This is a genomic window from Corynebacterium sp. p3-SID1194, from assembly GCF_025144155.1.
In the GTDB taxonomy this organism is placed as follows: domain Bacteria; phylum Actinomycetota; class Actinomycetes; order Mycobacteriales; family Mycobacteriaceae; genus Corynebacterium.
The window spans coordinates 1-57,671 of record NZ_JALXWY010000003.1; the positions used below are offsets into that span (position 1 = coordinate 1).

The 57,671-nt window shown below is 63.2% G+C and carries 49 protein-coding genes and 1 riboswitch (1 of these 50 running past the window's edge); of the genes, 11 read left to right on the forward strand and 38 right to left on the reverse strand.

Annotated features, from left to right (window positions below):
• Positions 1-70: 70 nt before the first annotated feature.
• The 21 genes from ileS to M3G19_RS03410 form a co-directional block, all read right to left on the reverse strand.
• Positions 71-3,235 (reverse strand): isoleucine--tRNA ligase, encoded by a 3,165-nt coding sequence (ileS, locus tag M3G19_RS03310; protein ID WP_259900430.1) that lies wholly within the window; start codon positions 3,233-3,235, stop codon positions 71-73.
• Between the two features lie 305 nt (positions 3,236-3,540).
• Positions 3,541-4,503, reverse strand: coding sequence for a DivIVA domain-containing protein (locus M3G19_RS03315; protein WP_259900431.1), 963 nt, complete (start codon positions 4,501-4,503; stop codon positions 3,541-3,543).
• 164 nt (positions 4,504-4,667) lie between these two features.
• A complete protein-coding gene (locus M3G19_RS03320) occupies positions 4,668-4,952 on the reverse strand; it encodes a YggT family protein (RefSeq protein WP_259900809.1) in 285 nt (94 codons plus the stop codon).
• Positions 4,953-5,006: 54 nt separating this feature from the next.
• Positions 5,007-5,465 (reverse strand): cell division protein SepF, encoded by a 459-nt coding sequence (locus M3G19_RS03325; RefSeq protein WP_210571620.1) that lies wholly within the window; start codon positions 5,463-5,465, stop codon positions 5,007-5,009.
• Between the two features lie 55 nt (positions 5,466-5,520).
• A complete protein-coding gene (locus M3G19_RS03330; RefSeq protein ID WP_259900432.1) occupies positions 5,521-6,258 on the reverse strand; it encodes a YggS family pyridoxal phosphate-dependent enzyme in 738 nt (245 codons plus the stop codon).
• Complete coding sequence (gene pgeF / locus M3G19_RS03335; protein WP_259900433.1) at positions 6,259-7,008, reverse strand: peptidoglycan editing factor PgeF; 750 nt, start codon at positions 7,006-7,008, stop codon at positions 6,259-6,261.
• 14 nt (positions 7,009-7,022) lie between these two features.
• Complete coding sequence (gene ftsZ / locus M3G19_RS03340) at positions 7,023-8,327, reverse strand: cell division protein FtsZ (protein ID WP_259900434.1); 1,305 nt, start codon at positions 8,325-8,327, stop codon at positions 7,023-7,025.
• A gap of 170 nt (positions 8,328-8,497) precedes the next feature.
• A complete protein-coding gene (locus tag M3G19_RS03345) occupies positions 8,498-9,277 on the reverse strand; it encodes a cell division protein FtsQ/DivIB (protein ID WP_259900435.1) in 780 nt (259 codons plus the stop codon).
• A gap of 6 nt (positions 9,278-9,283) precedes the next feature.
• Positions 9,284-10,792 carry a UDP-N-acetylmuramate--L-alanine ligase gene (murC, locus tag M3G19_RS03350; protein ID WP_396121739.1) on the reverse strand — a complete coding sequence of 503 codons (1,509 nt, stop codon included), beginning with the start codon at positions 10,790-10,792 and terminating at the stop codon, positions 9,284-9,286.
• Positions 10,786-11,856, reverse strand: coding sequence for a glycosyltransferase (locus tag M3G19_RS03355; protein ID WP_259900437.1), 1,071 nt, complete (start codon positions 11,854-11,856; stop codon positions 10,786-10,788). Before M3G19_RS03355 ends, murC begins: the two co-directional genes overlap by 7 nt.
• 21 nt (positions 11,857-11,877) lie before the next feature.
• A complete protein-coding gene (locus M3G19_RS03360; protein ID WP_259900822.1) occupies positions 11,878-13,401 on the reverse strand; it encodes an FtsW/RodA/SpoVE family cell cycle protein in 1,524 nt (507 codons plus the stop codon).
• A 136-nt stretch (positions 13,402-13,537) separates the two neighbouring features.
• Positions 13,538-14,986 carry a UDP-N-acetylmuramoyl-L-alanine--D-glutamate ligase gene (gene murD / locus M3G19_RS03365; protein WP_259900438.1) on the reverse strand — a complete coding sequence of 483 codons (1,449 nt, stop codon included), beginning with the start codon at positions 14,984-14,986 and terminating at the stop codon, positions 13,538-13,540.
• Positions 14,983-16,095 carry a phospho-N-acetylmuramoyl-pentapeptide-transferase gene (mraY, locus tag M3G19_RS03370; protein ID WP_259900439.1) on the reverse strand — a complete coding sequence of 371 codons (1,113 nt, stop codon included), beginning with the start codon at positions 16,093-16,095 and terminating at the stop codon, positions 14,983-14,985. Before mraY ends, murD begins: the two co-directional genes overlap by 4 nt.
• A gap of 6 nt (positions 16,096-16,101) precedes the next feature.
• Entirely contained in the window at positions 16,102-17,709 is a 1,608-nt protein-coding gene (gene murF / locus M3G19_RS03375) for a UDP-N-acetylmuramoyl-tripeptide--D-alanyl-D-alanine ligase (RefSeq protein WP_259900440.1), read from the reverse strand.
• Positions 17,706-19,286 carry a UDP-N-acetylmuramoyl-L-alanyl-D-glutamate--2,6-diaminopimelate ligase gene (locus M3G19_RS03380; RefSeq protein ID WP_259900441.1) on the reverse strand — a complete coding sequence of 527 codons (1,581 nt, stop codon included), beginning with the start codon at positions 19,284-19,286 and terminating at the stop codon, positions 17,706-17,708. The genes murF and M3G19_RS03380 overlap by 4 nt, the downstream gene beginning before the upstream one ends.
• Positions 19,287-19,304: 18 nt before the next feature.
• Positions 19,305-21,305 carry a peptidoglycan D,D-transpeptidase FtsI family protein gene (locus tag M3G19_RS03385; protein WP_396121740.1) on the reverse strand — a complete coding sequence of 667 codons (2,001 nt, stop codon included), beginning with the start codon at positions 21,303-21,305 and terminating at the stop codon, positions 19,305-19,307.
• 169 nt (positions 21,306-21,474) lie between these two features.
• Positions 21,475-22,335, reverse strand: coding sequence for a hypothetical protein (locus M3G19_RS03390; protein ID WP_259900443.1), 861 nt, complete (start codon positions 22,333-22,335; stop codon positions 21,475-21,477).
• A 74-nt stretch (positions 22,336-22,409) separates the two neighbouring features.
• Positions 22,410-23,423, reverse strand: coding sequence for a 16S rRNA (cytosine(1402)-N(4))-methyltransferase RsmH (gene rsmH / locus M3G19_RS03395; protein WP_259900832.1), 1,014 nt, complete (start codon positions 23,421-23,423; stop codon positions 22,410-22,412).
• 213 nt (positions 23,424-23,636) lie between these two features.
• A complete protein-coding gene (gene mraZ / locus M3G19_RS03400) occupies positions 23,637-24,071 on the reverse strand; it encodes a division/cell wall cluster transcriptional repressor MraZ (RefSeq protein ID WP_076598706.1) in 435 nt (144 codons plus the stop codon).
• A 596-nt stretch (positions 24,072-24,667) separates the two neighbouring features.
• The gene (locus M3G19_RS03405; RefSeq protein ID WP_259900444.1) at positions 24,668-25,060 is read right to left on the reverse strand and encodes a DUF3040 domain-containing protein; all 393 of its coding nucleotides are present in this window, start codon (positions 25,058-25,060) and stop codon (positions 24,668-24,670) included.
• 114 nt (positions 25,061-25,174) lie between these two features.
• The gene (locus tag M3G19_RS03410) at positions 25,175-25,612 is read right to left on the reverse strand and encodes an SAV_6107 family HEPN domain-containing protein (protein WP_259900445.1); all 438 of its coding nucleotides are present in this window, start codon (positions 25,610-25,612) and stop codon (positions 25,175-25,177) included.
• Positions 25,613-25,866: 254 nt separating this feature from the next.
• On the opposite strand from M3G19_RS03410, the gene M3G19_RS03415 reads away from it, so the two are divergent.
• From M3G19_RS03415 to M3G19_RS03425, 3 genes are read left to right on the forward strand one after another with little or no spacing between them, the layout of a single operon-like run.
• Positions 25,867-26,442 carry an N-acetyltransferase gene (locus M3G19_RS03415; protein WP_259900834.1) on the forward strand — a complete coding sequence of 192 codons (576 nt, stop codon included), beginning with the start codon at positions 25,867-25,869 and terminating at the stop codon, positions 26,440-26,442.
• Between the two features lie 49 nt (positions 26,443-26,491).
• The gene (locus tag M3G19_RS03420) at positions 26,492-27,589 is read left to right on the forward strand and encodes a polyprenyl synthetase family protein (RefSeq protein WP_396121735.1); all 1,098 of its coding nucleotides are present in this window, start codon (positions 26,492-26,494) and stop codon (positions 27,587-27,589) included.
• Between the two features lie 13 nt (positions 27,590-27,602).
• Positions 27,603-29,078 (forward strand): alpha-(1->6)-mannopyranosyltransferase A, encoded by a 1,476-nt coding sequence (locus M3G19_RS03425; RefSeq protein WP_259900446.1) that lies wholly within the window; start codon positions 27,603-27,605, stop codon positions 29,076-29,078.
• Here the strand turns inward: M3G19_RS03425 and M3G19_RS03430 are convergent.
• A complete protein-coding gene (locus tag M3G19_RS03430) occupies positions 29,050-29,442 on the reverse strand; it encodes an Rv2175c family DNA-binding protein (RefSeq protein ID WP_259900842.1) in 393 nt (130 codons plus the stop codon). The genes M3G19_RS03425 and M3G19_RS03430 overlap by 29 nt on opposite strands.
• A 57-nt stretch (positions 29,443-29,499) precedes the next feature.
• Here M3G19_RS03430 and M3G19_RS03435 point away from each other — a divergent pair, with 57 nt between their 5' ends.
• A complete protein-coding gene (locus M3G19_RS03435) occupies positions 29,500-30,786 on the forward strand; it encodes a protein kinase domain-containing protein (RefSeq protein ID WP_259900447.1) in 1,287 nt (428 codons plus the stop codon).
• A 28-nt stretch (positions 30,787-30,814) separates the two neighbouring features.
• Here M3G19_RS03435 and M3G19_RS03440 read toward each other — a convergent pair whose 3' ends face one another.
• The 13 genes from M3G19_RS03440 to M3G19_RS03500 form a co-directional block, all read right to left on the reverse strand.
• Positions 30,815-32,203 (reverse strand): class II 3-deoxy-7-phosphoheptulonate synthase, encoded by a 1,389-nt coding sequence (locus M3G19_RS03440; RefSeq protein ID WP_259900448.1) that lies wholly within the window; start codon positions 32,201-32,203, stop codon positions 30,815-30,817.
• Positions 32,204-32,263: 60 nt separating this feature from the next.
• Positions 32,264-32,782 carry a polyadenylate-specific 3'-exoribonuclease AS gene (locus M3G19_RS03445; RefSeq protein ID WP_259900449.1) on the reverse strand — a complete coding sequence of 173 codons (519 nt, stop codon included), beginning with the start codon at positions 32,780-32,782 and terminating at the stop codon, positions 32,264-32,266.
• Positions 32,779-33,531: a 1-acyl-sn-glycerol-3-phosphate acyltransferase gene (locus tag M3G19_RS03450; RefSeq protein WP_259900450.1), complete on the reverse strand. Its 753-nt coding sequence runs from the start codon at positions 33,529-33,531 to the stop codon at positions 32,779-32,781. Before M3G19_RS03450 ends, M3G19_RS03445 begins: the two co-directional genes overlap by 4 nt.
• Before the next feature lie 8 nt (positions 33,532-33,539).
• Positions 33,540-34,502, reverse strand: a complete 963-nt coding sequence (locus M3G19_RS03455) for an ROK family protein (RefSeq protein WP_259900451.1) — start codon at positions 34,500-34,502, stop codon at positions 33,540-33,542.
• Between the two features lie 32 nt (positions 34,503-34,534).
• Entirely contained in the window at positions 34,535-35,707 is a 1,173-nt protein-coding gene (locus M3G19_RS03460; protein WP_259900452.1) for a glycosyltransferase family 4 protein, read from the reverse strand.
• Between the two features lie 37 nt (positions 35,708-35,744).
• Positions 35,745-36,794, reverse strand: a complete 1,050-nt coding sequence (locus M3G19_RS03465) for an NlpC/P60 family protein (protein ID WP_259900453.1) — start codon at positions 36,792-36,794, stop codon at positions 35,745-35,747.
• Between the two features lie 253 nt (positions 36,795-37,047).
• Positions 37,048-37,803, reverse strand: a complete 756-nt coding sequence (locus M3G19_RS03470) for a C40 family peptidase (RefSeq protein ID WP_259900454.1) — start codon at positions 37,801-37,803, stop codon at positions 37,048-37,050.
• Positions 37,804-37,814: 11 nt separating this feature from the next.
• Positions 37,815-37,995: riboswitch (cyclic di-AMP (ydaO/yuaA leader) on the reverse strand.
• 375 nt (positions 37,996-38,370) lie between these two features.
• Positions 38,371-40,008 (reverse strand): cytochrome bc complex cytochrome b subunit, encoded by a 1,638-nt coding sequence (locus M3G19_RS03475; RefSeq protein WP_259900455.1) that lies wholly within the window; start codon positions 40,006-40,008, stop codon positions 38,371-38,373.
• Entirely contained in the window at positions 40,008-41,231 is a 1,224-nt protein-coding gene (locus M3G19_RS03480) for a ubiquinol-cytochrome c reductase iron-sulfur subunit (protein ID WP_259900456.1), read from the reverse strand. Before M3G19_RS03480 ends, M3G19_RS03475 begins: the two co-directional genes overlap by 1 nt.
• On the reverse strand, positions 41,228-42,076 hold the full coding sequence (locus tag M3G19_RS03485; protein ID WP_259900457.1) for a c-type cytochrome: 849 nt from the start codon (positions 42,074-42,076) through the stop codon (positions 41,228-41,230). Before M3G19_RS03485 ends, M3G19_RS03480 begins: the two co-directional genes overlap by 4 nt.
• A gap of 52 nt (positions 42,077-42,128) precedes the next feature.
• Positions 42,129-42,749 carry a heme-copper oxidase subunit III gene (locus tag M3G19_RS03490; protein WP_259900458.1) on the reverse strand — a complete coding sequence of 207 codons (621 nt, stop codon included), beginning with the start codon at positions 42,747-42,749 and terminating at the stop codon, positions 42,129-42,131.
• Positions 42,750-43,195: 446 nt separating this feature from the next.
• The gene (locus M3G19_RS03495) at positions 43,196-43,627 is read right to left on the reverse strand and encodes a cytochrome c oxidase subunit 4 (RefSeq protein ID WP_259900459.1); all 432 of its coding nucleotides are present in this window, start codon (positions 43,625-43,627) and stop codon (positions 43,196-43,198) included.
• A gap of 19 nt (positions 43,628-43,646) precedes the next feature.
• Positions 43,647-44,732, reverse strand: a complete 1,086-nt coding sequence (locus M3G19_RS03500) for a cytochrome c oxidase subunit II (protein ID WP_259900460.1) — start codon at positions 44,730-44,732, stop codon at positions 43,647-43,649.
• A 481-nt stretch (positions 44,733-45,213) separates the two neighbouring features.
• Here M3G19_RS03500 and asnB point away from each other — a divergent pair, with 481 nt between their 5' ends.
• A complete protein-coding gene (asnB, locus tag M3G19_RS03505; protein ID WP_259900461.1) occupies positions 45,214-47,136 on the forward strand; it encodes an asparagine synthase (glutamine-hydrolyzing) in 1,923 nt (640 codons plus the stop codon).
• A gap of 134 nt (positions 47,137-47,270) precedes the next feature.
• The gene (locus tag M3G19_RS03510; RefSeq protein ID WP_259900462.1) at positions 47,271-48,329 is read left to right on the forward strand and encodes a S41 family peptidase; all 1,059 of its coding nucleotides are present in this window, start codon (positions 47,271-47,273) and stop codon (positions 48,327-48,329) included.
• A 137-nt stretch (positions 48,330-48,466) separates the two neighbouring features.
• Here the strand turns inward: M3G19_RS03510 and M3G19_RS03515 are convergent, their stop codons facing one another.
• Positions 48,467-48,811, reverse strand: a complete 345-nt coding sequence (locus tag M3G19_RS03515; RefSeq protein WP_259900463.1) for an iron-sulfur cluster assembly accessory protein — start codon at positions 48,809-48,811, stop codon at positions 48,467-48,469.
• A gap of 213 nt (positions 48,812-49,024) precedes the next feature.
• On the opposite strand from M3G19_RS03515, the gene M3G19_RS03520 reads away from it, so the two are divergent.
• Together M3G19_RS03520 and M3G19_RS03525 are read left to right on the forward strand one after the other, a co-directional pair.
• Positions 49,025-49,843, forward strand: coding sequence for a DUF3043 domain-containing protein (locus M3G19_RS03520; RefSeq protein ID WP_259900464.1), 819 nt, complete (start codon positions 49,025-49,027; stop codon positions 49,841-49,843).
• Positions 49,844-49,879: 36 nt separating this feature from the next.
• Positions 49,880-50,899 carry a nicotinate-nucleotide--dimethylbenzimidazole phosphoribosyltransferase gene (locus M3G19_RS03525; RefSeq protein WP_259900465.1) on the forward strand — a complete coding sequence of 340 codons (1,020 nt, stop codon included), beginning with the start codon at positions 49,880-49,882 and terminating at the stop codon, positions 50,897-50,899.
• A gap of 21 nt (positions 50,900-50,920) precedes the next feature.
• Here M3G19_RS03525 and M3G19_RS03530 read toward each other — a convergent pair whose 3' ends face one another.
• Positions 50,921-52,033, reverse strand: coding sequence for a branched-chain amino acid aminotransferase (locus M3G19_RS03530; protein ID WP_259900466.1), 1,113 nt, complete (start codon positions 52,031-52,033; stop codon positions 50,921-50,923).
• 118 nt (positions 52,034-52,151) lie between these two features.
• Between M3G19_RS03530 and M3G19_RS03535 the strand changes: the two genes are divergently transcribed.
• Positions 52,152-53,672, forward strand: a complete 1,521-nt coding sequence (locus tag M3G19_RS03535; RefSeq protein ID WP_259900467.1) for a leucyl aminopeptidase — start codon at positions 52,152-52,154, stop codon at positions 53,670-53,672.
• Positions 53,673-53,713: 41 nt separating this feature from the next.
• On the opposite strand, the gene M3G19_RS03540 is transcribed toward M3G19_RS03535, so the two are convergent.
• Entirely contained in the window at positions 53,714-54,097 is a 384-nt protein-coding gene (locus M3G19_RS03540) for an oxidoreductase (RefSeq protein WP_210571571.1), read from the reverse strand.
• Positions 54,098-54,224: 127 nt separating this feature from the next.
• Between M3G19_RS03540 and sucB the strand changes: the two genes are divergently transcribed.
• Together sucB and M3G19_RS03550 are read left to right on the forward strand one after the other, a co-directional pair.
• Entirely contained in the window at positions 54,225-56,303 is a 2,079-nt protein-coding gene (sucB, locus tag M3G19_RS03545; RefSeq protein WP_259900468.1) for a 2-oxoglutarate dehydrogenase, E2 component, dihydrolipoamide succinyltransferase, read from the forward strand.
• 113 nt (positions 56,304-56,416) lie between these two features.
• On the forward strand, positions 56,417-57,671 hold the 5' portion of the coding sequence (locus M3G19_RS03550) for a dihydroxyacetone kinase family protein (protein WP_259900469.1). Its footprint extends 515 nt past the window's final position; 1,255 of the gene's 1,770 nt are visible here — the first part of the coding sequence; its start codon is at positions 56,417-56,419; its stop codon lies beyond the right edge, outside the window.

A 57,671-nucleotide genomic window follows, 5' to 3' on the forward strand; every position in this document is an offset into this window, starting at 1 on the left:
GTCGTGGAGGAGTTCTCCGCGACCTTGTCAATAGGTGTTCTGGAATAGGTGTTTGGCGTAAGCAGGCTATTTAGCCGTTCTTGGTCACGTTCGCGGTGACGCCGTCGAGGACCTTGTGGCCGGCATCGTCGGCGTCGGTGGTGACGGTGAACGACGTTGCGAGCGTCTCAGCCGCAATGTGGTCGGCGTGGCGGTTGGCCCACTCCTCCTTGTCCGCTGGGACGTGGAGGGTAACCGAAATACGGTCGGAGACTTCAAGGCCTTCGTTCTTGCGGGCGTCCTGCAGACCGCGAATGACATCGGCGGCCCAGCCCTCGGCCTCCAGCTCCTCGGTGAGGGTGGTGTCGAGGACGACGAGGCCATCCATGCCCTCCACACGTGCGGTGGAATCCGGGTCCGCGGCGACGAGGCGCTCGGTGTACAGATCCGGAGTGAGCACCAGGTCGCCGTCGACGACGACATTCTCCCCGTCGTGGACGTAGTTGCCAGCCTTGACGTTCTTGATCGCGCGCTGGACGTCTTTGCCCAGCTTCGGGCCGGCGACCTTCGCATTGACGACGACGTCGAAAGAACCGGCGGAGGCGACGTCCTGGGTGAGCTCGACGTTCTTCACGTTGACCTCGTCGCGGATGACCGACTCGAACGGGGCGAGTGTGTCCGCCTCCGGCAGGGCGACCTTCAGGCCCGGCAGCGGCAGGCGGTTACGCAGCTTCTTCGCCTTGCGCAGCGAGGACGCAGCGGAGCACACGGCGCGGGTGGTGTCCATCGCGGCGACGAGCTCGTCGTCGGCCGGGAAGTCGTCCGCGTTCGGGTAATCAGCAAGATGCACGGAGCGTTCGCCGGTGAGACCGCGCCACATGACCTCGGTGATGTACGGCAGCAGCGGGGCCGCGGTCCGGGCCAGGACCTCGAGCACGGTGTAGAGGGTGTTGAATGCCTCCGGGTGCTCGTCCTGGCCCGCCCAGAAGCGGTCGCGGGAGCGGCGCACGTACCAGTTGGTCAAAGTGTCGGCGAAGAGACGGACTTCCTCGCATGCACCGGAGATATCTGTGGACTCGAGGGCTGAGCTGGTGTTCTTCACCATGTCGTGCAGCTTGGCCAAGATGTAGCGGTCCAGCACGTTATCGGAGCTGGTATCCCAGGTTGCCTCACGGTCGGAGTAGAGCTGCAAGAACGTGTAGGCATTCCAGAACGGCAGAATTGCTTGGCGCACGCCGTCGCGGATGCCCTGCTCGGTGACGATCAGGTTGCCGCCGCGCAGGATCGGGCTGGACATGAGGAACCAGCGCATCGCATCCGAGCCATCGCGGTCGAAGACTTCCTTCACGTCCGGGTAGTTGCCCTTGGACTTGGACATCTTCAGGCCGTCCTCGCCGAGCACGATGCCGTGGGCGACGACCTGCTTGTACGCCACGCGGTCAAACAGTGCGGTGGACAGCACGTGCTGGACGTAGAACCAGCCGCGGGACTGGCCGGAGTACTCGACGATGAAGTCCGCGGGCTGGCGGGTGTCGAATTCTTCCTTGTTCTCGAACGGGTAGTGGTACTGCGCAAATGGCATGGAGCCGGACTCGAACCAGCAGTCCAGAACATCCGGGACGCGGCGCATGGTGGACTTCCCAGTCGGATCGTCCGGGTTCGGGCGGGTCAGCTCGTCGATGTACGGGCGGTGCAGCGACTCGGGACGGACGCCGAAGTCAGCCTCCAGCTCATCGAGGGAACCGTAGACATCCACGCGCGGGTATTCCGGGTTGTCGGAGACCCAGGCTGGCACCGGGGAACCCCAGTAACGGGTGCGGGAGATATTCCAGTCGCGTGCGCCTTCCAGCCACTTGCCGAACTGGCCGTCACGGATGTGCGACGGGATCCAATCGATCTCCTGGTTCAGCTCCACCATGCGGTCGCGGATATCGACGACCTTGACGAACCATGCTGGCAATGCCATGTAGATCAAAGGCTCGCCGGAACGCCAGGAGTGCGGGTAGGAGTGAACGATGGTCTGGTCGCGCACGACACGGCCGCGGGCCTTGAGGTCGCGGATGATGTCGCGGTTGGCGTCGAAGACGAGCTTGCCCTCGTATTCGGGAACCTGGGAGGTGAACTTGCCGTCGGCGTCGACCGGGATGACCAGGCCGATGCCGTACTTCTCGCAGGTATTCATATCGTCTTCACCGAAGGCGGGTGCCTGGTGGACGACGCCGGTGCCGTCCTCCGTGGTGACGTAATCGGCCAGCAGCACCTGGAAGGCATTCGGCTCGTCGGCGAAGTACTCGAAGAGCGGCTCGTAGGTGACACCCTCCAAATCGGTTCCGCGGTAGGTGGCCAGCACCTCCGGGTTCTCCCCCAGCTCCTTGGCGTAGGCCTTGATCAGGTCAGACGCCAAGACCAGCTTCGCACCAGCGAATTCCGGCACGGAGGTGTCTTCGCCCACGCGCACCAGTGCGTACTCGATCTCCGGCCCCACAGCGAGAGCCAAGTTCGACGGCGTCGTCCAGGGGGTGGTGGTCCAGCCGATGAAGGCGGCGTCGATAAGCTCCTCGTGCCCATTGGCGTCCTTGATCGGGAACGTGACGGTGACCGTCGGATCCTGGCGCTCCTTGTACGCGTCGTCGAGGCGCGTCTCCTGGTTCGACAACGGTGTGTGCTCGGCCCAGGAATACGGCAGGACGCGGAAGCCCTGGTAGATCAGGCCTTTGTCGTAGAGCTCTTTGAACGCCCACATGACGGACTCCATGTACTCCGGATCCATCGTCTTGTAGCCGTTGTCGAAGTCCACCCAGCGCGCCTGGCGGGTGACGTAGTCCTCCCACTCGTCGGCATAGTGCATCACCGACTTGCCGCAGTACTCGTTGAACTTGGCCAGACCCATGTCCTCAATCTGGGCCTTGTCGGTGATGCCCAGCTGCTTCTCTGCCTCAAGCTCGGCGGGCAGGCCGTGGCAGTCCCACCCGAAGACGCGCGGTACGTGGTAGCCCGTCATGGTGCGGTAGCGCGGAACGATGTCCTTCACATAACCGGTGAGCAGGTGGCCATAGTGCGGCAGGCCATTCGCGAAAGGCGGGCCGTCGTTGAAGACGTATTCCTCGCAGCCCTCGCGGTTTTCAAGGCTGGCTTGGAAAGTGCCGTCCTGGTTCCAATAATCCAGGACGATCTGCTCCATCTCCGGGAATTTCGACGAGCCCCCGGTCATATCGACCTTGGGGTACACGCCGCCGACACCTTGCTTGTCTGCCATGATTCCTCCACGCACATCATCGCGCGGGGACGCAGCAGGCTGCGCGGTACCACCCCGCTTGGAACTTCCCGGATGGGGAAATTCCCACTTCATTGTGGTGAAGGATTGACGTATCCCTATGCACGTCCGGTTCTACTGAGCCAGCGGCTAAAAGCAGCCGCCTGCTGTTCTTCCGGAAACGCTCCCCGGTGATGGCCGGATCAATGCGTGTCTGGTTCTGACATGGGTCAGTGTAGCTGCAATAGAAAAAGCCCGCCCACATCGGGGCGGGTCAATTCCCGTAAGCGCGTGCTAGAAGCTGGCGCCTACTTCTGGTTCACGTCGCCGCTCGGAGCGGAGGTGCCGCGGGTCTCCAGCTCCTCGAGCTGCGACTCGAGCAGGGTCTTCAGGCGGGTGCGGTACTCGCGCTCGAAGGTGCGCAGCTCGGCAATGCGGGACTCGAGTGCGGTCTGCTGCTGCTTGACCGTGCTCATGATCTCGGTGTGCTTGCGCTCAGCGTCGCTCTTCAGCTTGGAAGCCTGCTCCTCAGCCTGGCGGATCTGTGCCTCGGCGCGGGAGTTAGCGTCGTTGGTGGTCTCCTCAGCCTTGCGCTCAGCATCGCTGACGAGCTGGCTAGCGCGCTGCTCGGCGGCCTTGGTGGTCTCGGCGGCCTTCTTCTCTGCGTCGGACACCTGAGTGGTGGCGTTGGCGCGTGCATCGGCGACAACGCGCTCGGACTCTTCGGCTGCCTCGCGGGTGAGACGGTCGGCGGTCTCCTGCGCCAGCTCGAGAACGCGAGCGGCCTGGATGTGTGCCTCGCCGGTGGTCTTCGGCTGCTGCTGGCTGACCGGGCGGGAAATGCCCTGAGCCTGTGCGTCGCTCTTCTGGGATGCCTCGGCCTGCTTGCGTGCCTGCGCAGCCTCTTCGCGTGCGGAGCGAATCTCGGCATCTGCGGCCTCGGCGCGGGAACGGGCTGCCTTGGCCTCGTCCTCGGCATCCTTCAGACGTGCCTCGTACTCCTTGCGGAGCTTAGCCTCGATCTCCTGGCGGATCGCATTCTCGTCAACCTGGTTGGACGGCTGAGCGACAGCTGCCGCAGCCGGTGCACCGCTGCCGGAGCCGAGCTCCTCGATGCGTGCGCGAAGATCGTCGTTCTCATCCTGCAGCTGGGCGAGAGTGTCCTCAACGAGGTCGAGGAACTGATCGACTTCGTCCTCGTTGTAGCCACGCTTGCCAATCGGCGGCTTGCTGAAAGCGACATTGTGCACGTCAGCTGGTGTCAGCGGCATTTGCGTTCCCTTCAAGTAATGACGTTTTTTGCCAGCCCCGATCGGGCCAGTGGCACTGGTCTAGGCATAAAGCCTAGCTGACAGTAGTTATACCCTCAACGTTTACCCGAGGGTGAGTTTCAGAATTTTATTTTCCGGGATTTAACCGCACTGCAGTTTTGTCACTACAGCAAGATGCCACGGATCAACGCTTGAAGCACCGCGAGGGCGAGGAACAGCACGATCACGCTGACATCCAACGCGACGCCACCGAGCGGCAGCGGCGGGATGTACTTGCGCAGGAGTTTGATCGGCGGATCCGTGACAACGAAGAAGAACTCGCCCGCCACCATGAACCAGCGCGGCGGGTCAAAGTGCTTGGAGAACGACTGGATCATCTCGATGATCAGCCGGATGATCACGAAAAGCGTGTACAGACCGACGATTGAATAGAGAACGGCTCCGAGCATATTCACGGGAACCCACCCTACCTAGGCGCGTACGCCAAATGAATTAGCGGTGAACTAACGGATGTGCGCGGCGCGCTCGAGCTCGCTGACGGTGGTGCGCGCATTCTCCGGAACGATGGCGAACACGAGGTGCTCGTCGCCGGTGCGGGACAGCTTGTGCATCTTGCCGCGGGCAGCGAAGCACAGGCCAGCAGCGAAGTCGATCAGGCGCATTGCGGTCGGCTTATCGACGTTGGACAGGTCCATGACCACTGCATCGCCATCGCGGAACGGCTCGCCGATCTCCTTAGCGTCGTTGTAGTTGCGCGGACGGACGCTGATGATCGCCGCGGAGTAGTCGCGCGGCTCGTAGCTGTACTCGCGCTCGCGGGTGCGGGGCTCAGCAGCGGTCGCGGTGCGGGAGTACGCGCCGGCGCCAGCTTCTTCGTAGGCCGGGTCGTCGTAGTACGGGTCCATTGCCGGGTCGTACTGGCCGATGCCGAAGAATTCCTTGAGGCTGTTAGAGAAGGACATGCGCGTAAGTCTCCTGTTCGCGGGCTGTTTTAGGGAGTCGATCTAGCGTTGTTCGTCAGCCTACGGGCCGTGCTCCTAACAGCCCGGTTCCGACACGCACGACGGTCGATCCGTGAGCAATTGCATCTTCAAAATCACCGGACATTCCCGCTGACAGCCGCAGGGAACGGCCGAGCTTTTCCGCGTATGCATCGCAAATGCTTTTCGACGCCGCGAACACCTCCCCCGGCTCGGCTTCACGGGGCGGGACCACCATGAAGCCGTCGAAAAGCAAATGCTCGGCCGTATCGACAGCGGTGACCACGGAATCAAGCAGTTCCGCGTCGTCGTGTGGCACTCCCCCGCGGTTGGTGTCGTCGTCGAATGACAGCTGGATCAGACAGGGCAGGGTGTCTGTGGTGCGGTCGCCGCGCTCCAGCGCGAGCGCCATGCCGCGGTCAAGGCCACCTGCGAGCTTCACTGAATCCACGGAATGGACTTCGCTCGCCCACCGCGCGACGGCATTCGCCTTTTTGGATTGAATCTGGCCGATCATCGCGAAACGCATCTCTACTCCGGCGGCGGTGAGTTCCTCGACCTTGCCGCGCGCCTCTTGTTCGCGGTTCTCCCCCACGAGGTCAATGCCCAGTTCCGCAAGCACGGCGACATCGGATGCCGGGTGGAATTTGGTGACCGGAAGAATGCTCACGCTGCCGGGCATCCGGCCTGCTTTTTCTTCGGCCGCGCGCACCTGGGCCTGGAGTTGCTCCCATTTCGCTGCGATCTCATCGCGACGCTCGTCGGTGAATTCCACTTAGTCCTCCTCCCCGGAATCAAAAGATTTGCCCGTCAACCAGATCACGCCCGCCTGTCGCCCAGTGGTGCCTTCACGCCGGTAGGAGAAGAAGGATTCATCGGTGACGGTATCGCGCGGATCCGCATCGATGTGGGTCACGCCCGCCGCCATCAACTGCCGCACCAAGCCGGCGCGAATATCCAACCCCGGCGTGCCCTTCTTGGTCCGTGTGCGGGAGCCCGGCAGGTGTTTCTCCACATCATCGGCCATTTCCTGCGGCACCTCGTAGGATTCGCCCGCCGCGGCGGGTCCGAGGAGCGCTTGAATATTCGCAGGTTCTGCGCCGAGCTCTCGCATTTTCTCCACCGCGCGTGGCACGATCCCGTTGCGGGCGCCGAGTCGTCCGGCGTGCACTGCCGCCACTACCCCGGCATTGTGGTCAGACAACAACACTGGAACGCAGTCGGCGACCAGCACGCACAACGCCAGGTTCTGTTTGGTGGTCACGATCGCGTCGGTCGCCTCGACTGGTCCACCCTGCGGCCCGTCGACGACGGTGACGTTATTGGTGTGCAACTGCTCCATCCATACGAACTGCTCTGGCTTAAGGCCGGCGATATCGGCGAGACGCGCACGGTTAGCTGAGACTGCCTGCTCGTCGTCGCCGACGTGATCGCCGAGGTTGAAGGAATCATACGGGGATGCAGAAACCCCGCCCGCACGGCTGGTGAACAGCATGCGGACGGGGCGACTGGTGGTGTCAATCATGACACCCAAGGCTACTACCGGAGGAAGTCCGGCACGTCGAGGTCGTCATCGCCGCCGCGGGAATCGCGGGTGTCCTCGTAGCGGCGGGTCGTGCGGTACTCACGGTCGTAGTCGCGGTCGGAGCTACGGTCGGAATTGGTGAACAGGCCGCCACGGGATTCGTCGTAGCGGTGGCGCGGCGTGTACTCCTCGGCCACCGGTGCGTCAGCGGGTTCCTGGCGGTCGCTGGACTCGAACAGGGAGCTCGAGGACGGTGCCGGAGTCGGGGTCTCGGCGGCAGCGGCCGGCTCAACCTGGACCTGCTGGGTCTCCACAACCTGGGTGGAGCCCTGGCCTGCCTGCTCCTGGCCCGGTGCCTGCGGGCGAGCGTTGGCCTTCTCGTCGAAGCCGGTGGCGATGATGGTCACGCGGACCTCGTCGCCCAGGTTGTCGTCGATGATCGTGCCGAAGATGATGTTGGCGTCTTCGTCGGCCTTCTCCTCGACGATGGAGGCGGCGTTGTTGACTTCCATGAGGCCGAGATCGGAACCGCCGGCCACGGAGATGAGCACGCCCTTGGCGCCCTCCATGGTGGTCTCCAGCAGCGGGGAGTTGATGGCCTGCTCGGTGGCGGCCATGACGCGGTTCTCACCGCGGGCCGAGCCCACGCCCATGAGTGCGGAGCCGGCATCGGCCATGACGGAGCGGACGTCGGCGAAGTCGACGTTGATCATGCCCGGGATGGTGATCAGGTTCGTGATGCCCTGAACACCGTTGTAGAGCACCTCGTCGGCAGCGCGGAACGCTTCCATCATCGACAGGTCTGCTTCACCCAGCTGCAGCAGGCGGTCGTTCGGAATGACGATGACGGTGTCGCAGACTTCCTTCAGGGCGTCGATACCCTCGAGCGCCTGGCGGGTGCGACGCTTGCCCTCGAAGGAGAACGGTCGGGTGACCACACCGATGGTGAGTGCGCCCATCTTCTTGGCGATGCCGGCAACGACCGGTGCCGCACCCGTACCCGTGCCGCCGCCCTCGCCGGCGGTGACGAAGACCATGTCGGAACCCTTGAGGGATTCCTCGATCTCCTGCTTGTGGTCCTCAGCGGAGGTGCGGCCGACCTCCGGGTTAGCGCCTGCGCCGAGACCGCGGGTCGCCTCACGGCCAATGTCGAGCTTGGTGTCCGCATCGGTGAACAGGAGTGCCTGGGAGTCCGTGTTGATGGCGACGAACTCGACACCCTTCAGGCCCTCTTCGATCATGCGGTTCACTGCGTTGACACCGCCGCCGCCGACACCGACAACGCGGATCATGGCGAGGTAGTTGCTAGGTGAGGTCATGGGTGTGTGCTCGCCTTTCAGATAACGGGGACATGTGATTCAAAGACGCCTCCCATCATGACTAAACGATGCGGCATTTCGGCGAATTCTTTCGGCGTGTCGGCACCCTCAACCTGTACTTTAGGGTTTATGACCTGGGTTTTTACAGAAACGTCTCTATTTGAACGTCTCTATTTGACGGTGATCTGCCGCGGGTTGGTCACGTTGAATTCTTTTCCTTCGCGCTGAAGCACGGTGTCCAACGCCAGGGATTTATTTTTGTTGTCTTCGCTCGCGCCCCACACGACGGTGCGGTCGTCTTTGAGATTGAGCACGAATTGGTATTTCGACTTCGCCTCGATGGATATCACCGCGGCGCGCCCGTTCTCGCTGAGCGCCGCGGCGATGTCCACGGCGTCTTTGCGCACGGATTCATCTGAATCAGCAGCGCCGGTCAGCTCCACTGCGTCCTCCGGCGGAGTGTCGACCGCGAATTCCTTGCCCTCTGGGTCAATGAGGTGGGTGCCGTCCGACGCGGCGCGGTATGCGACGGCGGTGTTCTCCTCCACCTTCACGGAGATTGTCGACGGCCATTTCCGCGTTGCAGTCGCGGATTTCACCCACGGCAGGGAGACCACATTCGACGCCGTCTGGCGCATATTCACCTGCGCTAAGGGCGTGCCCTCGGCGACGCCAGCGGCGGAGACGACTGTCTCTTCGTCGAGGTGCTCGTTGCCTTCCACCGCCACGTTCTTCACAGAGAACAACGGCGTGAAATAGACGATCGCCCACAACAGCGCCAGGACGACCACACCGACTGCCGTGACCCCCGCGATCCGACGCCACGGCAGCTCACGGCGGCCGCGGGCAGCATTACGGCGCTGCCGGTTTTGGCTCTTCGGACGTCCGCTTTCAAGGGTGCGATCGTCTTTCCGATCATCGCTGTTGGACGGGTTCACGGCTGTGGACATGGGTGTTTATTTCGCTTCCTCGCCGTCGGTGGAACCGTTGGCTGTGTCAGTGCCCGCCAGCGCCTCGAGGATCGGGTCGGCGAGCATGGTGACGGTGCCGGCGCCCATGGTGATCACAACGTCGCCCGGCTGGGTCACGGAGCGCACAGTGGCAGGCGCGCGGGAGAAATCCGGCTCATAAACAGTCTCAGTGCCATCGGCAATGTGCTGGGTAATGATTCGGGAATCCACTCCTTCCACAGGAGCTTCGCGGGCGCCGAAGATGTCGAGGACCACGGCGGCGTCGGCAAGCGAAAGCGCCTCGGCGAATTCCTGCGCGAAGGCCTGCGTGCGCGAGTACAGGTGAGGTTGGAAGCACACGACGACGCGGGCGCCGTTGCCTTCGGACTCGACCTTGCCGCGCGCGGCGGACAAAACGGCGTGCACCTCCGTCGGGTGGTGCGCGTAATCGTCGTAGACCCGGGTGCCGGTCTGCGGCCCCGCGGTGATCTCCCCGCGCAGCTCGAAGCGACGGCGCACACCGGTGAAGCTGCTCAGACCCTCGGCGAGCTTGACGGGATCCGCGCCAGCGATCGCACAGGACAACAGCGCCGCAGCGGAATTGAGCACCATGTGACGGCCGGGCAGCGCGAGGTGGTACGCCACCGTGCCCTCGTGGCCTTGGAGGCGCAAGTCAACGGCGACCTCGGTGAGGTGGCCGTCTGCGGACTCGTCGGTGATCACCGCTCCAGCCGGGATCTCCGGGTGACGGGCAGCTGCGGTGTCCGTGCCGTAGCCCAGCACGGTGATTCCGCGCTCCTGCGCGCGCAGGCCGCACCGCACCGTCGCCTCATCGTCGAGGCAGACAACCAGCGTGCCATCGTCGGGAAGGCGGTCCGCAAATTCGTCGAAGACTTGGTAGTAGCTTTCCGCATTGCCGAAATAGTCGAGGTGATCCGGCTCGATATTCGTGATCACGGCGACCGACGGGCGGTAGCGCAGCAGCGACGCATCGGATTCATCAGCTTCCGCCACGAAGATATGGCCGCTGCCGTGGTGCGCGTTCGTGCCAGCCCGGTTGAGTTGACCGCCGATGGCGAAGGAGGGGTCCTCCCCCGCTGCCTGAAGGGCGACGACCGCCATCGACGTCGTCGATGTCTTGCCGTGGGTGCCGGCGAAGAGGACTTGGGTGTAGCCCTCCATGAGCTCGCCCAGCAAATCCGAGCGGCGGATCACCGGAATGCCGTGCTCCGCGGCGGCAAGAAGCTCCGGGTTGTCTTTCGGAATGGCCGCGAAACTCGTCACCACGACAGTCGGCAACTGCCCAGACAGTTCGAGGTTCTCCGCCGCGTGCCCCACCGCAATGGTGGCGCCCTGCGCGCGCAGAGCACGGACGGGGCGGGAGTCTTTCACATCGGAGCCCGTGACCACAGAGCCGCGGTCAAGCAAGATGCGGGCAACGCCCGACATGCCGGAACCGCCAATGCCGATCAGGTGGACCCGGGAGAGGTCGATGGGTGCCGCAGAAGTCATGATGTCCTTTCTCCGATGATGCGCCGAGCGATTTCCTCCGCCGCATTGCCTGCCCCGGAGTCATCCAACGCCGCACGCATGGCAGAAGCGGTACCGCCGGGGCCGAGAATGTCAGTCACAGCGTCGACGAGGGCCTCAGGGGTCAGGTCGGCGTCGTCGATACGCACTGCCGCCCCCGCCTCGACGACATGCGCCGAATTGAGGCCTTGCTCTCCGTTGCCGTGCGGCAGCGGAATGTAGATCGCGGGGACGCCCGCCGCAGAATTCTCCGCCACCGTCATTGCGCCCGACCGGCAAATGACCACGTCGGCGACAGCGTAGGCCGCTTCCATGTCGTCGATGTACGGCACAGCCGTGTAGTGGTCGTGCTCGGCCGGCGCGTCATTCTTCCGGCCGTAGGCGTGCAGCACCTGATAGCCGGCGTCAACAAGCGGGCCGACCGCTCCTTCGAGGGCGGTATTGATGCTGCGTGCTCCTTGCGAGCCGCCGGTCACCAGCACCGTCGGGCGCTGTGGATCCAGATTCCACATTTTGTAGCCGCGCTCCGCCTTCACACCGTCGGTGTCCACACCGACACCCGGGCGGACGGGAATGCCGAGGACCTCGCCTGGCATGCCTGAATGAGGCACGGCATTGAAACCGGTGCCGCCGAGCTTCACGCCGAGCTTGTTCGCCATGCCCGCCAGCGCGTTGGTCTCCAGCACATAGAAGGGAATGCGGAGCGATTTCGCTGCCAGATATGCAGAAGCGGACACATAGCCGCCGGTGCCGAAAACCGCGTCAGCCTTGGCCTTCTTCAGCGCCGCGCGAGTCTGTGCCACGGAGCGAATGAGCTTCGCGGGCACGCCGAGCAGCTTCAGCGGCTTCTTGCGCGGGATCGGCACCGGCTCGATGAGCTCGAGCGGGAAACCGCGGGCGGGAATGATCGTCGTCTCCAGGCCCTTCTCGGTGCCCAACGCGGTGACCTCGGCACCGAAGGAGTCGCGCAGGACTTCCGCCACTGCCAAAGCTGGTTCAATGTGGCCGGCAGTGCCGCCGCCGGCCACCACGATGTGTGGTGCTGTCACTGGGTGATTCAACCGCCTTTACTATCCGGCGCGGCGGGTGTCGTGTGCGTTCCGGTGGTTCCGGGGCTCACGTCGCGCGCGTGGCTCATCGTATCGCGTCCGGGCCGCCGGACGTGCGCCAGTGCGGGCACCGCCACGGACATCGCCGCGGCCACTGCTGCGGGTAGGGGCCTGAGCACGGCCCTGCCGCTGTCCTTCGTGTTGGGCTGCGCGTGCCTCCGGCGCGGGACGGCGACGCGCAGTGACCGGGGTGCCGTAGCGGCTGTCATTCGTCTGCTGCTTCTTCCCCGGGCGTGCGGCGGCGCGCTGACGGGGCTCGCTCGCAGTCGGCTCGCGGAGGAAGAAGAGACGGTCGAACAACGGCCGGCCATAGTTCTGCATCGAGGACACAGCACCCGGCTCGTGACGGGAGACGGAGGCGACCAGGCCCATTGCACCGAGGGTGATCACTGCTGAGGTGCCGCCGGCGGAGATCATGGGCAGCTGAATACCGGTCACCGGAAGCAGGCCGATGACATAACCGATATTGATGAATGCCTGGGAGACAATTCCAGTGGTGATCGAGGCCGCCAGAAGAGCCTGGTACTGGTTCGCGGCAAGACGCGCGGTGCGCAGACCGAAGAAGAGCAGCATGGTGAACAGGATGATCACCAAGGCCCCGCCCCACAGGCCGAGTTCCTCGCCGATGACCGCGAAGATGAAGTCGTTCTTCGCCTCCGGGAGGTAGAACCACTTCGCGCGGGACTGGCCGAGACCGACACCGAACAAGGAACCGTCCGCCAGCGACAAGAAGCCCTGGTAGGACTGGAACGCCACGCCGCGGGTGTCTTCGAAATGGCCGAAGAGCGCATCGAAGTAGACGTGGAAGCGTTGGGAACGGTAGCCGCCGGCAGCCATGACGCCAGCGAAGAGCAGTACGCCGAAAGCCGCGACAACGCCGATGAATTTCCAGGAAATGCCCGCGAAGACGAGGATGAATGCGACGACGATACAGAACGACACAGCCATGCCCAGGTCGCCCTGCGCGGCAATGAGCCCGACGCACAGCACCGCGACGGCGGCGAACGGTACGAAGCCGTTGGTCATGTCGAACATGCGGCGCGGGTCCTTATTCGCCAGAATCGACGCACCCCACACACAGATGGCTACCCTGGCCACCTCCGAAGGTTGCAGCTGGAAGCCGCCGATATAGATCCACGACTGGGAGCCCACTTCCTCACGCCCGGTGCCCACGCCGGGCAGGAGCACCGCGATCAGCAGCAGAATCGATATCACCATCAGGACTAGCGCGATCTTCTGCACCCGCTCGGGAGGAATTTGCAGCGCCACCCAGAACATGAACAGACCCAATGAGACGACGATGACCTGCTTGAGCGGCTGGGCCCATACGGAAGAATCGTTGAGCGCGGACCAGGTCATCGAGGAGCTGGTCACCATGACCACGCCGAGACCGGCGAGCACGAGCACAATCGTGCGCACCATCGTGTAATCGAGCAGCGGACGCGCATCCATCCACGCGTTCATGCGGGACAGCGCACGCGCCATGCCGGACGAGTGCTGCCCGGCAGCGGCACGCTGGCGCGGTCGCGTAGGCCGCTGTGCCTGTTTCGCATGCGGCTTACGGGGCTGGTGTGGCCGTGGTGGGCGCTGAGCTGCTGTGGTCATCGTGTTTCAGATTGCCTTAAACGTCGCGTTTTCCGGCGAGGGCGCGCGCAGCGTCAGCGAAGATATTTCCGCGCTGCGCCATTCCCGAGTACATATCCAGGCTCGCGGCAGCTGGCGCGAGGATCACCGAGTCACCCGGGCGAGCCTGCTCCGCCGCGAATTCCACGACATCACGCATAGCTTCTTCGGGGTCCACGCTATCTGTCAGGAAGACAGGAATTTCGGGGGCATGCTTATCGACGGCGCGTGCGATCTCTTCCCTGTCCACCCCCAGCAAAGCGACTGCCCTGAATTGCTGCACATGGTCGGCGACAAGCTGGTCGATCTCAGCGCCCTTGAGCCGGCCGCCCGCAATCCACACGATCTGTCCTTCGACACCGTTGAGGGCCGAATCTGCCGCATGGGGGTTGGTCGCTTTGGAGTTATCGATCCAGTCGATGCTGTTGTCGGAGTGAACTACCGCTCCCCTGTGCCCCGACACTTCGTAGGAGTGCAATGCGCGGTCGATCTGTTCCGGGGTGGCGCCACGGGTAATAGCCACAGCCGCAGCGGCCAGCGCATCGAGCGTGCCGGCGGTACCAGCGGGCTCGATGCCGTCGATACGCGTGATCTCAGTCGTCGCTGATCCGATCCGCGAGACAATCGTGCCGTCGATGATGCCGACCTGGTTGTCCTGCGGTTCGTTGAGCGTGAAACCGATGATGTCCGCGCGGCCGGATTTCTCGGCGTAGCTCCGCACGTGCTCGTCGTCGATGCCAGCGACGGCTGTCGAATAGCTAAAGACTTTCGCTTTCGCTTCCGCGTAGGCGTCGAAGCTGCCGTGCCAGTCGATGTGGTCGTCGGCGAGGTTGAGCAGCACGCCGGCATCAGCGGTGAGGTCGTGCGACCAGTGGAGCTGAAAGCTGGACAGTTCCGCGACAAGGACGTCGATGCGCGGTGTGCTCAACAGCGCGTCGCCGACCGCGATACCGATATTGCCGCAGGCAGTCGCGCGCTTACCGGTGTATGTCCCCGCTTCCTCCATGATGCGGGCGAGCATGCCCGTCGTGGTCGTCTTGCCGTTGGTGCCGGTGACCACGAGCCAGTCGCGCGGCGGGCCGAAGAAGCTGTTCTGGTCGAGCAGGAAGCACAGCTCGACATCGCCGATCACCGTGCAGTCCATGTCCTGCGCGGCGAGGAGGAGCGGAGAATTCGGGCGCCAACCCGGAGAGGTGACCACGAGCGGGTACTCGGTGACCCGCTCGGCGGCTTCCGCCGTCGTCATGGTGCGGCAGCCGGTCGCTTCGTGCACGGCTGCGCGGTTAGCTTCGTTGTCGTCGGCGACGGCAAAGAAAACGCCCGCCTCACGAAGCAGCTTCGCGGTTCCCATGCCGGACACTCCGGCTCCGGCGACGAGAACTCCGCCGGAAAGCAGGATGGAGAAAGTCCCGTTCACGCTCGTGGTGGAGTGAATGCTGTCGCTCATGCCAGATTCACTCCGGTAGCGGAGAGCCAGTCGGTGTAGAACACAGCCAGGCCGAGGACGACGGCGATGGCGCACATGACCCAGAAACGGACCACCACGGTGGTCTCTGCCCAGCCACCGTTTTCAAAGTGGTGGTGGAACGGCGCCATGCGGAACACGCGCTTACCGCTGGTCTTGAACACCAGCACCTGAATGACCACGGACGCGGCCTCCATGACGAACAGGGCACCGATGACGACCATCAGAACCTCGGTGCGGCTGGCGATGGACACGCCGGCCACCAGTCCGCCGAGAGCCAAAGAACCGGTATCGCCCATGAAAATCTTCGCGGGCGCGGCATTCCACCACAGGAAGCCGATGCAGGCGCCGAGGCCTGCGGAACACAACACCGCCAAATCGAGCGGATCGCGCACGTCGTAGCAGCCGGCACCAGGCGCTTGGGCGCAGGAATTCCGGAACTGCCAGAAGGTGATCAAGGTGTAGCCGAACATCACCAGCGAGGTGGAACCGGCAGCGAGCCCGTCGAGGCCGTCGGTCAAGTTCACCGCATTCGACCATGCGGCGATGAGGAAGTAGATGAAGATCAAAAAGAAGATGGTGCCCAGCACTGCGCCACCGACGGCGATATCGAAGGTCTCGATGTCGCGGATGAAGCTCAGCTTCGTCGAACCCGGTGTCAGGCCGGTGCGGTCCTGCGGGAACTGCAGGAGCAGGAAGCCGAAAACGAGCGACACCACGAGCTGGCCGATAAGCTTCGCGGTCTTATTCAGCCCGAGGTTGCGGTTGAAGAAGAGCTTGATTCCGTCATCGGCGAAACCGAGCAGGCCCAGACACATGGTCAACCCCAGCACCAGCAGACCGGAAGCGGTGAAGCCCCCATGGCCAGTGGCCTGCCCCCAGATGCCCACGACGAGATAGGCGACGAGAATGCCGAGCAGGATCGCGATGCCGCCCATCGTCGGCGTGCCGCGTTTGCGGATGTGGGAGGCCGGACCGTCCTCACGGATTTCCTGACCTTTTCCAGCATTGGTGAAGTACCGGATCAACAGCGGTGTGGTGAAGATTGCGACGAGGAAGCTGATAGCCCCCGACATGATGATCTGGGTCATGGTTGGCTACCTCGTGTCTTCCTGGTCAGGTTGTGTGATCGGTATGTTCGGCGAATGCGGGACAGTATTCGGTTGCTGCGGGTGCGCAGGCCCTTCGGCGAGCAGGATCTCAGCGACCCGCCACAGGCCCACCGCATTCGATGCTTTGACGAGCACTACATCGCGGTCGTCGCGGTTGCGCCAATTTCCCTCTCCTGGTGGGGCGGTGCGCACGATCTCGCTGACGATGTCTGCGGCTGCGTCGACGCCGCCGGCGCTATGGGTTTGAATCCCGCGCCCGGCGGCGCGCTCGGCGAGCACTCGCGTCTCCTCGCTCTCCCCCACCACCACGAGGTGGGTGACACGGTATCGGGCGAGTTCGTCGCCCAATGCACGGTGCGCTTCAACAGAGTCGGAGCCGAGTTCGCCCATCTCGCCCAGCACCGCGATCGAGCGGACGCCGGGGCGCGCAGCAGCAGTGAAGCCGAGGGCGGCGATGCCTGCGCGCATCGAATCCGGGTTAGCGTTGTACGCGTCGTTGATCACGGTCACGCCGTCGGCGCGCGTGTTCACGTCCATCCGGTTGACCGAGACGCTGTGCGCATTCGACAACGCGTCGGCGACGGTCGCCGCATCCAGCCCAGCTTCGATGCCGACAGCCGCGGCCGCGAGCGCATTGGACACCTGGTGGGCGCCGAAGACCTTCAAACTCACCCGCTGCGGGCCGCCCGCGGAGGAATGCATGGTGAAGGTGGCACGCGCGACGTCGTCAAGCTTTATGTCCGTGGCGTAGTACTCAGCCGCGCCGTGCCCTGCGGCGCCTCCATGCTCCGCGGAAAAACGCACGACGCGCCCGTCGGTGCGCGGCGCCATGCCCGCGACAAGATCGTCGTCAGCGTTGAGAATGGCCACGCCATCAGCCGGCAGGGCCTCGACGAGCTCTCCCTTCGCTTGGGCGATATTCTCGCGCGAACCGAATTCGCCGAGGTGGGCGCTACCGACGTTGAGCACCACACCGATGTGCGGCGGCGCGATGCTGGCCAACTGGGCGATGTGCCCGACATTGCGCGCGGACATCTCCGCGACCAAAAAGTCTGTGTTTTCCGTGCAGCGCAGCACGGTGTACGGCAGGCCGATCTCGTTATTGAACGAGCCGGGCGGCGCGACCGTCTCCCCGCCCTGGCCGAGCACATTCGCGATCAAATCCTTCGTGGAGGTCTTGCCCGCAGAACCCGTCACGCCAGTGATGCGCAAGCCATGCTTATCGACGAGCGTTCGCGCCACATGCCCCGCCAATTTCGCCATGCCGGCGACGACTGCTCGGGCGGAACCATCCGGATCACCCGCGGCGAGATCTGAATTATCTCCCTCGATCTGCTCGACAGGCGGAAGAATGACTGCGGGAACTCCCACTTCGCGCGCGACGAGCGCTCCTACCGCTCCACGCGCAATCGCGGATTCGGCGAAATCGTGTCCGTCGACATTGCTACCTGGCAGGGCCACGAAAAGGCCGCCTGGGGTGATCTTCCGCGAGTCGAACTCGACGTAGCTGGTCACCGTCGCTTGCGGGTCGGCGGACTCACTGAGGGTGCCACCGGTGACCCGTGCGATGTCTGCCAGCGTCATCGGAATCATGCCCGGTCCTCCTTATTCTCAGTCCGTGCGGGTGCAGTGCCGAAGCCATTGTCCGCCAAAGCCGCGCGTACTTCTTCTCTATCGTCGAAGTGGTGGGTCGTGTCGCCGATGATTTGCCCGACTTCGTGGCCTTTACCCACGACGATAACTGCGTCGCCGGGTTGTGCCCACGCGACGAGCTGCCTGATCGCGTCCCCGCGTGAATCGCTCTCGCGGATCTCAACGTTTCTGCCGGACGTTGCCACTGATTCGGCGCCTTCCCGCACAGCCGCGCGGATGGTGGCCGGGTCCTCAGTGCGCGGATTGTCGTCGGTGATGATGACCAGGTCGGCGCGTCGCGCCGACTCCGCACCCATGATTGCGCGCTTGGACTGGTCGCGGTCGCCGCCGGCACCCACAACGATACCGACGCGGCCATCGACCTGTTCGCGCAGCGAGTCCAAGGCAGCAGCGATCGCGGCGGGCTTGTGCGCGTAGTCGACGACAGCCACGAATTCCTGGCCCGCATCAATGCGTTCCATACGGCCAGGGACCGCGGCACCACTCACGCCCTTGAGGAAGGTCTCCGCGTCGATGCCCGCTGCGGCAGCCAGTGCCGTGGCCAGCGCTGCGTTGGCGACATTGAATGCGCCCGGCAGCGGCAGACGCGCATCGATCGCGGTGCCGTGAAGTTTCACCGTGATGTCCTGCGCGCCGCTGTCGGTGGTGCTGTTTAGTGTGGCAGCACAATCGACATCATCCTGCCCATTCGTGCCCACGGTGATTACGGCGCGCTCCCCACCTGCGGCGCGCTGCGCCATCTTCTGGCCCCACTCATCGTCAACGCAAATCACGGCCTGCTCAGTCGCGACCGGTGAGCCGGGTTCGAAAAGCATCGCCTTGGCATCGAAGTACTCCTCCATCGTCGGGTGGAAATCCAAGTGGTCCTGCGACAGATTCGTGAAACCGGCGACAGCGAAACGCGTGCCTGTCACACGTCCCAGTACGAGAGCGTGGGAGGAGACCTCCATGACCACGTGGGTCACGCCGCGCTCCACCATGAGCGCGAAGAGTTCCTGTAGCTTCGGCGCCTCCGGCGTGGTGAGCGAGGTGGGCACGTCTTCGCCCTTGATGCGAGTGCCGGTCGTGCCGATGAGCCCTACCGCGCAGCCAGCGGCAGTCAGCCCGGATTCAAGCATGTATGTCGTGGTGGTCTTACCTGACGTGCCAGTGACGCCGATGATGGTGAGCTTTTCCGACGGGCGCCCGTAAATTTCAGCGGAGACGAGACCGAGGATCGCACGCACGTCCTCGACAACGAGCACCGGTCGGGTTTCTTGCGCTTCAACGAGAATGTCCCAGCCGGCCACATCGGTCAGAATGGCCGCGGCCTTCGATCCCCCCGCGTACGTCGCTCCGTGCACACGAGTGCCCGGCAGCGCCGCGAAAATGGAGCCTGCTTCAACTGCATTCGAGTCGAGGCTGATCCCGGTGACCTTCAGTTCTTCCGTCGGAGCGTTCTCGACCCGCGCGGCGGCAATCTCGGCCACTGTGGTGAGTGCGACGGCGGCCGCAAAATTCTCGTTGATGTTGTTCATGACCACTCCTCGCTTTCGCTACTGGGCTTGCAGGACCATCGGCTCGCCCGGGTCCGGGCTCTGGGCAATATTTTCTCGGTTGATCAGCCAGTTGGCGATCTCAGTGAAGATCGGCGCCGACGACTGTCCGCCACCGCCGCCTTCAAGCGGGCCACGCTCCGGATCATCGAGCATCACCGCCACGACGAAGCGCGGATCGTCCGCCGGCGCGATACCAGCGAACGTGATCCAATAATCCGAATTGGAGTACGCGCCAGTGTCAGGGTTCACCTTCTGTGCTGTACCGGTCTTGCCGGACAGCTGGTAGCCCGGAATGGAGTTGCCCTGCGCGGTACCGCTGTTGACCCCGTTCGGGTCGTCCTGGAACGGCGCACGGAACATGTCGACGATCGTCTTCGCAGTCTTCTCGCTGACCACACGGGTTCGACGCGGATCATCCTGCGGGATCTCTTCCCCGGTGGACTGCGTGACAGTCTTGACCACGCGGGGCTCGATTCGCTCTCCTTCATTAGCCAGTGCCTGATAGACGCTGGCCAGCTGCAGCGTGGTCATGGACATGCCCTGGCCGATCGGCAGGTTGGCAAAGGTGCCGCCGGACCACTGCTCACGTGTCGGGACCAGACCTGAGGATTCATTCGGCAATTCAACGCCGGTGGATTGGCCCACGCCGAATCGCTTCAAATAATCGTCGAATCGGTCCTCGCCCACCTTCTGGGCAAGCATCAGGGTGCCCACGTTGGAGGACTTACCGAAGATGCCGGTTGTGGTGTACGGAACGACATCGTGCTGCCATGCATCTGCGACCGTCACGCCAGCCATCTCAATGGAGCCGGGCACCTGGTGTACCTCGTCCGGCGTGGTCAGACCTTCTTCGATCGCTGCCGCAGCAGTGATGATCTTGGCGACAGAACCTGGCTCGTACGGGTGGGAAATCGACGGGTTCTCGAAATTGCGCCCGGAATCGAGCTGGCGGTCCAGGTCGCCGTTCGGGTCGATCGTATTCGTATTCGCCATTGCTAGAACTTCACCGGTCTTGGCGTCCAGCACGACTGCTTCTGCTTCCTTAGCCTTCGCATTCGCCTTGGACTGTTCCAGCAACTGCTGAACATATGCCTGGAGGTCCAGGTCGACCGTGAGCTCGACGCGTGCACCATCGACGACCGGCACCACATCGCGCAAGGTGCCCGGGATCGCCTGACCGTTAGCGGAAACGTCTTCGGTGGAGCGGCCGTCAATGCCCGTGAGAATCGAATCGCTGGACGCTTCGAGCCCGAACTGGCCCTGGCCGTCCATGGACACCCGTCCAACGATATTCTCGCCGATCGCGCCGTTCGGGTATTCACGAATGTCTTGCCTATCAGCGGCCACGCCGTGGAATTTCTCCGCGACCTTCGCCGCGACATCTGGGTCGACATTGCGGACGAGAACCTCGTAATCGGTATCCGCGTGGAGCTTCTCCAAGATGTCCTTGGACTTCACCTGCGGGGTGGGCAGCTTGTCCTTCTCCCCCGACGATTTCTTGTCGTCGGCTTTCTCATCCTTATCGTCTGATTCTTCAGAGCTCTCGCCATTCGGATCCTGCACCTGATCGTCGCTGATCATGGTGGGAATCTCATTAGCCATCTGGCGCAGAATGTCCTCGACGCGCGCATCCTGCTGCGCTTCCGCTTCAGCGCGGGTCGCTCCGTTTTCGTACATCTCGTTGCGAGCGATCTCGCCGAGTTCGCGGCGCAAGGTCACCGGCGAGACTGTCAAGGAGCGGGCCTTCATCGTGTAGGCCAAGTAATTGCCTTCACGGTCCAGGATCGCGCCGCGGCGGGCAGGATCCTCAAAATCCCGTTCGCGCTGCTCGGCGGCCACCGTCTGCAATTGCGGGCCCCACTTGAGCTGGACCCAGGCGAGACGCCCGACGAGGACGAGGGCGGCGACTAGGAAGACGGCCGTGAGGATACGCATGCGACTGGCAGTAATGACTTTTTGCGCGGGGACTGCCCGCGCCTGCCGCTTCCGCGGAACCATTCTGCTCACGTCGCAGTCTCACCTACTTCTCTTGTGTCGTCGCGTCCATAGGAGGCTTTCATCCCAATGATTGCCTTCATCTTGCCCCGATCACCGGGCAAGATTATGACCGCCACACACGAACCGGGAACTAAATCCCGGTACGAATCATTCGCGTTTGGGAAGACGCTCAGAAACCGCCGGGCAGCGCTGGCAGCGCGTCCTCCGCCGGAGCGGGTGCTGGAGCCGGTGCACTAGGTGCCGGCGCGTTAGGTGCCGGTGCATCTGGTGCCGGTGCCTCAGCAGCGGGCACTGGTGCCGCCGGAGCAGCCCCGCGATTACCCGACTGGCCGCCAGGAGTCGGCAGCGACGGCGCAGCACCGCGTCCGTTCGGCAGCGAGTTCTGCGGAAGAGCAGACAGGTTATCGGCAATATCGCGCGTTGCTTCGCGGTCACTCGTCGCTTTGTCGGTACGGATCGTCTCCTCATTCACATCGACAACACGCACGTGCTTTTCTGGGTCGGCTTCACGAGTCTCGTTCGCCTTCCCGTCGGCGGCGACATCGATAATGCCGGGCTGGACCGGGACGACCATGCCCGCAGCATCGGCCTTCGCAGCGACTTCTGCAGCAGCACGGCTGTCCTCGACGTTGCGGTTCAGCGTCTCAATCTCATTGTTGAGCGTGCGCTCCTTGCTCTGGAGCTGTTCGATCGTGAATGTCTGCTGCGTGGACAGAGCAGACAGCAGCATCGCACCAAAGATGCCCAGCACCAGCAGCGGCAACGCCAGCATCGACATCGTCGAGAACTTGCGCTTCGCCTCCGTGGTGGCCACGCGACGTCCGCGCACGGACACGACCTGCTTGGAGCCCAGACGACGCGGTCCGCGTGGGACGTGCGGGGCGATGCGCGGCTTCAGCCCCGACGGCGCCGGCGCTGTGCGCGTGCCAGGCCGGTCAGCATGGCGGGTCGTACGCTGCGGGGTGCGTTCCAGCAGCGCAGTCGAGCTGCCGGCGGTGTTACCGGCGGTGAGGTCTCGGCTTGCTCCCATGGTCGTGGTTCCCTTCGCTTGTTGCCGTGCTGTGTGTGGTTGCCGTGCTGTGCGTGAATGTGTCGATCGGATGGTCATCGCGCACCCCCAGGTGGCCCGCTGTCGAGCTTTTCCACCGCCCGAACACGCACCGAAGCTGCTCTGCGGTTCAGCTCAATCTCCGCCTCGGAGGCCTGCTCGGCGCCACGAGTGACCAAGCGGAATTTCGGTGCCATGTCTGGCAGCTCGGTCGGGAGACCCGGCGGGGTCTTCGACTTCGTCATATCCGCGAATGCACGCTTGACCAGCTTGTCTTCGAGCGACTGGTAACTCATGAACACTGCGCGGCCACCCTCACCGAGCGCATCCGCAACCATCGGGATGACGTTTTCCAGCGCTTCGAGCTCCCGGTTGACCTCGACGCGGAGGGCCTGGAACGTACGCTTGGCCGGGTGTCCGCCCGTGCGGCGCGTCGCCGCAGGGATCACATCGTAAAGAAGCTCCACGAGGCGCCCAGACCGATCGAACGGTTCTTTCTCGCGCTCTTCGATCACTGCCGAGGCGATCTTGCCGGCGAAACGCTCGTCACCGTACGTCTTAAGCACACGCGCCAAATCACCATGGCTGTACGTGTTCAAGACATCCGCGGCCGTCAGACCGATGCTCGGATCCATGCGCATGTCCAGTGGCGCGTCGACGCGGTAGGCGAAACCACGCTCCTCCTGGTCGAGCTGCATCGATGACACGCCAAGATCAAAGAACGCGCCCGCCAATCCCGTCTTGCGGACGCGCTCGAACACAACGTTTTCGTTGCTCGCCAATTCCTCGCCGAGGCAATCGAAGCGGCCCCGGACCGGAACGAACCTGTCGCCAAACCGCGCCAGACGCTTGGTGGCGTTTTCCAGAGCCGCCCCGTCACGATCAATGCCGATCACGGTGGCGTCGGGGAATTCGGTGAGGAAATATTCGGTGTGCCCGCCGGCACCCAGCGTGCCGTCGACGATCACGGTCTCAGCTCCGAAGCGTTCTACTGCCGGGCGCAGCAGATCGCCCATGCGGTCGCGCATAACGGGGACGTGACCATGGTTGGCATCGACACCGAAGTCCATGTCCGACTTCTGCAACGTGTCATGTGCCATGTGGTCCACCCCCCTTGTGCCTGGTGTGCCGTGCTACGGATTAGGTCTGACTGCGGTTGAAAGAATCTGTTCTAACGGGGAACGTGTAGGGCCCTGCTCGGGGCGGTCATTCTGATATCGGGGAAGTACACCAGAACGACTCGCGCCCCGAGCAGAGTCCGTACACGCTCTCCGCTCGCCCGCTTAGAGCAGGCCCGAGAGAATGTCGTCCTCATCGGCCGCCGAGAAAGCGGCCTCCGTATTTTCTTGGTATTTCTGCCAGGACTCGGCGTCCCAGATTTCCAAGAAATCCACCGAACCGATGACCACGCATTCCTTGGACAAGTTCGCGTAGTCCCGGTGCGCCGGTGACAGCGTGATGCGACCCGAACCGTCCAGCGTCTGCTCATCCGCACTTGCCGCCAAGTTTCGGATAAAGGCACGCGCCTTCGGGTTCGTGCGGGAAACCGCAGCCGCTTTACGCGCGCGTGCCGCGAATTCCTCGCGGGGATAGACCGCCAGCGAGTGGTCTTGCCCCTTGGTCACCATCAGCCCGTCCGCCAGTCCTTCACGGAACTTGGCGGGCAACGTCAGGCGCCCTTTGTCATCCAGCTTGGGGGTATAGGTGCCAAGAAACATCCGGCGCCCTACCTTCCTTCGCTCAATGACTCCGGCTGTGAATTTTTGTCAGATCCGACCCGGCATCGTCACACCGGCCCTTCACTGTCCCCCACTTTAACCCACTCTCCCCCACAAACGCCACATTGGAACACAAAATTCTTTCCGCGTGTCACGAATTCACAGTTCAGCACACTGATCACACGTGGCGCGTCCACCCACCCCCTCTAGCCACATTCCACCACATCTGCCCCTAATCGCCCTTTACTACCCCACCATCACCACCAATACCGCCACGACCGATCGACATTCCCGCAGGAAAAACGGATCACGCCATGACCAAGAGGCCCCAGTGGGTGAAAGTGGGGAGCCTGAGTGGAGGAAAGTGGGAAACCCAGGTGGAGGGAAGTGGGAAGCCGAGCAAAAAGGCACTACACAGGCGAGATACCGTGATGCGCGCACAAAAATTCCCCCTCACGTTTCCGTAAGAGGGTTTGAAACTATTCCGTTAAAGGGTCGGAAACCTATCTAGTTAGGCAGGCTCTCTTGCCTAGTTGGGCAGGCCGCTTGGTCGGGCCTTCACGCCGGGAGGGCGGCAACTGAATTAGGAGGACGGCTTACTGACCTTCGAAGCGACGGCGGAAGTTCTCTTCCATCCGGGAGCTGCGACCTTCGCGGCGCAACTGCGGTCCGGCGCTTTGAGCGCGCGATGGCACGTTCTCCTGGGCCGGTGCACGCAGCCCCCAAATGCCGCCGATGAACATGACAACGAATCCGAGAATGCTGAGTGCCACAAACCAGATGCTTTCAGCAGCCAGGGCGACGCCCGCAATGAGCAGCACGAGGCCGAGCACAATGAGGGCAACGGCCCGCATGGTCGGCCGGAACCCGCCGTCAGCAGATCCACGCTCAGGCGCAGAAGCCACCGTCGACCCGAACTTCGGATCGTCGGCCATCAGCGACTCCTCGATTTCGCGGAGCAACTTCTGTTCCTGCTCAGATAAAGCCACTTTCACTCCCAGCCTGGTTTGGTCGCTGTCTTCTTCGAACTACAACGCGCCACGGCGCCGTTTTGTTCCCTTCATCATAGCGCCCCGACACCACCGCAGAACAGTCACAGCAGGCTAGGCGGCGGTCATGCCACTTCCCTCCCCGGCCGTCTCCCCGAAGAACTCGGAAGCCAACTGAACAAGACGTTCGACATCCCCACGTTGCGGATTCAGCTCGATCCCGGACGCGACTCTCCCCCTCAGCCGCGAGAATCCGGAGAACGCATTCGCCCAATACGCTCCACGAGCCCCTGTGAGTGCAAGCTTGTCCCACGCACTCGTGGGCAGACGCTTCCGCTTGGCCACCGCTGCCGACTGCGCAATCACGGCCCCTGCGGTACGCAGTGCCGCGCGGTACGCACTTTCCAGAGCCAGGTCGTATGCGCCGGCAGCGAGCTGCGCATGCGCATCCTCGAGCAGCGCACGCCCCGAAGCCAGAAATTCATCATGCTGCAAGGTCGCGGGCACCGCCCCGTACACCGCGCCCGTCGTCGCTGAGATCACGCTCGACATCTGACTCTCCTCCTCGTTTCACTACCGTTCCGCCCGGCGTTCACATTCCTGTTCGCGTCCTCATTTCCAATTACTTTGTGAGCCTCACACTAGAAACCGAGCCGGACACAGCCCGCCGACAGTTCGAACATGTTTTCGAACTATTGCCCCACTTCGTATCAATACCCCGTAATGACCTGCAGCTTCAGCCATGTCGGGGTGTGGATAAGCTGAATCAGACGCACCCACGCGTCCTGCATGGTTCGATGGAAACCGTGTCCGTCACCATCCGCGAGCTGTCCCCGCACGAATTCACCGCCATGGCTCCCGAACTCGTGGGCCTCTACATCACGGCGATGCGCTACCCCATTGCCATCCACGACCAACGCGTGACTGTCTGGCGCCGCGATTCGCTGGAACGGGACTTCACGGCCGTCGCCGCATTCGCCCAGGAGCAGCTCGCCGGTGTGGCTTATGGTTTCCGAGGCTCACAGAAACGCTGGTGGGACCAGCAGCTTCGACGCGGACTAGTGAATAGCCACGCGATGACGCCAGAGATGACCGCGGTCGTGGAGAACTATTTCGAGCTAGCGGAAATTCACGTGGCCCCGCATCTCCAGGGCCACGGCATCGGCAGAGCCCTCATTGAAAGACTGCTCAGCCGGGCATCGCAGCCACATGTCTTGCTCTCCACCCCCGAAGTGCCGAACGAGGGCAATGCCGCGTTCGGCCTCTACCGCTCGCTCGGCTTTGAAGATGTGCTCCGCGATTTCCGTTACACCGGTGATCCGCGCCCCTTCGCGGTGCTTGGCCGGACATTGCCGTTGGAGATCAGCACCCCGGTAAAGTGAGTGGTAATCGTCCATCCTCCCCTCCGTGCGGCAGAAGGAGACACCACTTTTGAGCGAGCGCACACCTCACATTGCGGTAGCAGATGTCCCAGCAGCAGTGGAACGAGAGCTGGAAGCATTCTTCGGGGACAACGCGGCGTCGATAAGCGAAATCGGCGCTCCCGTCGCTGAGGCCGTGGGGCACTTGCGCAATTTCGTGCTCGGCGGAGGCAAGCGCATCCGTCCCACCTACGGTTGGGTGGGATACGCGGCGACCGTCGGTGCCCACGGCGGCGGCGAGGACCCGGCGGACGTACTTCGTGCGGTCAGCGCCCTCGAGCTCATTCAAGCGTGCGCGCTCGTCCACGACGACATCATCGATGCCTCGGACACCCGACGTGGCAAGCCCACGGTCCACCGTGCAATCGCAGCGGAACATGCGCAACGCGGCTGGCACGGCGACGCTGACAAATATGGTGAGAATGTCGCGATCCTCATTGGCGATCTTGCTCTGGCCTGGGCCGACGATATGTGGCGCTACTCCGGCGTGAGCGATGAAGCGCTGCTGCGCGCGGCTGAACCGTGGCGCGGTATGCGCGCGGAGGTCATCGGTGGGCAGATCCTCGACATCGCCTTGGAAGCCTCCGGCATCGAAAGCGTGGAGATGGCAGATTCTGTCAACCGCTACAAGACCGCCGCCTACACGGTGGAACGTCCGCTCCACCTTGGTGCGGCATTGGCAGGAGCGGACGAGACGACTATCGCTGCGCTGCGCGGATACGGTCGAGATATCGGCATTGCCTTCCAGCTCCGCGACGATCTTCTGGGCGTCTTCGGCGACCCTGAGGTGACCGGTAAGCCGGCAGGCGACGATCTGCGCGAAGGCAAGCGGACCGTGCTCTACGCACTTGCGTTGCAAGCCGCGGACGCATCAGATCCGGCTGCTGCAGAAAAACTGCGTGCTGGAATCGGCACCGCCACGGCCCCCGACGACATCGCGGAACTGGCACGCATCATCGAGTCGACCGGCGCTGTGGACGTCACGGAAGAGCGCATCACGCGTCTGACCGAGTCCGGATTAAAGCATCTGGAGAACGCCCACATCACCGACGACGCCGTGGAGACCCTCACGTCCCTGGCTATCAAGTCCACGGCCCGGCGCAAATAGAGGCGCCTGTCCGATGACCGTACGACTCTCCCCGAAAACCGCGCTGTGGTTGGGCACTGCCGGCGCCGTCCTCATGGTGATCGGCTCCTTTGGCGCGGGCGCAACGAGGAACCACGGCGGGGTGCTCGATGCTTTCGGTGTCGCCTTCCTGTCGTACGGCCACGGCCGGGGCCTACTCAACATCGCGTTGACCGCAGGGCTTGTGCTTCTCGTGCTCGGTTGGGTCGCCGTCGGCCGGTATGTGCTGGCTGACCGCACTGAGCCTGGCGTGCGCGACCGGTGTGAATTCGCACGGGCGTCACTGTGGTCTGCCACTGCCCCACTCCTGCTCGCCGCGCCGCTGATGTCGCGCGACATCTACTCCTACCTCATGCAGGGCGCCATGGTCCGCGACGGTTTCGACCCGTATTCGGAAGGCGCCGCTGTAAACCCCGGCCCGTATTTGCTGGAAGTCTCCCACGACTGGCGCAACACCACCACGCCCTACGGCCCGCTGCACCTGTGGATCGGCAACGGAGTGACCAGTTTTGTCGGCGACAATGTCATGGCGGGCATCATCTGCTACAAATTCATCTCCCTCGCTGGTTTCGCCGCCATTGCGTGGGCTGTCCCGAAGATCGCGCGTTTCCTCGGGGGCGATCCAGCGGTCGCTTTGTGGCTGGGTGTAGCCAATCCGGTGATGCTCATCCACATGGTCGGCGGCATGCACAACGAGGCGGTCATGGTCGGCTTGGTCAGTCTCGGCCTTGTGGCGTGCCTGTCGCGACGCTTCCTGCTGGGCACCGTGCTGGTCGGGGTGGCTGTATCCCTCAAGGCGACGGCTGCGGTCACGTTGCCGTTCATCGTGTGGATGGCTCTGCACCGCTACGCGCCCGAGGGGTCCCGCCCAGCCCGACGGGTCGGCGTCTTCTTCGCTGCTGGTTTCGCCGTCGTAGCAACGGCTGTGGCCACCGTCGCGGCGGTGACGCTGGCGTCGGGCACCTCGTGGGGCTGGCTGGCGGAGATCTCCGGCAATTCGAAAGTGGTCAATCCGCTCTCCGCCGCGACGCTCGCCGCGGAGGCAATCACGCCCTTCCTGCAGCTTTTCGACGAAGCCTTCCCCTACAACACCGTCCTCGACACCACCCGCACTATCAGTTCGGTGCTGATGCTGGCCGGTCTCGTGGCGGTGTGGTGGATCTTCCGGAAGACTGACCGCCGCAATGTCATGGGTATGGCGCTGGCGTACATGGTCGCATTCGTCTTCAACGCAGTCTCGCTGCCGTGGTACTTCGCCTCCGCTGTGTCCGTGGCGGGCACGTTCACCCCGGCGCGCTGGCTAACACGCCTGACAGTGGGGTTGTCAGTGATCGTGGCGCTCGCGTTTTCCGGCAGCGGCAACCATCACTTCTACAACGGGCCGTGGATGCTCGCCGCTTTGATCGCCGGCTGGTGCGCGGCCGCGTATGTCCTGCCGCGCTCTAAAACGCCATCGCCTGAGCGCGCCTGATCACTTCACGGGCCCCATGGCCGTGCAACGCGTCGATCGGGCGGCCGGGCAGACTGTCATCTTCCGTGAACAGGTAGGCCAGGATTTCCTCCTGGTTGAAGCCACCGTCGAGGAGAACGGTGATGGCCCCGGCGATGAATTTGGACAGCTCCGTCCCGCCATCGAGCATGAGCTCGGGGATGACTTTCGTGCCGTCCTTTTTGTGGGACACGAGTTTGCCGGCGTTGACGTAGTCGTGGACCTTTGTCACAGGGACGCCGAGCCGCTCGGCCACCTCGAGGAATGACAGCAGCGTTTCCCCGCTCAGCAGTGCGTCGAGGTCATGTTCGTTGGGGTCGTGCTCTGTAGAACTCACGCCCGCCACTCTACTCACCGCATGCCGTCTACCGATCGGGAAGTCCCGTGCACCATACTGGGTGCTATGACTCACCTCGCAGCCGGCGACGTGTTGGAAGGCCGGTACATCATCGACCGCCCCATTGCGCGCGGCGGCATGTCCACCGTGTACCGCTGCCTCGACGACCGTTTGGGCCGTGAAGTCGCCGCGAAGGTGATGGATGAACGCTATGTCCACGACGACGTTTTTCTCGATCGTTTCGCGCGCGAGGCCCGAGCGATGGCGCAGCTGAGCCACCCGAATTTGGTCAATGTGTACGATTTCGCGGCCGACGGCGAGGATGTCTTCCTCATCATGGAGCTGATCACCGGCGGCACGCTCCGGGAGCTGCTCGCCGAGCGCGGCCCAATGCCCCCGCATGCCGCCGCCGCTGTCATGCGGGCGATGCTGACGGGCTTGTCCGTCGCGCACCGTCGCGGTCTGGTGCACCGCGACATCAAACCAGACAATATTCTCATCAACGGCGACAGCATGGTGAAGCTCGCAGATTTCGGTCTCGTGCGCGCGGCGAGCGATGCCCGGCATTCCACGGATCAGATCGTCGGCACTGTCGCGTACCTCTCCCCCGAGCAGGTCGACGGCACAGAAATCACCCAGACCTCCGACGTGTATTCCGCCGGCATCGTGCTCTTCGAACTACTCACCGGCACCGTCCCCTTCGATGGGGACACCTCGCTCGGCCATGCGATGGCGCGCCTGCGGTCGGATGTCCCGGCACCGTCGTCACGCATGCAGGGCGTGCCTATGCTTTTCGACGAGCTCGTGGCCACCGCTACCGCCCGCGATCCACGCGACCGCTTTGCCGATGCACGGGAATTTCTCGAAGCTCTCGACGATGTTGCCGCCGAGTTGGAGCTGCCGGAGTTCACGGTCCCGGTGCCCACTCAGTCCGCGGCGAACCGGGCCGCAGCGATTCCCACGAGCGTCACTCACCTTGATTCCCCGCAGTCTGCCCCGGAATCTGCCCCGGCACCGGAAGCAGGCCTGTTCGGGCGCTATGACGAACACAGGTACTGGGATCACGACGAGCCGCGCGAGCCGCACTCTGCCCCGCTCCCGCCGGCAGCCGCACCAGCTCCGGCCCCAGCACAATACGAACCGCATGTGCCGCCGTTGGAGCGTGTCGACGATCGCCGGCGGGAGCCCGAAATGGATGAACAGCCTCCGGTGGACACGAACCGCTCGGCGGCTGCGATGGTCGTGATTCTCCTGCTCATAACAGCAGCCACCGCAGCAGTCGCTGTCGGTGGCTGGTGGTTCGGTTCCGGGTCCTACGGGGAGATCCCCGAAATCCTCCGGATGCCTGAGTAGAGCGGGGAATTCACCCCGCTCCGCTCTGTTAGTTGCGGAGCATCTCCGCGACGAGGAATGCGAGCTCCAACGCCTGCTCCGTGTTCAAGCGCGGATCGCAAGCGGACTCGTAACGGCCCGGCAGGTCGATATCGGTGATGTCCTGCGCTCCGCCGAGGCACTCGGTGACGTGCTCGCCGGTCAGCTCGATGTGGATGCCGCCCGGGTGGGTGCCCAGGTGGCGGTGCACCTCGAAGAAGCCCTGGACCTCATCGATGATCTTGTCGAAGTGGCGAGTCTTGTAACCGTTCGATGCAGTGAAAGTGTTGCCGTGCATCGGGTCGGACTGCCAGACCACCTTGTGGCCGGAGCGCTCCACGGCATCCACGATGCCCGGCAGGACCTCGCGGACATTCTCGTGGCCCATGCGCGCGACCATTGTGAGACGGCCCGGCTCACGGTTCGGATCCAGCTTCTCTGCGTAGGCGACAGCCTCCTCCGGAGTGACCTTCGGCCCGAGCTTGATGCCGATCGGGTTGTCGATCAGGGCGGCGAAGTTGACGTGGAAGTCCTCGAGACCGCGGGTGCGCTCACCGATCCACAGCTGGTGCGCCGACAGATCGTAGAGCTTGGTCTCGCCCTTCTCGTTCTCGGCGAGGCGGAGCATCGCACGCTCGTAGTCGACCAAGAGTGCCTCATGGGAGGCGTAGATCTCGGAGGTGCGCAGCTCACGGTCGTTCACGCCGCAGGCGTCCATGAAGTGGAGCGAGCGGGTGATCTCGCGCGACAGTGCCTCGTAGCGAGCACCAGCGGCGGAGTTTGCAACGAACTCGCGGTTCCAGGCCTCAACGCGGTACAGATCGGCCGTTCCGGAGGTGGTCAACGCACGGACCAGGTTCATCGCCGCCGAAGAGTTCGCGTAGGCGCGAATCATGCGGGCGGGATCGTGGCGGCGGGACTCCTTCGTCGGCTCCACACCGTTGACGATGTCGCCACGGTAGTTCGGCAGACCGTTCTCGTCCAGATCGGAGGAGCGTGGCTTGGCGTATTGGCCGGCGATGCGGGCCAGCTTCACCACCGGGGTGGATGCGCCGTAGGTCAGCACCACTGCCATTTGCAGCAGGGTCTTGATATTGGCGCGGATGTGCGGCTCAGTGTTGGACTCGAAGGTCTCGGCGCAGTCGCCGCCCTGCAGCAGGAAGGCCTCGCCGTTTGCCACGTCCGCCAGCTGGCTCTTCAGCTTGTGGATCTCGGGAGCCACCACCACCGGTGGGACCGACTCGAGAATCTTGCGCACATACAGGGACGAGTTCTCATCCCATGTCGGCTGCTGCTTCGCGTCGCGGTTGACGGCGTCCTGGAACGCCTCATTGATGTCACCGGGAAGCGGCGGCAGATCGGGCAACACTTCTTTGGGGATGTCTACTGTCCAACTCACCCCTTTACTTCTAGCACGTCTGCGACAGCGGACGTAGCAAAAGTGTGAAATGAGCTTGGATTATTCCGGCCGCACGGTCGCGTGACCCCGCCGATCGAGGGGCAGCGAGCGCGCGCAGATCTTGAATTTAAGGAGATTATGGCGCGCGTCGACAAGCGCGTCGTGGTTGCCCTGGGGAGCGGGAGGCAGCGTCGGGCGCCCCGCCATGTCCCAGTATTGGCGCAACTCACGTGTGTACCGCGGCATCTCCTTCGGAAGTTTGGCCATATCGCCCCACAGCTGCGCCAGCACGACATGGTCGTACGCGCCCACCCACGCCCACAGCTCGGGCTTCAAATCGGAATCGGTGAGAAAGGCGAAGACTTCCTCGCGGATGGTCTGCTTCGATTTCCATTCCGGACGCTGCGGATTGGGCAGCTTCTCCAGGACATTCTCGCGCACCCACGGATTCGCGCGCGAGGCGTCGAAGTCCGTGGACACGGCATAGTACTCGCGTCCGTCCTCGGCGACGATCCCGATGGAGATCAGCTCGATCGTCGTGCCGTCCTCAATGAATTCGGTGTCGTAGAAGTACCTCACTGCATGTTCTGCCAGTCAGGCTCCGTGCCCTCCGGGTAGCCGTTGCCTGCCTCGAGGGACTTCTTCACGTCCCCGGCGTATGCATCGACGTAGTCGTAGCCGGACAGCTCAACGAGCCGCTCCATAAAGAAATCGGTGAACGGGCGCCACACGGCAGAATCGCTCGGGTCATATCCGTTCTCACGTGCCCACTTGTGCGGGTCGATCGCTTCACCGATCTTCACTCGCACCTTCACCGGCCGCGGAATCCAAGAGCCGATCGGGTTCGCGTTGCGGGTACCGATCATGGCGACCGGAATGCAGGGCACGCCCGATTCCATCGCCACGCGCGCCATACCAGTCTTGCCCTTGTAAATACGCCCATCCGGGGAACGCGTTCCCTCCGGGTAGATGCAGAACAGATCGCCTTTATCGAAAACTTTCTGGGTGACCTCGAGCAGGTTCGCTCCAGCATCCTTCGCCTGACGGTCGATGGGCACCTGGCCCACGGAGGTGAAGAAGAACTTCTGGACACGGCCGACAAAGCCCGGCGAGGTGAAGTACTCCTTCTTCGCCGGGTGCACCAGCTGGCGCGGGCACACGAGCGGGAAATAGAAGGAATCCATCACGGCTTGGTGGTTGGACACCATCAGCGCGGGCTTCCCCTCCGGCGGGATGTGCTCGAGCCCTTCAGTTTCGGGGCGGTTCCAGATCCGCAACCACGGCCCGATCAGGATGTACTTGAAAAACTTGTACCACTTGTTGTTCATACTTCCTCTTACAGCACGTCTCGGGCCAAATCAGCAACGCCAATCATACCTGCCTGCGCGCCGAGCTCAGCTGTTTCCAGACGCGGATTGGGACGGAACCCGGAACCGACCACGCCAGCTTCCATTTCTTTTCGCGCGGTATCCAGGAACAGATCAGCATCTAGGCTCACTCCCCCGCCGAGCACAATGAGCTCAGGATCGAGGACATCGCACACGATCGACAGGCCCTGCCCGAGCCACCCCGCGAAGTGATCCATCGTCGCCAGCGCGAGCGCATCGCCGGAACGCGCCGCAGCGACGACATCGTTACCGGACGCACGCTTATCGACGACGCGGCGGTACAGCCCACAACCGTCGAACCCGCCCCGTTCTGCGATCTCCACGGCAGTGTCCACCAGCGCGGTGCCGGAGGCATAGCGCTCGAGGCACCCACGTTTGCCGCAGGAGCATGCCCGCCCACCCGGCATGACGGTGAGGTGACCGAATTCCGGTGCGGTGCCGAACGAGCCGCGGTAGATCTCCCCGCGGTGCATGAGCGTGGCACCGATTCCAGTCCCCACCGCGAAGAGCACCCACGTATCAGCATCCTTCGCCGCACCGAAGCGGTATTCGCCCCAAGCAGCCGAGTTCGCGTCGTGCTCTAATCGCACGGGCAGTTCGAGTTCCTCCTGGAGAATGTCGCGGACCGGCTCATTGTCTTTCCACGGCAGGTGGGGCGCGAAGCGAACGACCTCGCACTCCGGGTCCAAAAACCCTGCCACCGCAACACCGACGGCACCCACGGAATACTCCCGGCGCAGTTGCTCCACCAGCTCAACGATGGCGTGGACCAGGCCGTCCTCGTCCTCTGGGGTGCGCGTGGACACCGTGGTGAGAATACTGCCCGAGGCATCCACAACGCCCGCGCGCGTATTCGTGCCGCCGATATCGAAACCGATGGTGAGCGGGGCGGCACTGTCTTGTGTACGCATGGGTCAACATTCTAGCCTCGCGGCGGCGCGGTCTATATCCCACCGGTTGCCCCACCACGATCCGAACGATCCTCGAGTACGTTTGCGAGGCGTTCGACCAGCACTGTCCACGAGAACCTCTCCCCCACGAACTTCCGGCCGGCTGCACCCATTGCGGCACGTTGCTGCGGGTTGCGCAAAAATTCGATGACCGCTGCTGCGATCGCGGTGTTATCGGTGCCGTCGACAACCATGCCGGTTTCGGCGGTGACGGTTTCCGGCGCACCGCCGGACTGTCCTGCGATGACGGGCACTCCGCACGCTTGGGCTTCGAGGTAGACAATGCCCAGCCCCTCAACATCCAGCCCTCCGCCGCGTGTGCGCGCAGGCATAGCCATCACATCAGCCGACGCGACGATATCCCGCATGTCCTCCCGCGGCAGGCGGCCCAAAAAGCGCACGGCGTCCTCGACACCGTGGCGTCGCGCAAGCTTCTTCAAGCGCGGCTCGTACCGACCTTCGCCGACGACGGCGAGCGTCGCCCCCGGCACTGCATCGCGCACCGCCGGCCAGCACTCGATCAACCGGTCCTGCCCCTTGCGCGGCACCAGCCGGGAAGCGACCACGACCAAGGGGGCAGACCCGAATCCGTAGCGGTCGCGCGCAGCAGCCCGCTGCTCGCTCGTTGCGGGACAGAAGAAGTCCGTGTCTACACCAGAAGGCAGCGGCACGAATGCGGGGCGTTCACCGAATGCGGGGCGAAAACGACGGAGCGTGTACTCCGAGATATACGTGACCGTATCCGCCGCATTGCCGATCAGACGGAGCACCTGACGCGCTCCCGGCAACATCGACCATCCCACTTCGTGTCCGTGCGTCGTCGCCACAATTGTGCGTGCACCAGCTCTCCGGGCTGCTGGAGCCATCACAGCCAAAGGCGCAGCCGCACCGAACCAGACCGTGGTGATGCCGTGCTGTTCAATCAGCTCTTGCATACGGCGCACCGTCGCCGGAGTCGGCAGCATCATTTTCGTGGGCCAACGGTGAACGGTGTACGGCAACGTAGCGTCGTAAAGCGATGCTTCATGCGCATCTTGCGTGGAGGCGAAGACGACGAGCGACTCCGGCCCACGCAGGCGCACGAATTCGCTCGCGAAATCCCGCAGATACGACTGAATCCCGCCGACTCTGGGCGGGAAATCATTCGTGACGAGAAGCGTTGCCATGCTGCCCAGTAAGGGGGCGATTCGACGCGTTGCGCGACTAGTAGCGCACAGCGCCCTGGACGGGCATGGAATTCAAAGGCACGACCTGGACCGGAATGCCGTAGTCCGCAGCGTGGACCACCTGGCCATTGCCCACGTACATGCCCACGTGAGTAACCCCCGGGTAGTAGCCGATGATGTCGCCGGGCTGCAGCTCGGACATAGACACCGGAGTGCCGCCAGCGAGCTGGGCGCTGGAGGTACGCGGAATGGACTTGCCGTTCTGCTGGTACGCCCAGTACATCAGGCCCGAACAATCGAACTGACCCGGGCCCGCAGCGCCCCAGCCGTACGGCGAACCGATCTTGGACAGCGCCGAGCCGACAACACCGTTCGCGGCCGCGGACGGCGGAACGTTGAGGCTCACCGGTCCGTTCTTCGCCTCCCAACGGGAACGCTGCTCCGGTGTGAAGGCGTCCACGCGCTTCTCCACATCCTTGACCTTGTCATCGAGGTCGCGGCGCTCGCGCTCCAGTTTCTTGCGCTTGCCCTCAAGCTCGGACTGGCGGTAATTCGCCACTGCCACCGCGATATTCGCATCGGTCGCGCGCTGAGCAGCCCGCTGGTTAAGCCGCTGCGACTCGTCGAGCGTGCGCTGCGCAGAACGGGACAGAGAGCCGAGGTACGCTGCCCGGTCAATAGCTTCCTGCGGATTCGCCGATTCCAGCGCATTCACATTCGCGTCATTCGACAGGTTGCGGTACTGAACGCGCGCACGGTTATCCACTTCGCCCTGTGCACCGTCCTGAGCGTCAGCGGCCTTGCGGGCATCACGCCGCGCGTCGTCCGCCACCTTCTTCAGCGATTTCACCTCGCGCTCGCCCTTGGCGATATCGTCTTCGATCGCCTTGACTTCCTCAGCCTTCGAGGTGGCCTCGTCCGAGATCTCGCTCATCTGCTTGATCAGGTCGTCGACCTCATCGGCCTGGGCAGGCGTGGCAAAGCCGCCTGCTGCGATCGCCGACGCGAGACCGGCGGCGGCAAGCGCTTTCGCGGTGCCATTGAAGCAACGAACGCTCACACGGGAAGAAGCGCGGTGCGTACCCATCACGGGAACCTCTTCTTTCAAAAACGCAGACGTCCCCCACGCGCTGTGGGGCCGCAGCAAAGGGTGAAAAGATTACAAACCTGTAACAAAACTAATCCGCAAACAGTCGCAGGTCAAACGCCCAGAACGGGTGGGTTCCGTTACTGAAACAGGTGTGATCAAAGTGAAAAACGAGATAGAAAATCGGCCGCGCACACCCCGTGGTTGCTGCGGGGTGCCGCGGCCGGTTGAACGCTTTTAGAAGCGTTGCGTCCTAGAAGCGGACTGCCGAGTGGATCGGCATGTAGTTCAGCGGACGGTAGCCGACCGGGGTGCCGGAGTTCAGCGCGTCGATGATCTGGCCGTTGCCAGCGTAGATAGCAACGTGGGAAGCGCCGCTGTAGTACACGACGATGTCGCCCGGCTGCAGGTCGGAGATAGCGACATTACGACCAGCGGAAGCCTGAGCGCCGGAGGTACGCGGGATCTGCTTGCCAGCCTGAGCGTAAACCCAGGAGGTGAAGCCGGAGCAGTCGAAGGCGTTCGGGCCAGCTGCGCCGTAGACGTACGGGGAACCGATCTTGGACTTCGCGATGGACACGATGCGCTCGCCCTGGGACGGCTTCGGCTTCGGTGCCGGCTTCGGAGCAGGCTTAGCAGCAGCTGCACGGTACTCGGTCTGAGCCTTCGCCGGGGCGTACTTAGCCTCGACGCCTGCGATCCATGCGCTGAAGCCCGGAACGTTTTCGACGCCCGGAACGTTCTTCACAGCGTCGATGGCTGCGCGGACATCCGCACCCTTGTCAGCCTTGCCGGCGAGGGACGGGATCCACTGATCAATACCCGGGACGCTAGCGATTCCCGGAACGTTCTCGATGCCCGGAACCTCAGCAGCAATACCGGAGTTCGGGACGGTGACCTGAGCCGCGTTAGCGGTGGCCGGTGCAAAAAGGGTTGCGCCCGCGACGATCGCGGAGGCGGTAGCGATGCTGCGCTTTGCAGTCGCGTTCTGGCGGCGGTGCTTAGCCATGGACAATCTCCAATATCTTCCAGTGTTGCCTACCGGGTTAGCTGACGGGTTCGGTGCAGGAAATCACCTTTGGGATGCTCCGGCGCACTCGGTGCGCGCTCCTTGCTTCCCGTTCACCCCAGGAAACGTTTTCGGTTCCCCGGCTTCCATCCCCGCCATGGGGGGCGGAGTGAAATTCGGCTTAATGTTCAGATGTCTTATCGCTTGCGCCTCTGTGGCCACAAGGTCTCAGATAGGTTACGAAATGGACACGGACATTGTCTAGCGACGCGCCCGTTATCAATTCGTAATTTTCATCGGTGCCTTCGGTGAAGGCGATTTGTCACCATCTAGATTCCCGGGAGAAACTTTCTTCAGGCAGCCAAAATCAAGCCTGACCTGCACAGTTGTCATCTGTGAACGCGTTGCGTAACCCCTACCCAAGAGACCCTATACCCTCAAAAATTTTAGTGTGACGCTCATCACACCGTTACAAAAACGCTACAAACGCGAAGAAACCCCCTTCCCTGACCCGGACTGAACCGGACTCAAACGGAAGGGGGTTTTAAGCGCTGTTGCGCCTAGATTCTACTTGCGCTTGCGTTCAATAGCGCCAGCATCACGGTCGGAAGCGTCCTTCTCGGCCTCGAGGGCGCGGAGGGTCTCCACCTCCTCGTGGTGGTTAGCACGCTTGATCTCGTTGCGCTTCGCGGTGATCGCCGGGTCATCCGGCGAGAAGACACCGGAGGTCTCCGAGTCGGCGTAGCCGAGCTCGTTGAGCTGCTTCGGCACACGTGCACCGGCGTACTCCAGCGGCAGCTGGTGGCCGTCGGCGTCGACCGGGCCCAGCGGCTGGTGCACACCGACGAAGGCGCCGTTCGGCAGCTTCTGGATGATACCGGTCTCAATACCGTGCTCCAGCACCTCGCGGTCGCTGCGCTGCAGACCAACGCAAATGCGGTAGGTGATGAAGTACGCCAGCGGCGGCAGGACGATCAAGCCGATACGGCCGACCCAGGTCATCGCATTCAGGGAAATCTGGAAGTGGTACGCGAACAAGTCGTTACCGCCGGACAGCGTCAGGAGCAGGAAGAAGACCAGGCCCATGACACCGATGCCGGTGCGCACCGGAACGTCGCGCGGACGCTGCAGCAGGTTGTGGTGCGCATCGTCGCCGGTGACCTTCTTCTCGATGAACGGGTAGGTCAGCAGCAGGACGACCATCAGGCCTGCCAGCAGTGCGACCCAGAACACGCCCGGAATGGTGTAGTTGCCCAGGTAGAGCTCCCACGCAGGCATGACACGGGCGGCACCGTCAGTCCACAGCATGTAGATATCCGGCTGCGAACCAGCGGAGACCTGCGACGGGTTGTACGGGCCGATATTCCAGATGGCGTTAATGGTGGTGACACCGGCCATCAGAGCGAGAACGCCGAAGACCAGCATGCCGAAGCCCATGGCCTTCACGGCGAAGACCGGCATAATGCGGATGCCCACGACATTGTTCTCGGAGCGACCCGGGCCCGGGAACTGAGTGTGCTTCTGGAACCAGACGAGCAGCAAGTGCGCTGCAATGAGCGCGAGGATGATGCCCGGCAGGATCAGCACGTGAAGGATGTAAAAGCGGTCCAGCATGAGATCCGACGGGAAGTCGCCGCCGAACATTGCCCAGTGGAGCCAGGTGCCGATGATCGGCAGACCCACGATGATGGCGGACATGATTCGCAGACCGACACCGGAGAGCAGGTCGTCCGGCAGGGAGTAGCCCATGAAGCCCTCAGCCATGCCCAGCAGGATCAGGGTGACACCGATGATCCAGTTGGCCTCACGCGGGCGACGGAACGCGCCGGTGAAGAAGATGCGCATCATGTGGGCGAACATCGCCATCATGAACATCAGGGCGGCCCAGTGGTGCATCTGGCGGACGAAGAGACCGCCGCGGACCTCGAAGGAAATATTAAGTGCCGTCGCGTATGCGCGCGACATTTCCACACCGTTGAGCGGCAGGTAGCCGCCGTCGTAGATGACCTTGGTGATGGACGGGTCAAAGAACAGGGCCAAGTAGACACCGGTCAGCAGGAGGATGATGAAGCTGTACAGCGCCATCTCACCCAGCATGAACGACCAGTGGGTCGGGAAGACCTTGTTCAGCTGCGGGCGGAGAATGCCCGAGATCGTGTACCGCGAGTCAATATTGTCCGCGGCTTGTTCCAGTTTCGTGCTCATTATGACTTACGCTCCCAGAATGCCGGGCCGACGGGCTCAATGAAGTCCCCGCGGGCGATGAGGTAACCGTCTTCGTCGATTTCAATAGGCAGCTGCGGCAGAGCGCGGGCCGCCGGACCGAAGACCGGCTTGCCGTGCTCCAAAGCGTCGAACTGCGACTGGTGGCACGGGCACAGGATGCGGTTGGTCTGTGCCTCGTACAGAGAGGTCGGGCAACCGATGTGAGTGCAGATCTTCGAGTAGGCGTAGTAGTCGCCGTAGTGGAAGTCCTCCTGGCCCTCGCGCTCGAGCACCTTGGCGGCGTCGGAGGAACGCAGGCGAATCAGCATGACAGCGTTGCGCGGGCCGTGAATCGAGTGCATGTGATTCTCGTACACGTCACGCTCGGCGTCGTACTTATCGCCGTCGTTGACATCCTCTTCAAGGAGCGGGAAGACCGTCTCCATGGCCGCTGCGTCAAGGTCCTCCGGGCGCATACGCACCAGACGGGACACGCCTGCGGTGCTGTAGTGCTTACCGGCCTCGGTGTCGTGCAACTCGGCGACCGCGGCGGTGTCGCGACCCAGGTAGAGCTTCTTGCCTTCGCGGGCCAGTGACCAACCCTGGGTCCACAGGGTGCCGTCGCCGTTGTAGTTCATCTGGTGACGGACACGCCACGGATTCTTGATGATGCCACCGAGCGGGGCGATGATGACCAGACCAGCCATCAGACCAGCGCCGCCGAGCAGGCCCTTCATGACGTTGCGACGACCAAGGGTGGAGGTCTGCCAAGCATCGTTCAGAAGTGCCGTCGTGGTGCGACGGTCGAGTTCGGAAGAGCGGCCGTCGTGACGGCGCTGAACCGCGATCTCCTCCGGCACGAACTTCTTCACGTACTGGACGATTGCCACACCGAGGGAAACGAGCGACAGACCCGAGGTCAGACCCAGCAGCGGGGTGTACAGGCTGTACATCCCCAGACCTTCCTGACCATGGAAGCGAGCCTCCCAGGGCCAGAACAGGTACACACCCAAGAAAGCGAGACCAGTGATGATGGACAGACCCAGCCAGATGTTGATGCCAGCTGCGGCACGCTTTTCTGCCGGATCGTTCTCGATCGGGAAGCGTTCCTTGCGGTACGCCACCGTGACGTCGTCAAGCTCGGTGCCCAGTGCAGCGAGCTCAGCGTTGCTCATCTTGTCCAGCTCTTCGCTGGTGTAGTTCTTCTTTAGTTCATTGCTCATGAGCGCGATCCAATCCACATTGCGGCTGCACCGACGAGGGTGACGCCAATGATCCACATAGCCAGACCCTCAGCCACCGGGCCGATACCGCCCAGTGCCCAACCAGCCGGGCTCGGGGTCTCCTTCGACGACTTGATGAAGGCGATGATGTCGCGCTTCTCATCCGCCGTCAGCTGACGGTCGGAGAACTTCGGCATGTTCTGCGGACCGGTCAGCATTGCCTGGTAGATCTCCTGCTCGTTGGCGGGATCCAGATACGGCGCATACTTACCGGACGACAGCGAGCCGCCGCGGCCGGTGAAGTTGTGGCAGGACGCGCAGTTGAGGCGGAACAGCTCGGAACCGCGTGCAACGTCAGCGGCCTGAATGTCGCCATCAAAGTTCTTACCGCGCAGCTCTTCCATAGCGATGGAGCCGTCCTCGTTGTACACGAGCTCCGGACCGCCGCCATTTGCTGCAACATATGCGGCCATAGCCAGCGTCTGTGCCTCGGAGTAGCGCGGCTTCTTGCGCTCAGCCTGCGCGTCGTTCGACATCATCGGCATGCGGCCGGAGTTGACCTGGAAGTACACGGCGCCCTCGCCGGTACCGATCAGAGAAGGACCACGGTCCTTCACGCCCTGCAGGTTCGCGCCGTGGCAGGTGATGCAGGCCTGCTCGTAGAGGTCTTTGCCTTCCTGGATCAGCGCTTGGTCATCGCGTTGGGCGGTGGCAACCTGCGCATCCGGAGTCAGGGCCGTAGCCAGCAGGCCGGCACCCGAGAGACCGATGCCGAGCGCCAGTGCGCCGGCCGCTGAGCGGCGCATCTTGCGGCGGTTCCGCGCCTTCTTTGGGGTGTTATCCATGTTGTTCCCTTAAGCGAAATCGGTGGTTAGTGCTTACGTCCGAAAGGCCGCGCTACTGAACCAGGTAGAGAGTAACGAACACGCCGATCCACACGACGTCGACGAAGTGCCAGTAGTAGGAGGTCACCATGGCGGCAGTAGCCTGCGCCGGGGTGAACTTCGACTTGGCCACACGGAGGATCACGACGACGAACGCGAGGATGCCCGCGGTCACGTGAGCCATGTGGAAGCCGGTGATGATGTAGAACACCGAGCCGTAAACACTGGACTGCGGGGTGATTCCCGCCATGACCATCTCGGTCCACTCAAATGCGACGAGGCCCAAGAAGACCACGCCGAGCGCGATGGTCACGGTGAACCACTTGCGCAGACCGAAGACATCGCCCTTCTCAGCGGCAAAGACGCCGAACTGAGACGTGACCGAGGAGGTCACCAGGACGACGGTGATGATCGTGCCGAAGACCACGTTGAGGTGGTCCGTCTGGTTCGACCAATCGCCGGTGGACATGCCGTTTGCGCGCGAGGTGAAGTACATCGCGAACAAGCCGGCGAAGAACATCAATTCTTGGGCGAGGAACACGATCGTGCCCACGCTGACCATGTTGGGACGGTTCAGCACGGGAAGACGATCGGGCGCTGTCGCCATACCTGGGTTCGTTGTTGCAGTCGTCACGCGTAACAGTATCGCCTTTTTGAACCATAAAGTCACCTTGTTCACCCCCGAATTTTTCATGTGAGCACGACGCGGACCTGCCGTTTTCTTTTCGTTTCCTGCGCGTGTCGGTCCACATAAAAGTTGCGGGAACTATTTCGGCACGCTTTACGACGTTCATCGGTGCAGGTCATCGGCTAACGCTTACGAGCACACTTCGCCGGACCGAAAACCGCCTAAATCCCGCTACTGTCTTTCGGAAAATAATCGGAAATTTTTTAGTTCCCGAGTGTGACTGGATTCACACATGCGCCCTGCCGAAACGCCCGATCCCCCAAACTTTCGTATGACCCCCCGCATTTCAGCCACACTCCCCCACCGCGCACGTGTGAAAAAGCACGCATAAAAAATCCCCGCACCGTGGAGATCATCGGTGCGGGGTTAGGCGCGTGAAGCGTCGAAGGCGTTTAGTGCTTCTCGCGCGGAATGCCGTACTGCAGGTTCAGCTTGGTGGTCGCCCAGATGAGGATGACCGCACCAACGGCCAGCAGCCACAGCTGCCAGAAGGCAATGCCGAAGGCCATGAGGCAGATGCCGCCGGTCATAGCGAGCGGCCAGATGGAGCCCGGGGAGAAGAAGCCCAGGACGCCTGCACCGTCCTCGACCTCAGCCTCCTCCCAGTCCTCCGGAAGAACATCGCTGCGGCTCTCGGTGAAGTTGAGGTAACCGCCGAGCATGAACGAGAAGGCAGCTGCCAGGATCAGTGCGACACCGCCGGCCCATTCGTAGCCGTAGAGGTATGCGTCATCGCCGACGTAGTTGGTGGCGAATGCGTAGATGACCGCCATGATCGTCAGGAAGACGCCGTTGGCGTAGAAGACTTTTGCTCCAGCTCCCATTGCTTTTCCCTAGCCTCTCTTAGACGTTCTGCACGGCGTTGTCGCCGCCGCGGGTACCGGTTCGGTCGGAGTTGAACGGACGGGTGGACGTTGCGAACGGCTCTTCGCCGATGGATGCGAGGGCCTCGGAGTTAGCCGCGTCGGGGTTCTCCTCGCGGAAGCGCATGTAGTCGCGGAACTTCTCCGGGGAGACCGCGCGGATCTCGAAGTTCATCATTGCGTGGTAGGTACCGCACATCTCGGCACAGCGGCCGACGAATGCGCCTTCCTCATTGATCTGCTCGATCTGGAACCTGCGCTCCTGCTGGTTCTTCTCCGGGTGGGAGTAGACGTCGCGCTTGAACAGGAACTCCGGAACCCAGAACGCGTGGGACACGTCGCCGGATGCCAGACGGAACTCGATCGGAGTGTTGGTCGGAAGAACCAGCACCGGAACTTCCTCGGTCGTGCCGACAGTCTCAATCTTGTTGAAGTTCAGGTAGGACTTGTCCGACATCGAGTTGCCGTGGATCGGGTTCGCGTTGTGAACGTCCTCCGCATCCTTCTGGGACTCGTCGGCGATCTTCTGACGCTCTGCATCAGTACCGTCATAGTCGGAACCAGTCGGCGAAAGCTCCGGACCGACGTGGGCATAGCCGAACTTCCAGTTCCACTGGAAACCGGTGACATCAACGGTGACTTCCGGATTCTTATCCAGAGCGACGACCTTGGTCTGCGCCTGAATGGTGAAGAAGAACAGCACCATCACGATGATGATCGGGACGATGGTCAAGCCCAGCTCCAGCGGAACGTTGTACTGCAGCTGCTTTGGGAATTCCCCGGCACCCTTCTTCTCGCGGCGCTTACCACCCCACGCGAAGATCGCGTAGAGGAAGATGCCCCACATGATGATGCCGATGATCCATGCGGCGAGCCAGACCCACACCCAGAAGTTGTACATGCTTGCACCTTCAGGGGTGATGGGGTCCGGCCAGCCCATGTCGAGCAAGTTCGACAATGCGCTCGGCGGTTCAGCCTCACAGCCGGCGAGACCGAAGCCGCTCAGGGCGAGCAGCCCTGCGACTCCGAGCTTCTTGGCCAGGCCACGGTTCTTTGCCGTATCCACGTGTGTCTGCCTTCCTGTCCACACAAACGAAAAAGCTGTGAATACCCTTCAATCCTCTCCCCCGGCTGACAGCCAGCATGGGGCGAGCAGAGCAGAATATTCCTACCAAGTCAGAATAGATTATCCGCGCCCCGGACCTAACCCGCCGCGGTCCGCATGTTCAGCCAGCCCAATCAACTGCTGCGACCGGCGACCACACCGATCCGTTTACCCGCTGGTAACCGGCCACGTCTTCAGTGCTGGACATCGGAGCCAATCCGGCAATGTGCCCGTCGTCACACTATTCGCCAGAAATATCAACCGGAAGTTGCACCCCTATTGGGGACGGGCTAAAGGTTGGCTGACAGCTCCACCTGAGCGCCTCACAGCAAGGCCCCGCGCCACGCGGACGCGCGCTAATTCCAGTCGTGCCGGATGCGGCTTCTATTGTGGGTAGAGCTGAACTCACTTTCCTTAAATGACCAACTAAGGAGCCATTCCCATGTGCGGTCTTCTCGCCATGCTGACCAGCTCGTCTGACGCCTCCCGTTTCGTGGATTCCGCCGAGCGAGCTCTCCCCTGCTTCTACCACCGCGGCCCGGACGCTGCGGGCACCTGGCACGACGAGGATGCCCTCTTCGGCTTCAACCGCCTCGCCATCATCGATCTCGAGCACTCTCACCAGCCGCTGCGCTGGGGTCCGGCAGAGAATCCGGAGCGCTACGCCCTGACGTTCAACGGCGAGATCTACAACTACGTCGAACTGCGCGAGGAACTCACCGCCGCCGGCCTGACCTTCAATACAGGGGGCGATTCCGAGACCATCGTGGTGGGCTACCACCACTGGGGCAAGGACGTGGTCAAGCACCTGCGCGGCATGTTCGCCTTTGTCATCTGGGACACCGAAACGCGCACGATGTTCGTGGCCCGCGACCAGTTCGGCATCAAGCCGCTGTACTACGCCACCACCGACGCCGGTACAGTCTTCTCTTCGGAGAAGAAGGCCATCATGGAGATGGCAGAGGAACTCGGTCTGGATTTGAGCCTTGACCGCCGCGCTATCGAGCACTACGTCGACCTCCAGTACGTCCCGGAACCGGAGTCGCTGCACTCCTCTATCCGCCGTCTCGAGTCCGGCTGCACTGCCACGCTCACCCCGGGTGTCCACGTCGACGCGAAGCGCTACTTCAACCCGCAGTTCAATGTCGTCCCAGTGACCAAGGGCAAAGAGCACGAACTGTTCACGAAGATTGCCGGGGCGCTGGAGGATTCCGTCGCAAAGCATATGCGTGCTGATGTGACCGTCGGCTCCTTCCTCTCGGGCGGCATTGACTCCACTGCGATCGCGACGCTGGCGAAGCGCCACAACCCGGACCTGCTCACTTTCACCACCGGATTCGAGCGCGAGGGCTACTCCGAAGTCGACGTCGCCGCCGAGTCCGCAGAAGCGATCGGTGTCGAACACATCGTGAAGGTCGTCTCCCCCGAGGAATACGCCGATGCAATCCCGAAAATCATGTGGTACCTCGACGACCCTGTTGCGGACCCGTCGCTCGTTCCGCTGTTCTTCGTCGCGCAGGAGGCGCGCAAACACGTCAAGGTCGTGCTCTCCGGTGAGGGTGCCGACGAATTATTCGGCGGCTACACCATTTATAAGGAACCGCTCTCCCTCGCTCCCTTCGAGAAGATGCCCGATCCCCTGCTGAAGGGCCTGAACAAGCTCAGCCAGGTTCTGCCTGAGGGAATGCGCGGCAAGTCCCTGCTCGAGCGCGGCACCACCCCGATGGAGACGCGTTACTACGGCAACGCCCGCTCCTTCAATTACGACCAGCTGCGTCGCGTACTGCCGTGGGTGAAGCCGGAATGGGACCACCGCGAGGTCACCGCACCGATCTACGCCCGCTCGAAGGACATGGATCCGGTCGCGCGCATGCAGCACCTCGACCTGTTCACGTGGATGCGCGGCGACATTCTGGTCAAGGCCGACAAGATCAATATGGCGCACTCCCTCGAGCTGCGCGTGCCGTTCTTGGACAAGGAAGTCTTCTCCGTCGCCGAGACCATCCCGCACGACCTGAAGATCGCGAATGGCACCACCAAGTACGCGCTGCGCAAGGCCATGGAGCAGATCGTTCCGCCGCACGTGCTGCACCGCAAGAAGCTCGGCTTCCCGGTACCGATGCGCCACTGGCTCGCCGGCGATGAGCTCTACGGCTGGGCGCAGCAGACCATCAACGAGTCACAGACCGACGACATCTTCAACAAGCCCGAGGTGTTGGAGATGCTCAAGGAGCACCGCGACGGTGTCTCTGACCACTCCCGCCGCCTGTGGACCGTGCTCGCGTTCATGATCTGGCACGGCATCTTCGTCGAGCACCGCATCGACCCGGGCATCGAGCAGCGCGACTACCCGGTGCAGCTCTAACGCTCCCCTCAGACCCCCGTTACCCCGCCTCGCGGCACATCCACCGTGCCTGCACGCGGGGTAGTGCTGTCTCTACCTCGATTGCATAAACAGAGCTACTGACTCTACCTACGCCCCGCTGTTCAATGAGCACCATGACAACAACACAGCCAGCCACGACTCAACCAAAGCCAAAGAAGACCGGACGCAGGATCCTGACCGTGATCGGGGCGCTCTTTCTCGCGGCCGTGCTCGTCGCTGCAGCCGCCACGTATTTCTACGGCCCCGCAGTCAGCGCAATGACGACCGGCAAGGCACGCTTCCTCGGCACGGATTCGCCCAAACGCTACACCTCCACGGTGCTGCAGCTCGCCGAACAGGGCATCTACAGCGATTCGGAGGAATTCGCGGCAGCCAGCGAGCACGCGAAGGAGGTGGCCAAGGACGCAGATTCGGTCGACGAGGTGCGCGCAGCGCTTGACGACGCCATTCATGCTGCCGGCGGCAAACACTCCCGCCTGTTCTCCCCGGAAGAAGCCGAGCAGCGTGTCGCCGATTCCGATGCTCCGGGTAGCGCCGGCGGTGCGGGGCCTGCTGTCGACGTGGACGGTGGCGTCGTCGTCGCGACCGTGCCGGGTGTCTCCCGCCACGCTGACGTGCAAAGCTACGCCGACACGCTCGCGGACGGGCTGACCCAGGCACGCGACAGCGGCGCATGTGGCGCGATCGTGGATCTGCGCGGCAACGACGGCGGCGACATGGGGCCGATGCTGGCCGGCCTGTCCCCGCTCATCCCTGACGGCACGGCGATGGAATTCGAGTATTCCGGCCGGATGTCGCCGGTGACCGTAGACGGCAATTCCGTATCCGGCGGCGGCACTCCCCTGTCCACCCACGGCGGCAAATGGGACGCCCCGACCGCAGTCCTGGTGGACGAGGAGACCGCATCTTCCGGCGAGGCGACCATGCTGGCATTCCGCGGACTAGACAACTCCCGCAGCTTCGGCACCCCGACGGCCGGCTTCGCCTCGGCGAACACTGTCTACGACTTCCCCGACGGCAGCGAACTGATGCTCACCATCGCGAAAGACCGCGACCGGGAGGGCCAGACTTACGCTGAAGACCCGATCGAACCCGACACGAAGACCGAATCAGGCGATGCAGCCCTCGCCGCGGCTCAGAAGTGGCTGCGCGACGAGCACGGCTGCAGCTAGTTCCGCCTGAACCCCGGCCCTGGGATCACAGGGCGCTGTGCCGGCACAAACCGGAAGGGCCCACAAACCAACAAAAACGCGCCCCGCACAAAACGGGGCGCGTTTTCATCGTTCGCTGGCAGCGTGCCAGCTGACTCTTAGTTGAAGGAGTCGCCGCAGGCGCAGGAGCCGCCGGCATTCGGATTATCGATGGTGAAGCCCTGCTGCTCGATGGTGTCAGCGAAGTCGATCTCCGCGCCCATCAGGTACGGAACGCTCATCTTGTCCACCACGAGGCGGACGCCACCGATGACATCGGACTTGTCGCCTTCGAGGTCACGGTCGTCGAAGTAGAGCTGGTAGCGCAGCCCAGCGCAGCCACCCGGCTGAACGGCGATGCGCAGGGACAGGTCGTTGCGGCCTTCCTGATCCAGCAGCGCCTTCGCCTTGGCGGCGGCTGCCTCAGTGAGCTTGACGCCGGTTGCGGAAGTCGGTGCAGTCATGAACGTTTCTCCTTGCCTACGAATCGTTTCAGGTTCCCGAGCCTACTCCCGGCCGGCACCTGGATGCTAGTACACCCTAACTTGCGCTGGTCACTGCTCAAAAACGAGACAATAACGAAACCTGAGCGTGATACCGCGCTTGTATATTCGTTCAACACCACGCTGCGCACCCGTATTCCCACCAGCCCACGGCGGTTTTGTAGCCTAGAGTGCGTGAAACTTCCCTGGCAGAAATCCGATGCCCGCGCGGCAAAAGGCGCAGCCGCCAATAGCGGCTCCACCAAGCTCGACCTCGGCGACAACGCCAAGGACACCAAGAAGGCCTCTTCCGCGAAGAAGAACTCGGCGAAGAAGAACTCCGCCTCCACAGCCCAAGACACAAAGCAAGGCGACAAGAGCGACCGCCCGCTGGGCAAAGACGGCAAGCCACTGCCGAAGGGCTACACCCCACCGAAGGGGCGCCCGACGCCGAAGCGGCACGACCAGGAGGTCAAGCGCGGTGTCGTGCGCGACCCGAATGCCATGTCCAAGCCGCAGCAGGCGCAGAAGCGCAAGGAGCTGAAGGCCTCCATGTCCAAGGAGGAGTGGAAGGACTACAAGAAGCAGGAGCGCGCCGAGCGCCGTGAGCGCAACAAGGAAATCCAGGCTCGCATGGACGCAGGCGACGAGCAGTACTTGATGGAGCGCGACCAAGGCGACGTCCGCCGCTACGTGCGCGACTGGGTGGATTCCCGTCGCTTTTTGGCCAACTACATGCTGCCCACGATGGTCGTGCTACTCGCCATCATGCTTCTGGGCACTTTCTTGCCGCGCGTCGCGGAGATTCTGTCGCTGGTGTCCATGATCTTCATCGCAGCGATCTTCGTCGAGGCCGTGCTGATCGGCCGCCGCGCGAACCGCGCTGTGCGCGAGAAATTCCCGGAGACGGACGAGACGGGCTTCGGCCTGGGCATGTACGCCTACTCGCGCGCCTCCCAGCCGCGCGGTTGGCGTACCCCGAAGCCGCAGGTCGCAATCGGTTCCAAGGCGTAGCGCCAGGGAATAGCGCAGAAAGCAGGCCATGTCATCATGAGCGTTTCGCTGGACTTCAACCCAGTCCCCATGCCGGACAGTTCCGCTGAGGCACGGGTGCGCGCCGCGATGACGGAAAATCCGCGCGGTGTGTCGTTCGGCAGGCTCGCAGGGATCGGCGCATGGTTGGCAGGACGCCAGGGAGAAGCGCCCCCGCGGCCTGTTCAATCGCCGAAGATCGTCGTATTCGCCGGCGACCACGGCATCGCCTCCCGCGGGGTATCCGCATACACGCCGGAGGCATCGGTTCTGCAAGCCGATGAGATTGACGCGGGTGCAGCTCCTGTGAACACGTTGGCGCGCATCGCCGACGCCCCGGTGGAGCTCGTCCGCGTGAGCCTCGCCGAAGCCGGATCGCTCATCCGCGAAGCGTCCGGCGCGATCGATGTCGAGGACGCCATGAGCGACGACGAGCTCGTTCGCGCCGCAGAGCTCGGCAGGACCATCGCTGACACGGCAATCGATTCCGGGTGCGATCTCGCCGTGATCGGCGACATCGGAGTGGGCAACACGACGGTTGCCGCGGCGGTCATCGGCACGCTCACCTTCACCGAGCCCGTCGTCGCGGTCGGCCGCGGCAGCGGCATCAATGACGAGACCTGGAAGATCAAGGTCACCGCCGTGCGCGACGCGATGTTCCGCGCACGCGAGATCAATGACGATGTCGCGGAGGTCCTCCGCCGCATTTCATCGCCGGATTTTGTCGCGGAGGTCGCGTTCATCGCGCAATGCGCGGCACGACGTACGCCAGTGCTTATCGACGGCGCGTTTCCCGCAGCCGCCGCCTACACCGCCGAGCGACTCGCCCCCGGTGTGAAAGAGTGGCTGCTCGCCGGCCAGCTCAGCCCAGAGCCCTGCCACACTGTGTGCCTGAAGGCCCTGGATCTGACCCCGGTGGCGGCACTCGACATGACCACCGGCCAGGGTGCCGGCGGTGCCGCTGTCTTGCCGCTCGTCACCGCGGCTACGGAGCTCGTCGCCGACGAGATGCGCTCCCAGAACAGCGCCGAGCAATAGCTGAGCTGTAACAGCGCACCCCTACTTCGCGGGCACGAGCGTGTGCAGCCAGCCGTGGGTGTCCTCGTGCTCGCCGCGCTGAATCTTGGTCAGGCGCTCACGCATCTTCATCGTGACATCGCCGGCCTCATTGTCGTTGACGGTGAAGTCGATCCCGTTGCCGACAACGTGGCCGACCGGGGTGATCACGGCAGCGGTGCCGCACGCTAAGGTCTCGGTCAGCTTGCCGTTGGCAACGTCGGTCATCCAGTCATCGACGGAGATGCGGACCTCTTCCGTGTCATAGCCGAGGTCTTCGGCGACCTGCAGCAGCGAGTCACGCGTGATGCCCGGCAGCAAGGAGCCGGACAGTTCCGGCGTGACCACCTTGACGCCATCGTCGCTCGAACCGTAGACGAACATCAGGTTCATGCCGCCCATCTCCTCGATGTAGGTGCGCTCAATCGCATCCAGCCACACGACCTGGTCGCAGCCCTGCTCCTGAACTTGAGCCTGTGCGAGCAGCGACGCAGCGTAGTTACCGGCGAATTTCGCGGCGCCGGTACCGCCCGGCGCGGCGCGGACATAGTCCTCGGAGATCCACACCTTGACCGGCTTGATACCGCCGTCGAAGTACGCACCCGCCGGGGAGGCAATGACGTAGAAGGTGTAGGAGTTCGCCGGTTTCACACCGAGGCCGACCTCGGTAGAGATCATGAACGGGCGCAGGTACAGCGCAGCCTCGCCGCCAGCCTCCGGCACCCATGCCTCATCGATCTCGACGAGCTGGCGCAGGGACTCGAGGAAGTACTCGTCGGGAAGCTCCGGCATAGCCATGCGCTGCGCGGAGTTCTGCATGCGGTGTGCATTCTGCTCCGGGCGGAAGGTAGCGATGGATCCGTCCGGCTGACGGTACGCCTTCAGGCCCTCGAAGATCGCCTGGCCGTAGTGGAAGACCATGGCCGCCGGCTCGAATTCAAGCGGCGCGTACGGCTGCACGCGGGCATTGTGCCAGCCCTCGTCCTCGGTCCAGTCGATCGCGACCATGTGGTCGGTGAATTCCTGGCCAAATTTTGGATCTTTGAGAATCTCCGCACGCTGCTCGTCGCTCGCAGGATTCTCGTTTTCTCGCACGGTGAATTCCAAGTTCGTCATGCCTCCCAAGCATACGCTGGCTGTCAGCAGCCGCAGCCAGTTTCCGGGCACGGTACTGGCGTAGGATCGGCCGCGAGAATCGCACGTACTGATTGTTTTTAGAAGGAGTATGCGTTCAATGCTTCCTCACACCACCGGTGTTCTTCCCTCCCACGGCACGCTGCCCGACGTCGACTTCGCCGCGACGGCAGACAGCACGCTTATCGACGGCGCGGCGCGCCTCATCCCCATCGCCCAGGGCGACGCGCTGGAGCTGCCGGTGTCGGCATTGACCCGCGATGGTTTGCTGGAAGCACTGGAAGCTGTGGGGGCGACGGGCGCCCACGGCGAGATCACCAAGGTGGTTCTCGACGGCGTCCTCTATATCTCTGTCGGTCTCGGCGAGGACACCTCCGCGACCTCCGTCCGCCGCGCGATGGGCGTTGCTGCCCGCTCCTTGACAGGCATTGACCGCGCGGTCGTCTCGGGTGAATTCGGTGTCGGCGTCATCGTCGAGGGCCTACTGCTCGGCGGCTACAGCTACTCCGGGTTGAAGACTAGCCACAGCGAAAACAGCGAGAACAGCCAAGACAGCGAAAACACTGAAGCAGAGAAGACCGGGGACACATCCTTGGCTATCACGGTGCTCGGCCGCGAAGACGAGCGCGAGGAATTCGAAACTGCTGCGACAATCGGCCATGCCGTTGCTCTGGCACGCGATCTGGTGAACACCCCGTCGAATCTGCTCTATCCGGATATCTACGCCGCTCACGCAGAGAAGGTCGCCACCGATGCCGGCTTGGCTGTCGAGATTCTCGACGATGCGCAATTGCGTGGGCAGGGGTTCGGCGGCATCACTGCTGTCGGCCAAGGCTCCGAGCACGCGCCGCGCTTGGTCCACCTGACGTGGGCTCCAGAGAACGCCTCCGCCGAGACATCGGTCGCGCTGGTGGGTAAGGGCATCACCTTTGATTCCGGCGGCATCTCCATCAAGCCGTCAAACGGTATGGAGCAGATGGTGATGGACATGGGCGGTTCCGCAGCCGTGCTCGCTACTGCGTGCGCCATCGCCGCGCTGAATACTCCGGTGCGAGTAGAGGCCTGGATGCCGCTCGCGGAGAACATGCCGTCCGGTTCTGCGCAGCGACCAGGCGACGTGATCACCCATTACGGGGGTATCACGAGTGAGATCATCAACACAGACGCGGAAGGCCGACTCGTGCTCGCTGATGCGATTGCACGCGCCTGCGAGGACTCCCCCACCCACCTGATCGAGACCTCCACGCTCACCGGCGCGCAGATGGTCGCCCTGGGCAAGCGGACCTTCGGCGTGATGGGCAGCGACAATCTGCGCGACCGTATCGCCGAGAACGGCCGCGACATCGACGAACCTGGCTGGGCAATGCCGCTGCTGGAGGAGCACGAGGACGAGATTTCCTCCAAGGTCGCCGACGTGAAGAACGCCAACAGCGACCGTTTCGGCGGGATGGAATTCGCAGCTACCTATCTGTCCCGCTTCATCGGCGACGACATTGAATGGGTCCACGTGGATGTGGCGAGCCCTGCCTGGAATACGGGCGCGCCCCACGGATTCACCCCCGGCCGCGCTACCGGCGTTCCGGTGCGGACGCTGGTGGAGACCATTCGCGGCCTCGCCTAACCCAGCCCTTCTTCCAATGAATCCCCAGTTAGGGGGATGTTCTACTCACCGCGCTCGAACCGGGCGCGGCGTTCTTTTTGTTCGGCACGCTTGCGCAGGATGCGCTCCTGCTCCATCCGCTTGCGCATGCGGTCGGGATAACCGGTCTCCTCGACGTCGTAAAGCGCGATGCCCAGTTGTTTCGCGACCACGTCGATGCCCTTCGGTCCGCCGATCCGGCGACGGGTGAATTCCCCGTTCTCCGCGACAAGCACAACCGACATTTCGTTGACCAGCGTTTCCGGTTCAACAAACCCTTCAACGAAGGCGTGCTGTGCGGTCCACTGCTCGAGGTACCTAATGTCTTCCGGCCGCACGGTCTCGCCGGGGCCGCGAGGCGGCTTGATCGGCGAGTTCTTTTTGCGGGAACCGAAAATATTGAACACGCACCACATCATATAAGGCGATATAGAACACACCCCAAAGCAGACATCTGCGCACGCACCATAGTGGCTAAGCAGGTACGCTGGTGGCGTATCAACGTCTGCAATTTTTTGAGGAGACTCCATCAACATGGCTCACTCTGTAGAGATGCCCGAGCTGGGCGAATCGGTCACCGAAGGCACCATCACCACGTGGCTGAAGGAAGTCGGCGACACCGTCGAGGTCGACGAACCTTTGCTCGAGGTCTCCACCGACAAGGTCGACACCGAGATCCCGTCCCCGGTCGCCGGCGTTCTGCTGGAGATCAAGGCTGAGGAAGACGACACCGTCGAGGTCGGCGAGGTCATCGCCATTGTCGGCGACGAAGGCGAGAAGCCCTCCGACGATTCCGACGACGACGCTGCTGCTTCCGAGGATAAGGCCGAGGACGAGAAGAAGACCGAGTCCGCACCGGCGAAGAAGTCCGGCGGTTCCGGTTCCGCTACCGACGTCGAGATGCCGGAGCTCGGCGAGTCCGTCACCGAGGGCACCATCACCACCTGGCTGAAGGAAGTCGGCGACGAGGTCGAGGTCGACGAGCCGCTGCTCGAGGTCTCCACCGACAAGGTCGACACCGAGATCCCGTCCCCGGTCGCAGGCACGCTCGTTGAGATCCTGGCGCAGGAAGACGACACCGTTGAGGTCGGCGAGGTCATCGCCCGCGTCGGCGACGCTGACGCAGTTGCTTCCGGCTCCGACGATTCCGCTGACGAGGCAGAAGAGGAAGAGGCCGCGGCTCCGGCAGACGCTCCGAAGAAGTCTGCACCGAAGTCCTCCTCCGACAAGAAGGGTTCCGGCGAGTCCACTGAGGTCGCTATGCCGGAGCTCGGCGAGTCCGTCACCGAGGGCACCATCACCACCTGGCTGAAGGAGGTCGGCGACCTCGTCGAGGTCGACGAGCCGCTGCTCGAGGTCTCCACCGACAAGGTCGACACCGAGATTCCGTCCCCGGTCGCAGGCACCCTGCTGGAGATCCTCGCCGACGAGGACGACACCATCGAGGTCGGCGCCGCGATCGCACGCATCGGCGATGCCGAGGCTGCTGACGATTCCTCTGACGACGCTGAGGACGAGGAAGAGGAGAAGCCGGCTCCGAAGAAGGAAGAGCCGAAGGAAGAGAAGAAGGCTGAGCCGAAGCAGGAGAAGAAGGCTGAGAAGTCCGCTTCTGCCACCACCTCCGCGAAGGTCAACAACGGCGGCAAGGTTCCGTACGTGACCCCGCTGGTCCGCAAGCTCGCTGAGAAGCACGGCGTCGACCTGAACTCCGTCGAGGGCACCGGCATCGGCGGCCGCATCCGTAAGCAGGACGTCCTCGCCGCTGCCGAGGGCGGTTCCGCTAAGGGCGCATCCGAGGCCACGGACACCAAGGCTGCTGCAGAGTCCGCACCGAAGGCTTCCGGCCCGCGTGCACGCTGGTCCACTAAGGCCGTCGACCCGGCCAAGCAGGAGCTCATCGGCACCACGCAGAAGGTCAACCGCATCCGCGAGATCACCGCTGCGAAGATGGTCGAGTCCCTGCAGATCTCGGCACAGCTCACCCACGTGCAGGAGGTCGATGTCACCCGCATCGCCGACCTGCGCAAGAAGGTCAAGCCGGCATTCGTCGAGAAGCACGGCGCGAACATCACGTTCCTCGCCTTCTTCGTCAAGGCTGCGGCTGAGGCTCTGGTCTCCCACCCGAACGTCAACGCCTCCTACGACAAGGAGACCAAGGAAATCACCTACCACGAGGACGTCAACATCGGCATTGCCGTTGACACCCCGATGGGCCTCCTGGTGCCGGTTCTGAAGCAGACCCAGAACATGTCCCTGGCTGAGATCGCTCAGGGCATCGGTGACCTGGCTGCCCGCGCACGCGACAAGAAGCTGCGCCCGGACGACCTGTCCGGCGCGACCTTCACGGTCACCAACATCGGTTCCGCTGGCGCACTGATGGACACCCCGATCCTCACCCCGCCGCAGTCCGGCATCCTGGGCACCGGCGCGATCGTGAAGCGTCCGGTCATCGTCACCGAGGACGGCATCGACTCCATCGCGATCCGCCAGATGTGCTACCTGCCGTTCACCTACGATCACCAGATCGTCGACGGTGCTGACGCAGGTCGCTTCATCACCACGATCAAGGACCGCGTCGAGGCAGGCGACTTCGAGGACGACATGGACCTCTAAGTCCACACTGAACCTGGGTTCTTCAAACGGCCCGGCACTGACCACGACGGTCAGTTGCCGGGCCGTTTTATCTGCCAAAACGCTCCTTGAGCGCAGTCGATACACTGGTTTTCATGTCACAGGATTCGACTGAGAACAACGCCAAGAACAACGCCAAGAAGAACAGCTACAAGTCTTTCCGCAACCACCCCGCCCACTTCATGGAGGAAGCGCTCGGCGGGCTCGTCGCCGCCCACCCGAATGCGCAGTGGCACGAGGAAGGCTTCATCGGGCTGGCAAAGGAGAACGACGGCAACGCCGACCGCCACGTCGCAGTGATCTCCGGCGGCGGTTCCGGCCACGAGCCGATGCACGCCGGCTTCATCGGTTCCGGCATGCTCGACGCAGCCTGCCCGGGACTGCTGTTCACCTCCCCCAACGCCGTCCAGATCACTGCGGCGACTGAATGGGCGGACCGCGGCGAGGGCGTCGTGCATGTGGTGAAGAACTACACCGGCGACGTCATGAACTTCACCGTCGCGGCTAATAGCTCCGACGCCGAGGTGGCCACCGTGACCGTCGCGGACGACGCAGCCACCGAGATCGACGAGGACGACGACTCCCCTGGCCGCCGCGGCACTGGCGCGACCATCATCGTGGAGAAGATCGCGGGCGCGTCCGCCGCACGCGGCGACGATCTGGCAACGGTCGCCGCGACCGCGCAGAAGGCCGCCGACCAGTCCCGCAGCATGGCTGTCGCGCTCATGCCGGGGCACCTTCCCACGACCGACCGCGAGACTTTCGATCTGGATGAAGGCGAGATTGAGATCGGTGTCGGCATCCACGGCGAGCCGGGCGTGGAGCGCCGCGACACCACGCTGGGAGAGGCACCGACCGCGGAAGCGCTCGTCGGCGAGCTGCTGGACGGCATCACCGAATCCCTCGGCAACGCCGATGTGGCGCTCGACGGCGCCGATGTCGTCCTGCTGGTCAACGGCCTCGGAGGCGTGAGCGAGCTGGAGCTGGATTTGGTCTTCGGTCAGGCCTTGGACCAGCTTGCGGAGCGCGGGGCGACGGTCCGCCGGGGCATTGTGGGAACCCTGGTCACCTCCATGAACATGGCGGGCGTGTCCCTGACCGTCACCGTCGTCGACGACGAGCTGCTGGAGCTCATCGACGCTGACACCGCGGCCCCGGCGTGGCCCGCGGTCGTCGCCGATCCGCAGTACTCCCCGGCCCTCATGGTCGACGACAGCGAGGCGCCGAATGACGGTGCCGAGAACGAGTGGCTGAGCGCCTTCGCCGACCGACTCGGTAAGTCCTACGACGACCTCACTGAGCTCGACCGTGTGGCTGGCGACGGCGATTTCGGCCAGAACCTCGAAGCGG

What these genes read in the sequence shown, in the direction of transcription:
- ileS (WP_259900430.1), bottom strand. Translation starts at nt 3,235, where the DNA reads ATGGCAGACAAGCAAGGTGTCGGCGGCGTGTACCCCAAGGTCGATATG.
- M3G19_RS03315 (WP_259900431.1), bottom strand. Translation starts at nt 4,503, where the DNA reads ATGCCGCTGACACCAGCTGACGTGCACAATGTCGCTTTCAGCAAGCCG.
- M3G19_RS03320 (WP_259900809.1), bottom strand. Translation starts at nt 4,952, where the DNA reads ATGCTCGGAGCCGTTCTCTATTCAATCGTCGGTCTGTACACGCTTTTC.
- M3G19_RS03325 (WP_210571620.1), bottom strand. Translation starts at nt 5,465, where the DNA reads ATGTCCTTCTCTAACAGCCTCAAGGAATTCTTCGGCATCGGCCAGTAC.
- pgeF (WP_259900433.1), bottom strand. Translation starts at nt 7,008, where the DNA reads ATGATTGACACCACCAGTCGCCCCGTCCGCATGCTGTTCACCAGCCGT.
- ftsZ (WP_259900434.1), bottom strand. Translation starts at nt 8,327, where the DNA reads ATGACCTCACCTAGCAACTACCTCGCCATGATCCGCGTTGTCGGTGTC.
- M3G19_RS03345 (WP_259900435.1), bottom strand. Translation starts at nt 9,277, where the DNA reads ATGTCCACAGCCGTGAACCCGTCCAACAGCGATGATCGGAAAGACGAT.
- M3G19_RS03360 (WP_259900822.1), bottom strand. Translation starts at nt 13,401, where the DNA reads ATGGCGCGTGCGCTGTCCCGCATGAACGCGTGGATGGATGCGCGTCCG.
- murD (WP_259900438.1), bottom strand. Translation starts at nt 14,986, where the DNA reads ATGAGCGACAGCATTCACTCCACCACGAGCGTGAACGGGACTTTCTCC.
- mraY (WP_259900439.1), bottom strand. Translation starts at nt 16,095, where the DNA reads ATGACCCAGATCATCATGTCGGGGGCTATCAGCTTCCTCGTCGCAATC.
- murF (WP_259900440.1), bottom strand. Translation starts at nt 17,709, where the DNA reads ATGATTCCGATGACGCTGGCAGACATCGCACGGGTCACCGGTGGCACC.
- M3G19_RS03380 (WP_259900441.1), bottom strand. Translation starts at nt 19,286, where the DNA reads ATGAACAACATCAACGAGAATTTTGCGGCCGCCGTCGCACTCACCACA.
- M3G19_RS03385 (WP_396121740.1), bottom strand. Translation starts at nt 21,305, where the DNA reads ATGGTTCCGCGGAAGCGGCAGGCGCGGGCAGTCCCCGCGCAAAAAGTC.
- M3G19_RS03390 (WP_259900443.1), bottom strand. Translation starts at nt 22,335, where the DNA reads ATGGGAGCAAGCCGAGACCTCACCGCCGGTAACACCGCCGGCAGCTCG.
- rsmH (WP_259900832.1), bottom strand. Translation starts at nt 23,423, where the DNA reads ATGGACTTCGGTGTCGATGCCAACCATGGTCACGTCCCCGTTATGCGC.
- mraZ (WP_076598706.1), bottom strand. Translation starts at nt 24,071, where the DNA reads ATGTTTCTTGGCACCTATACCCCCAAGCTGGATGACAAAGGGCGCCTG.
- M3G19_RS03410 (WP_259900445.1), bottom strand. Translation starts at nt 25,612, where the DNA reads ATGTCGAGCGTGATCTCAGCGACGACGGGCGCGGTGTACGGGGCGGTG.
- M3G19_RS03425 (WP_259900446.1), top strand. Translation starts at nt 27,603, where the DNA reads ATGACCGTACGACTCTCCCCGAAAACCGCGCTGTGGTTGGGCACTGCC.
- M3G19_RS03435 (WP_259900447.1), top strand. Translation starts at nt 29,500, where the DNA reads ATGACTCACCTCGCAGCCGGCGACGTGTTGGAAGGCCGGTACATCATC.
- M3G19_RS03450 (WP_259900450.1), bottom strand. Translation starts at nt 33,531, where the DNA reads ATGAACAACAAGTGGTACAAGTTTTTCAAGTACATCCTGATCGGGCCG.
- M3G19_RS03455 (WP_259900451.1), bottom strand. Translation starts at nt 34,502, where the DNA reads ATGCGTACACAAGACAGTGCCGCCCCGCTCACCATCGGTTTCGATATC.
- M3G19_RS03460 (WP_259900452.1), bottom strand. Translation starts at nt 35,707, where the DNA reads ATGGCAACGCTTCTCGTCACGAATGATTTCCCGCCCAGAGTCGGCGGG.
- M3G19_RS03465 (WP_259900453.1), bottom strand. Translation starts at nt 36,794, where the DNA reads ATGGGTACGCACCGCGCTTCTTCCCGTGTGAGCGTTCGTTGCTTCAAT.
- M3G19_RS03470 (WP_259900454.1), bottom strand. Translation starts at nt 37,803, where the DNA reads ATGGCTAAGCACCGCCGCCAGAACGCGACTGCAAAGCGCAGCATCGCT.
- M3G19_RS03475 (WP_259900455.1), bottom strand. Translation starts at nt 40,008, where the DNA reads ATGAGCACGAAACTGGAACAAGCCGCGGACAATATTGACTCGCGGTAC.
- M3G19_RS03480 (WP_259900456.1), bottom strand. Translation starts at nt 41,231, where the DNA reads ATGAGCAATGAACTAAAGAAGAACTACACCAGCGAAGAGCTGGACAAG.
- M3G19_RS03485 (WP_259900457.1), bottom strand. Translation starts at nt 42,076, where the DNA reads ATGGATAACACCCCAAAGAAGGCGCGGAACCGCCGCAAGATGCGCCGC.
- M3G19_RS03495 (WP_259900459.1), bottom strand. Translation starts at nt 43,627, where the DNA reads ATGGGAGCTGGAGCAAAAGTCTTCTACGCCAACGGCGTCTTCCTGACG.
- asnB (WP_259900461.1), top strand. Translation starts at nt 45,214, where the DNA reads ATGTGCGGTCTTCTCGCCATGCTGACCAGCTCGTCTGACGCCTCCCGT.
- M3G19_RS03510 (WP_259900462.1), top strand. Translation starts at nt 47,271, where the DNA reads ATGACAACAACACAGCCAGCCACGACTCAACCAAAGCCAAAGAAGACC.
- M3G19_RS03515 (WP_259900463.1), bottom strand. Translation starts at nt 48,811, where the DNA reads ATGACTGCACCGACTTCCGCAACCGGCGTCAAGCTCACTGAGGCAGCC.
- M3G19_RS03525 (WP_259900465.1), top strand. Translation starts at nt 49,880, where the DNA reads ATGAGCGTTTCGCTGGACTTCAACCCAGTCCCCATGCCGGACAGTTCC.
- M3G19_RS03530 (WP_259900466.1), bottom strand. Translation starts at nt 52,033, where the DNA reads ATGACGAACTTGGAATTCACCGTGCGAGAAAACGAGAATCCTGCGAGC.
- M3G19_RS03535 (WP_259900467.1), top strand. Translation starts at nt 52,152, where the DNA reads ATGCTTCCTCACACCACCGGTGTTCTTCCCTCCCACGGCACGCTGCCC.
- sucB (WP_259900468.1), top strand. Translation starts at nt 54,225, where the DNA reads ATGGCTCACTCTGTAGAGATGCCCGAGCTGGGCGAATCGGTCACCGAA.